Genomic DNA, 57251 nt, shown 5'->3' on the forward strand with positions numbered 1-57251 from the left:
CTGGACAACAGTTCGCTGGGCATGGTGCGGCAGTGGCAGGAACTGTTCTTCGCCGAGCGCTACAGCGAGATCGACCTGTCCGACAACCCGGATTTCGCCGCGCTGGCGCAGGTGTTCGGCATCCCGGCCAAGCGCATCACCGCGCGCGGCCAGGTCGACGACGCGCTGGCCGAGCTGCTGGCGCAGCCGGGCCCGGCGCTGCTGCACGTGGCCATCGACGCACGCGCCAACGTGTGGCCGCTGGTGCCGCCGAACACCGCCAACAGCACCATGCTGGAAAGCAATCCCGCGACCCAGCGCCAGGAGACGACACATGCGTTACCAGCTTGACCTGGTGCTGAAACCGATCGACGGCGCCCTGCTGCGCGCGATCGGCATGGCCGAACGCCGCGGCTTCGCGCCGATCTCGATCAGCGGCGCGCCGGTGGCCGAGGACGCCGGCCGCTGGCACCTGCAACTGGTGGTGGACGGCAACCGTCCCGGCGAGACCTTGCGCCTGCAGATGGAGAAGGTCTACGACTGCGAATCGGTGCGCGTGACCGCGCTGGACGGCGTAGCGTGATGGCGCCGGGATTCGGGAGTGGGGAGTCGGGATTGGGCGCGCATCCCAAGGTCCCGGCGTGCATGGCGGTCCTGCCGCGCCAGCGCCGTGCTGCCATGCGGAGGCATCTTCTTCAACGGAGGTCGCTTCTTCGCGCTCGCGCCCAGGATTCCCGCTGCGAATCCCCACTCCCCACTCCCCGCTCCCGGCCCCACCATGTCTGACGCCGGTCGCCCTGCGCAGGAGCCGGATGTAGGCCACGTCGCCGTCAGCGTGGCCGACGTGCTGGCCGCGCAGGCGCGGCTGCGCCGCTACCTGTCGCCGACGCCGGTGCATTACGCCGAACGCTTCGGCGTGTGGCTGAAACTGGAGAACCTGCAGCGCACCGGCTCCTACAAGGTGCGCGGCGCGCTCAACGCGCTGCTGGCCGGGCTGGAACGCGGCGACGAGCGCGCGGTGATCTGCGCCTCCGCCGGCAACCACGCGCAGGGCGTGGCCTGGGCCGCGCACCGGCTGGGCGTGCAGGCGATCACGGTGATGCCGCACGGCGCACCGCAGACCAAGATCGCCGGCGTCGCGCACTGGGGCGCCACCGTGCGACAGCACGGCAACAGCTACGACGAGGCCTTCGCCTTCGCCCGCGAGCTGGCCGAGCAGAACGGCTACCGCTTCCTGTCCGCCTTCGACGACCCGGACGTGATCGCCGGCCAGGGCACCGTCGGCATCGAACTGGCCGCGCACGCCCCGGACGTGGTGATCGTGCCGATCGGCGGCGGCGGCCTGGCCTCCGGCGTGGCCCTGGCGCTGCGCTCGCAGGGCGTGCGCGTGGTCGGCGCCCAGGTCGAAGGCGTGGACTCGATGGCGCGGGCGATCCGCGGCGACATCCGCGCCGTGGATCCGGTGCCCACCCTGGCCGACGGCGTCAAGGTTAAAATCCCCGGGTTCATCACCCGCCGGCTGTGCGCCAGCCTGCTCGACGATGTGGTGATCGTGCGCGAGGCGGAACTGCGTGAAACGCTGGTCCGCCTGGCGCTGGAGGAGCACGTCATCGCCGAGGGCGCCGGCGCGCTGGCCCTGGCGGCCGGGCGCCGCGTCGCCGGCAAGCGCAAGTGCGCGGTGGTGTCCGGTGGCAACATCGACGCCGGCGTGCTGGCGACGCTGCTGTCGGAGGTGCGCCCGCGCCCGCCGCGCAAGCCGCGCCGCCGCAGCGCCGAGCGACTTCGCAGCCAACGTCCCGCCCCGCCCGCTCCTGCCCGCATCGCTCCGTCCCCGCCTCCCCATCCGCAAGCCACCGCCGCCGTAGAGGAACCCATCTGGTGAACACTTCCGTTTCTTCCCAGACCCCCCGCATCCGCATTTTCGACACCACCCTGCGCGACGGCGAGCAATCCCCCGGCTGCAGCATGACCCCGCCGCAGAAGCTGGTGATGGCGCGCGCCCTGGCCGAGCTGGGCGTGGACATCATCGAGACCGGCTTCCCGGCCAGCTCGCAGTCCGATCGCGAGGCGATGGCGCTGATCGGCCGCGAGCTGCGCACGCCGACCCTGGCGGTGCTGTCGCGCTGCCTGGCCGCCGACATCGAGACCTCGGCACGGGCGCTGGAAGCGGCGGCCAATCCGCGCCTGCACGTGTTCCTGTCGACCAGCCCGCTGCACCGCGAGCACAAGCTGCGCATGACCCGCGAGCAGGTCCTGGAGTCGGTGCGCAAGCACGTATCGCTGGCGCGCCAGTACGTGGACGACGTGGAGTTCTCGGCCGAGGACGCCACCCGCACCGAGGAGGATTTCCTGGCCGAGGTCGCCAGCGTGGCGATCGCCGCCGGCGCCACCACCATCAACCTGCCCGATACCGTCGGCTTCACCACCCCGGAAGAGATCCGCGGCATGTTCGCGCGGATCATTGCCAACGTGCCCGGCGCCGACCGGGTGGTGTTCAGCACCCACTGCCACAACGACCTGGGCCTGGCCGTGGCCAACTCGCTGGCCGCGGTGGAAGGCGGCGCGCGGCAGGTGGAATGCACCATCAACGGCATCGGCGAGCGCGCCGGCAACTGCGCGCTGGAAGAGATCGCGATGGCGCTGAAGGTGCGCAACGCGTTCTACGAGTTGGATACCACGATCAATACGCCGCGCATCGTCGCCACCTCGCAGTTGCTGCAGCGCCTGGTCGGCATGCCCGTCCAGCGCAACAAGGCGATCGTCGGCGGCAACGCCTTCGCCCACGAGTCGGGCATCCACCAGCACGGCATGCTGCGCCACCGCGGCACCTACGAGATCATGCGCCCGGAAGACGTGGGCTGGGAATCCTCGCAGATGGTGCTGGGCCGCCACAGCGGCCGCGCGGCGGTCGAGCAGCGCCTGCGTGCGCTGGGCTACGTGCTGGACGAGGCCGAACTGAACATCGCCTTCGATGCGTTCAAGGCGCTGTGCGAACAGCAGCGCGTGGTCAACGACGCCGACCTGCAGGCGATGATGCAGGACGCGCCGGAGAGCCAGGGCTACCGGCTGTCGTCGATGACCGTCAGCGACCGCGGCCAGCGCGCCAGCGCGCAGGTCGAGCTGTCCGATCCGGACGGCCAGCGGGTCAGCGAGCGCGCCGAGGGCGACGGCCCGGTGGACGCGCTGTTCGCCGCGCTGTCGGCCGCCACCGGCGTGCAGCTGGTGCTGGACAGCTACCAGGTGCACAGCGTCGGCATCGGCGCCGACGCGCGCGGCGAGGCCAACCTCAGCGTGCGCCACGGCGAGGTCGAGTACGACGGCACCGGCACCAGCCGCGACATCATCGAGGCCAGCGCGCTGGCCTGGCTGGACGTGGCCAACCGCGTGCTGCGCCAGCGCCAGGCGGCGCCGGCCGCCGCCGACGCGATGGCGTGAGCGGCCACGCCGCGGTCATCGTCCTCGTGCACGCTCGCCTTCGCTTGCCCTCCCCGCCCAGCTTTCCTGCCAGGTAGTTCCGCAATGTCCGCCACTCCCCGCACCCTGTACGACAAGCTGTGGGACGCGCACGTCGTCGTCCCCGAAAGCGCCGCCGCCCCGGCGGTGCTGTACATCGATCTGCACCTGATCCACGAGGTGACCTCGCCGCAGGCGTTCACCGAGCTCAAGACGCGCGGCCTGCGGCCGCGCCGGCCCGACCGCACCAAGGCGACGATGGACCATTCCACGCCGACCCTGCCGCGCGGCGCCGACGGCAAGCTGCCGTACTACACCCCGGCCTCCGAGGCGCAGGTGGACATGCTCGCGCGCAACTGCGCCGACTACGGCATCGAACTGTTCGACATGGGCTCGGACAACCGCGGCATCGTCCACGTGATCGCGCCGGAGCAGGGCTTCACCCAGCCCGGCATGACCATCGTCTGCGGCGACAGCCACACCTCCACGCATGGCGCGTTCGGCGCGCTGGCGTTCGGCATCGGCACCAGCGAGGTCGGCCACGTGCTGGCCACGCAGTGCCTGCTGCAGCGCAAGGCCAGGACCATGGCGATCACCGTCGACGGGCCGCTGGCGCCGGGCGTCGGCGCCAAGGACGTGATCCTGCACATCATCGGCGTGATCGGAGTCAACGGCGGCACCGGCCACGTGCTGGAATACCGCGGCTCCACCATCGAAGCGATGGACATGGAACAGCGCATGACCCTGTGCAACATGTCGATCGAGGCCGGCGCGCGTGCGGGCATGGTCGCGCCGGATCAGGTCACCTTCGACTGGGTCGCCAACACCCCGCGCGGCCCCAAGGGCGCCGACTTCGACGCCGCCGTGCAGCGCTGGTCGCAGTTGCGCAGCGATCCCGGCGCGCGCTTCGACGCCGAGGTGCACATCGATGCGCGCGAGATCCGCCCGACCCTGACCTGGGGCACCCACCCCGGCACCGCGATCGCGGTGGACGTGCCGATCCCGGCCGCACAGGATCCGGCGGCGCAGAAGGGCCTGCACTACATGCACCTGGAAGCCGGGCACGCGCTGATCGGCACGCCGGTGGACGTGGTGTTCGTCGGTTCCTGCACCAACGGCCGGCTCAGCGACATGCGCGCCGTGGCGCAGGTGCTGCGCGGGCGCAAGGTGGCGCCGCACGTGCGCATGCTGGTGGTGCCGGGTTCGGAGATCGTCAAGCGCCAGGCCGAGGCCGAGGGCATCCACGAGGTGGTGCGCGCGGCCGGCGCGGAATGGCGCGAGTCCGGCTGCTCGATGTGCATCGCCATGAACGGCGACCTGGTGGCGCCGGGACAGCTGGCGGTGAGCACCAGCAACCGCAATTTCGAGGGCCGTCAGGGCCCGGGCTCGCGCACCCTGCTGGCCTCGCCGCTGACCGCGGCCTGGGCGGCGGTGAACGGCAAGGTCAGCGATCCGCGCGCGCTGTTCGCGGAGGTCGCGTGATGGCGTCGCACATCGCCGCGTTCGCGGCCACGCTGACCTTCGTCGCCACCACCACCCGCGCCTTCGCGCACCGCCACCAGCCGCTGCTGCCGCCGCACGTGCCGCCCGCGGCGCTGCCGCCGCCCGTGGCCGACGCAGCGCCCGCCCCCGACTCCGTCGCTTCCCAGGAGACCCCGTGATGGCCGGCTTCGCCACCCTCACCTCGTGCAGCGTGGTGCTGCGCCAGACCAACATCGACACCGACCAGATCATCCCGGCGCGGTTCCTGTCCACCACCGAACGCGCCGGCCTCGGCCGCCACGCCTTCAACGACTGGCGCTGGCAGGCCGACGGCACGCCGAACCCGGAGTTCGCCTTCAACCAGGCGCACAACGCCGGCCGCCAGATCCTGCTGGCCGGGCGCAACTTCGGCTGCGGCTCCTCGCGCGAGCATGCGCCGTGGGCGCTGACCGACCTGGGCCTGCGCGCCATCGTCAGCAGCGAGATCGCCGACATCTTCCGCAACAACAGCCTCAAGAACGGCCTGCTGCCGATCGTGCTGGCCGAGGACGAGGTGCAGACGCTGATGCAGCGCCCGGACGACGAACTGACCGTGGACGTGGCCGCGCGCGAACTGCGCACGCCCGACGGCCGCGTCTACGCCTTCCCGCTCGACGCGTTCTCGCAGACCTGCCTGCTCGAAGGCGTGGACGAGATGGGCTACCTGCTGCTGCGCCAACCCGACATCGAACGCTACGAGGCCACCCATGCACGCTGACATCGTCGTCCTGCCCGGCGACGGCATCGGTCCGGAAGTCGCCGCCGCCGCGGTCGCGGTGCTGCGCGCCGTCGCCGCGCGCCACGGCCATGACTTCCAGTTCCACGAACACGACATCGGCGGCATCGCCATCGACCGTCACGGCGAGCCGCTGCCGGCGGCCACGCTGACCGCCTGCCAGGGCGCCGACGCGGTGCTGCTGGGCGCGGTCGGCGGACCGAAGTGGTCCGACCCCAACGCCAAGGTGCGCCCGGAGCAGGGCCTGCTGGCGATCCGCCGCGGCCTGGGCCTGTTCGCCAACCTGCGCCCGGTCAAGCCGCACAAGGCGGCGCTGGACGCCTCGCCGATCAAGCCGCACCTGTTGCAGGGCGTGGACATCGTGGTGGTGCGCGAACTGACCGGCGGCATCTACTTCGGCGACAAGACCCGCAGCGCCAGCGACGCCAGCGACCTGTGCCGCTACACCGTCGCGGAGATCGAACGGGTGCTGCGCAGCGCGTTCCGCCTGGCCAGGCAGCGCCGCAACCACGTGGTCTCGGTGGACAAGGCCAACGTGCTGGAAACCTCGCGGCTGTGGCGCGACGTCGCCGCGCGGATCGGCCGCGAGGAGTTCCCGGACGTGCGCCTGGAACACCAACTGGTCGATTCGATGGCCATGCACCTGCTGGCCAAGCCGCGCGAATACGACGTGATCGTCACCGAGAACATGTTCGGCGACATCCTCACCGACGAAGCCTCGATGCTGGCCGGCTCGCTGGGGCTGCTGCCCTCGGCCTCGCTGGGCGACGGCCGCATCGGCCTGTACGAGCCGATCCACGGCTCGGCGCCGGACATCGCCGGCAAGGGCATCGCCAATCCCTACGCGACCATCCTCAGTGCGGCGCTGCTGCTGCGCCATTCGCTGGGCCTGGACGCCGAGGCGGTGGCGATCGAGCAGGCGGTGGATGCCGCGCTCGAGGCGCAGGCGTTCACCGCCGATCTCGCCGCGCCCGGCCAAGGCATCTCCACCGAGGCGGCCACGCAGGCGGTGTTGCAGCGCCTGCAGGGCTGATCCGCGCCGGCGCACTGGCGCCGGCCGCCTCCCGCCCGCCGCGACGATGCGGCGGGTGCAGAACACCCCACTGCAATACCCCACGCGCTTCGCGGCGCCTGCCTGGCGCCTGCGCGCGCTGCCCACGCAACCTGCGTCGCCGCGCAACCGACGCGCGGCGTCCGTGTGACGACAGCGCCCTAGCCGACCACCCGATCGCGGCCTTCGCGCTTGGCCTGGTACAGGAGCTTGTCGGCCTTCACCAGCAGGTCGCGGCGCGTGCGCAGGGTCGGCGACACGCAGGCGAAGCCGATGCTGGCGGTGAAGCGCACCGCGCGCCCGTCGTCGTCGTACAGCACCAGGTCGGCGATGCGCACGCGCAACGCATCCAGGCGCGCACGCGCCGGTTCCTGGTCCAGGCCGGGCAGCACCAGCAGGAATTCCTCGCCGCCGTGGCGCGCAGCGAACGCCTGCTCGCCGAGACTGGCGCGCAGCGCCTCGCCGACCCGGCGCAGCACCTCGTCGCCGATCTCGTGGCCGTGCGCGTCGTTGATCTTCTTGAAATGGTCGATGTCCAGCAGCGCCACGCACAAGGGCGTGCGCGTGCTCAGCGCCCGCTCCAGTGCCGTGTTGAGGTAGGGGTCGCCGGTGCGCCGATTGGGCAGGCCGGTCAGGGCATCGTGGCCGGCCTGGTAGGCGAGCTTGCGCACCAGATCCTCGCGTTCGAGGTTGGCCAGCTTCAAGGCCAGGTTCTTGGCCTTCAGCTCGTGGGTGCGCTCGGCGATGATGGTGTTGAGGCGACGCTGGCGGCGCCGGTAGCGATGGCTGCGACCGCGGTACCACCACAGGATCAGGCCGGTCGCGCACAGCGCCACCAGCACCACGAACGGCCAGCGCTCCCAGAACGGCGGCACCAACTGCAACTGCAGCGAAGCGCTGCCGATGCGGTCGCTGCGCGACCAGTCCAGCGGGCTGGTCATCGCCTGCACGTCCAGGCGATAGCTGCCCGACGGCAGGTTGGTGTAGACGGCCTCCTCGCTGCTGCCGGCATCGACCCACTGGCGGTCGAACCCCTGCAGGCGATAGCGGTAGCGCACCTTGTCCGGCGAGCGGAAGCTGAGCCCGGCATAGCCGACCGCGAGCCGGGCGACGCCGCCGTGCAGGCGGTACTCGCCCCGCAGCGGCTGCGCCACGCCATCCACCTGCACGTGCGAGATCACCAGCGGCGGCGCGCGCACGTCGCGCCGGCTCGGCAGCGCCGGATCGATCAGCGCCAGGCCGGCCGAGGTCGGGATCAGCAACACCCCGTCGCGGCTGCGCCAACCGGCCGGCGCGGTGCTGCCGTTGCCCTGCACGCTGGGCATGCCGTCGCTGCGATCGACCACGTCCACCGCCAGGGTGCTGCGCTGGCCGGCGTCCAGTTCCGCCAGACGCGCACGCGCGATGCGCAGCACGCCGCGATTGCTGTTGGCCCACAGGTTGCCGTTGCCGTCGTCGAGCAACCGGAACAGCTTGTCGCGCGGCAGACCGACGCTGTGGTCGTAGATGCGCCACTGCCCGCCGCGTAGCCGCAGCAGCCCGCGGTCGCTGGCGACCCACATCGTGCCGTCGGCATCTTCGAGGAAGTCGAAGGCGTTCTGCGCCGGGAAGCCGTGGCCGCTCGGCCGCGCCCGCAGCGTGCCGTCCGCGGCGAGCGTGGCGATGCCCTGGCTGGTGCCGATCCACAACACGCCGGCGCGGTCGCGGTACAGCGCCTGCACCTGCCGCCCCGGCAAGCCGTCGGCGCTGCCGTAGGCCCGCGTGCGATCGCCCTTGCGGTACAGCAGCCCCTCGTTGCCGCCGATCCACAGGCCGCCGTCGGCGTCGGCCAGCAGCGCCCGCACCATGCTCCGCGGCACGCCCGCGGCCATGCCCAGGCGCTGCCGGATGCTGCCGTCGGCCGACAGCAGCAGCACGCCCTGGTCGTAGGTGCCGACCCACATGCCGCCATCGCGCGCGGCGGCCAGCGCCAGCACCGACGGATCGCGGCCCGCGCGCTCGCTCAATCGCACCCCACGGATGCGGCCGCCCTGCCAGCGGTCGAGGCCGGCGGCATGGCCGATCCAGATCGCGCCATCGGCGTTCTGCTGGACCACACGCACGTAGTCGCTGCCCAGCCCGTCCTGGCGGGTCAGACCGCCGGCGTCGCCCTTGGCGACGCGAAACAGCCCGTCGGTACTGCCGGCCCAGATCAGGCCTTCGTGATCCTCGATCAGCGCCGGGCTGACCACGCCGGAAATCGACAGCACTTCGTCGCTGGCGCCGTTGCCGGCGCGCCGCAGCAGTTGTCCGCTGGACAGGCTCATCCACAGGTGCCCATCGCGGTCCTGCAGCGCGGCATCGACGCGCTGGCCGCGCCGCAGCCATTGCAGGCTGTCATCGGCGCCGAGCCAGAACACGCCCTCGTCGCTGGCCGCCAGCAGGCCGCCGTGGCGGTCGGGGGCCAGGCGCCGGATCGACGCCGTGCGCATCGCCGCCGCCCCCCAGCGCTGCGCGCGCGTGCCATGCGCGGTCAGCCGGAACAGCCCTTGCGGCGTGCCCACCAGCACCGCATCGCGGTAGCGCAGCAGCGCGGCGATGCGGGTCCTGCCCAACCCCGCAGCGGCGCCGGCATCGACCAGGCGGCCGTCGGCCTCGATCCGGAACAGGCCGTCCTCGCTGCCCACCCACAGCCCGCCATCGGCATCGCGCAGCATGGCGGTGACCCGCAGCCGTTGCGCGCGCGCATCGCCCAGATGCTCCCAGCGCCCGGCGGCATAGCGGAACACGCCGTCGTAGGCGGTGCCGACCAGCATGCCGCCGTCGGCGTCGGCGAGCAGCGCGAACACCCCCGACAGTTCCATGCCCGGGGTGTTCTGCCGATCGAAGACGGTGAAGGCGCGGCCGTCGAAACGCGCCACGCCCTCCCAGGTGCCGACCCAGATCATGCCGTCGCGGTCCTGCGCCAGCGCGTGCACCAGGTTGTGCGGCAACCCCTCCTGCATGGTCCAGCGCGCGATCACCGGGCGCTCGAGCACCGCGCGTTCGGTCAGCGCCGCGGCCGGTTCGGCGCGCGCGACGACACTGGCGCAGCACAACGCCAGCAACAGGCACAGACCCACGCCCAGGCGGCGACACAGCGCGTGCGCGCCGTCGCGAATATCGTGACGCCGATCCCCCTGTTCCATCCTTTCCGAATCACACCGGTAACGGCGCGCGGGTACCCCCCTGTGGGCAGATGGCTAATCTATCACCGCCTGTTCGGCGCCGATGTCAGGGTGTTCCTGACGCCCAGGCTGCATTCACGGCGGCAGCGGCAGGGTCACGCAAACGCGCAGGCCGCCCAGGGTCGGCGAGGTGTCCAGGGTCACCTCGCCGCCGTGCGCGCTCACCACCTCGCGCACGATCGCCAGGCCCAGGCCGCTGCCCTCCACGCCGCTGCCCAGTTCGCGGTGGAAGCGCGCGAACACCCGCTCGCGCGCCTCGGCCGGGATGCCGGGGCCGGAATCCTCGACGCTGAAGCAGACCCCGTCGCGCCCGGCGCACAGGGCCACCTCGACCTGGCCCTGCGGCGGTGCGTAGCGCAACGCGTTGTCGATCAGGTTGCGCACCAGCGCCGACAGCGCCGCCTCGTTGGCCGGCAGCCGCGCCGGGTCGTTGCGGCGCAGGTGCAGGTGCTGGCCGCGGCGCGCGGCCAGGTCGTGCGCTTCCTCCACCTGCAGCGCCACCAGCGCATCCAGCGCCAGCGGCGACAGCGTCGCGGCGGCAGCCCCCGGCTCGACCCGGCTCAGGGTCAGCAACTGCGCGACCAGCCGCTCGACCCGGCGCACGCTGGCGTCCAGGTGCCGCTGCGAGTCGGCGCGCTCGTCGGCATCGCGGGCCTGCCGCAGGTTGTCGGCGTGCACCTTCAGCGCGGCGATCGGGGTGCGCAGCTCGTGCGCGGCGTCGGCGATGAAGCGGCGTTCGCGCTCCAGCGCGGTCTGCAGGCGCCGCATCAGCCCGTTGACCGCGGCGACCAGGCCGAGGATCTCGCGCGGCACGCCCTGCAGCGGCAGCGGCTCCAGCCGCTGCGGGTCGCGCTCGCCGATCGCCTGCGACACTCGGCTCAACGCGCCGCTGGCCCAGTTCACCAGCAGCCACACCAGCACCACCAGCACCGGCAGCGCCAGCAGCAGCGGCAAGGCCGTGCCCAGCGCGATGTCCTCGGCCAGTTCCTCGCGGATATCGGCCTGTTCGCCGGTCTGGAACCAGCGCCCGCCCGGCGAGCGCAGGCTGAAGGTGCGCCAGCGGTCGCCATCCAGGGTCACGTCGGCGAAGCCGGCGCGCAGCGGCGCCAGTTGCCGGGTCGGCCCGCTGTCCGAGCGCAGCAGCAGATGGCCGTTGCCGTCGCGTACCTGGAACGCCAGCTTGCTTTCGTAGGCGTGCCCGGTGCGGAACGCCAGCGCCTCGCCCACGCCCTGCGCCTGGCCATGCCAGCCGTGGATCACGATGGCATCGCCGGCCGGCCCCAGCCGCGACAGATCGTCCAGCGGCTCGTCGACCAGGCTCAGCAGTACACGCGAGGACTGCACCAGCTTGGCGTCGAACATCTCGCCGGCCTCCTGCAGGCCGGCGCGGTAGCTCAGCAGCGCGGTCAGCGCGAACACCGGCACCACCACGCCGAGCAGGCCGCCCAGCAAGCGTCGCCGCATCGAACTCATGGCGCCGCCGTCGCGGCCTGGGTGTCGAGCGCGTAGCCGACCCCGCGCACGGTGCGGATCAGCGCCGGATCGAGCTTGCGCCGCAACTGGTGCACGTGCACGTCCACCGCGTTGCTGGCCACGTCCTCGTCCCAGCCGTACAGCCGCTGCTGGATCGAATCGCGGGCGATGGCGCGGCCATGGCGCTCGGCCAACAGCCACAGCAGGGCGAACTCGCGTCGGGTCAGGTCCAGCGCACGGCCGCGCCAGCGCACCGCCAGGCGCTCCGGGTCCAGGTGCAGCGCACCGATCTCCAGCTGCGGCGTGGCGCGGCCGGCGCTGCGCCGCAGCAGCGCACGCGTGCGCGCCAGCAGTTCGGTGGTGTCGAAGGGCTTGCCCAGGTAATCGTCGGCGCCCACGTCCAGGCCCAGCGCGCGATCGGCCGGCCGTTCGCGCGCGCTGAGCACCAGGATCGGCACGTCGGCGCCGAGCTGGCGGGTGCGCCGGATCACCTCCAGCCCATCCATGCGCGGCAGCCCCAGGTCCAGCAGCACCAGGTCGATCTCGCCATCGCCGATCGCCGCCAGCGCAGCGGCACCGTCCTGCACCCAGTCCACCGAATAGGCGGCGCGGCGCAACGCGGTGCGGATGCCTTCTCCCAGCGACAGATCGTCTTCCACCAGCAGGATGCGCATGGCCGCAGTGTGGGTGGCCGCTCAGCGGCTGGCAAGATGCGGCTCGACCTCGCGCAACGCCGCCTGGATCTGCTGGCGGCGGCCGTGGTCGGCCACCTCGCGCCCGGGCCGCGGCGGTGCCGCCAGGGCCTTGCGCAAGGCCGCGGCAGCGCCGCTCCAGTCCTTCTGCGCGCGCAGGAAATCGCCGTAGAAGTAGTTGGCGTCGATGCCGTCCGGATCGTACTGCAGGCCCCGCTGCAACAGGGACCGCGCCTTGGCGTCGTCGCCGAAGCCGACCGGCCAGCCGGGCACCTGGTAGTACAGCGCGCCCAGGCTGGTGCAGCCGGCGCCGTTCAAGGCGGCCGGGTCCAGCGCCAGCGCCTGCTCGAAATCGCTGCGGGCGCGCTTGACCAGGCCCAGCGCACCGAGGCCGCCGCGCTCGCCGGCTTCGCTGGACAGCACGATGCCCTCCCAGATCAGCGCGGCCGGATCGCGCGGCGCCGCCTGGCGGGCGGCGGCCGCCTGCGCGGCCAGGTTGGCATAGGCCTGCAGGCGCTGCGGCTTCGGCGTCTGGTAGGCGACCTGCGCCCACTGGTCGCGCACCGCGGCCACCGCCGGGGTCAGCGGCGCGGCAGCGGCCGCCCCCAGCGGCAACAGCGCAAGCAACAGCGACAGCGCACGCAGACGGACGTTCATCGGGCATCTCCAAATCGGGAAGGAGCGCGCGCGGCATGCCGGCGCACCACGGGCAGCTGCGCTTTCAAACTGCGGTCCACCAGTCCCGGCAAGGCGCCGTTGAGGCGGGCGAAGAGCTTTTCCGGCCAGCCGATCTGCAGGCGCCGATCGCCGCGTTCGATCGCCTGGCGCAGCGCGCGCGCCACCCGCTCCGGCGTATCCGCACCGACCTTCAGTTCCTGGTTCATCGCATCCACCTGCGCGGTGTTGAACGCGGTGCGGGTGGCGCGCGGCGCCAGGTACTGGAAACGCACATGGCTGTCGGCGTACTCGCGCGCCAGCGCCTCGAACAGGCCGCGCAGGCCGAACTTGCTGGCGCTGTAGCCGGCGAAACCGGGGAACCCCAGGCTGCCGAAGGTCGAGCCGACCGCCACCACCGTGGCCTGCGGCTGCGCCTGCAACAACGGCAGCAGCGCGCGCACGAGCAACATCGGCGCCATCAGGTTGGTGTCCAGCAGTTGCCGCAGATCCTGCTCGGACTGCTCGGCGAACAGGCCGAAACCGCTCTGCGCATGCGCGATCAGCAGCAGCGACGGACGGATCGGCAAGGCCCCGGCGGCGCCGAGCAACTGCGCGCGCCCGGCCGGCGTGGACAGGTCCAGCGGCAGCGGCAGCACCCGCCCCTGCGGATGCCGGCCGGCGACCTGCGCCAGCCGCACCGGGTCGCGGCCGACCGCCAGCACGCAGGCGCCGGCGGCCACCAGTTCGTCGCACAGGGCGGCGCCGATGCCGCCGCTGGCGCCGGTGAGAATCACGCTGCGTCCGTTGAGATCCATCATGCGGCCTCCGCCATGGGCAGCGCCGGCTGTACGCGCAGGCTGCGGAAGATGTCGCAGTACAGGCCGTAGAAGCGCTTGGCCGCGTGCACCACGGCGCGCTGGTCGTCGGCGTCGTCGAGGCGGTCCATCAGGCCTTCGAAGAAGCCGGCATGCCCGATGTCCAGGTCGCCGTGCGAGCGCAGGTAGCTGAAGGCGTTGCGCGGCAGGCCCAGCGAGGTCTCGATGCTGTCGGCCGCACGCGTGGCCAGCGCCACGCTGGTGCCTTCCAGCACCAGCACCATGCCGAAGAAGCCCACCGGATTGCCGCGGGCGATGGTGTCGTAGGCGTAGGCCACCATCAGTTCGGTCGCCGCCGAGGGCATCGACACCGCGGCCGCGGCACGGTCGGCACCGCAGGCGGCCAGGTCGTCGAGGATCCACTCCTGGTGGCCCAGTTCTTCCTCGATGTACTCGGCCACCGCGCTGCGCAGCCACTCCAGCCGCGCCGGCAGGCGCGCGCCGCAGGCCATCAGCAACGGCACGGTGTGGCGCACGTGGTGATAGGCCTGACCGAGGAAGGCGACGTAGTCGGCGCGGGCGATCTGCCCGGCCAGGGCGGTCTGGATGATCGGAATGGCGATCAGGTCGGCGCGTTCGGCCTGGGTCTCGGCGAGCAGTCGGGCGTGGAAACTCATTGGAAGGCTCCTGGGGCGGGATCGGGTTCGAGTTCGGCGTAGCGCTGCGCCACGGCATCGGCGTAGCGCTGCAGGATGGCGTCGCGGCGCGGGCGGCCGTTGCCGGTGAGCAGGCCGTCGGCAGCGCTGAACGGCGCGGCGGCGCGCACGAAGCCGGCGACGCGGGCGTAATCGGGCAGGCCGGCGTTGACCTCGGCCAGCGCCCCTTGCAGCGCAGCGTCGTCTTCGCCGGGGCGGCGCGGCCACAGCACCGCCAGGTTGTGCGCACGCGCCTCGCCGCATACCACCGCCTGCGCGATCAGCGGATGCTGCAGCAACTCGCTTTCCACCCACTCCGGCGAGACGTTGCGGCCGAACGCGGTGATGAACACATGCTTGCGGCGGCCGGTGATGTGCACGAAGCCATCGGCGTCGACATGGCCCAGGTCGCCGGTGGCGATCGGCCCCGGCACCGGGCCGGGGGCGCCCAGGTAGCCCAGGCAACGCACGCCGTCGACCTGCAGCTCGCCATCGACCACCTGCACCCGCGCATGCGGCAGCGGTCGCCCGACGCTGCCCAGGCGCTGCGCCTCGGGCCGGTTCAAGGCCACCACCGAGGCGCATTCGGTCAGGCCGTAGCCTTCGAACACCGGCAACTGCAGCGCCGCCGCGCGGCGCAGCAGGCCCGGGCCGACGCGGCCACCGCCGACCGCCAGGTAGCGCAACGAGGCGGGCAGCGGCACGCCGCGCTCGGCGGCCATGACCAGCCCCAGCAGCAACTGCGGCACCAGGATCACGCTATGCGGCTGGTAGCGGTGCAGGCAGGCGATCAGGGTCGGGATGTCCAGGCCGGCAGCGCCGCTGTAGCCGATCTCGGCCAGCGACGGCAGCGCGATCTGCGCGCCCGACAGCAGCGGCGCGTAGAGGCCGCCGACGTTTTCCAGCAGCGTCGACAGCGGCATCAGGCACAGGTGCCGGCGCGGCGCCAGCGCCGAGGCCGCGTCGGCCAGCGAGCCGGCCACCTGCAGCAGCGCCTCGGCACCCAGGCACACGCCCTTGGGCTGGCCAGTGGTGCCGGAGGTGTAGGTGATGCAGCCGGTGCCTGCGGGCAGGGCCACCGGCATCTGCGCCAAGCGCCGGCCCGCCAGGCCCGGCTCCGGCAGACGCAGCGCCTCGCCGTCGAGACCGGCCAGCGCCGGACCCGGCGCCGCGATCAGCCCCTGCGCACCGCTGCTGGCCAGGGCGTACTGCACCTGCGCCGGACTGAAGAAGGTCGGCAGCGGCACGTGCACGCCGCCACCCAGGCGGATCGCCAGGTCCAGCAGCAGCCACTCGGGGCCGTTGTCCAGGCGGCTGGCCACGCAGTGCAACCCATGCCGTTGCAGCGCATCGGCCAGGCGCTGCGCGCGCTCGAGCAGATCGCGCTCGGGCAGCGCCCCATCGGCGTAAAGCACGCGCGCGTCGCCGCCGCGCAAGCCGGCCAGCAGGTCGGCGACGCTCGGCGCGCTCACGGCGCCCCCGCCAGGCAGGCGCGGAACGTGGGCAGCGCGCCGTAGCGTGGTTCCGCCTCGCGCTGCAGGAAGGCGTGCCCGGCGGCGATGTCGCCGAACATCAGCCGCGGCTGCGCCGCGTAGTAGTCGCCCCAGTCGCTGGGATCGTCGCGCAGGTCCTGGCCGCGCGCCTCGCCCAGTTCCACAGTCGCCAGGTGCAGGCGGTCGAAGGCGTTGCGCAGTTGCCGGGTCGCCACGAACAGCACCCAGCGCAGGCCGGCGCCATGCAGGGTGCAGGTCAATGCGCGGATCATCGCCCGCGCATCGCCGGCGTGCTCGGCGGCGAAATTGCCCACCTCCACCAGTTCGCTGCGCACCACCCGCCGCGGCATCCGCTCGGCGATCGCCAGTTCGGCCGGCTGCGCCAGGTACTGCTCGACGAACAGCGGGCCCTCGCTGGCGCAGCGCAGGCCCAGCGCGGCCTGCAGGCGACCGTCGGCGTCGTGGTAGGCGAGCAGGTGCGGAAGGAAACCGCGCAGGACCGCGCCGTAGCGCTCGCGGTAGACCCGGGCGATGAAGGCTTCGACCTGCGCGCGGTCGGGATGCAGGGCATCCACCAGCACGGGGTCGGCGAAGCGGAAACCGGAAGCGGCAGAGAGCGGGACGATGGCCATGGCGGCATCGTCGGGGCCGCCGATTAGGCGACCATGAGCCCGATGTTAGGCAAATGTAAGCCGCGCATAAGCAAAGCATTGGACGCCGATGTCGCCGTCCCCCGGACAGACCGTTGGCCGCCTGCCCCACCCGGTCGGCGACGCCGGCCGAACGCAGCGTCACAATAATGAACCAGCGGGTCTAGTATAAATATCGAACCGACTGGTCTAGTATTGCCGCCATGGTCAGCAAATCGCCCGCCGCCGCCAAACCCTCCCCCCGCCCAGCCGGACCCGGCCGCCCCAAGGACATGGGCAAACGCGCCGCGATCCTGGAAGCGGCGCGGGAGATGTTCACCGAACTGGGATTCGGCGGGGTCAGCATGGACGGCATCGCCGCCCGCGCCGGCGTCTCCAAGCTCACCGTCTACAGCCACTACGGCGACAAGGAGACCCTGTTCGCCGAGGCGGTGCGCGCGCAATGCCAGGCGCTGCTGCCGGACGACCTGTTCGGGCACGCGCTCAAGGGCCCCCTGCGCACCCAGTTGCTGGACATCGGCCAGGCCTTCTTCGCCATGATCAGCAGCGAGGCGGCGATGGCCACCCACCGCATGATGCTGACCCCCGGCACCGGCGACGACCACGTCCGCGAGATGTTCTGGAATGCCGGCCCCAAGCGCACCCAGCAGGACCTGGCGCGGTTGCTGCAGGCCCACGTCGCCGCCGGCGAACTGGACATCGCCGACCTGGACCTGGCCGCCTCGCAGTTCTTCTGCCTGGTCAAGGGCGAGCTGCACTCGCTGATGATGTGCGGCCTGTGCCGCGACGCCAGCCAGGAGCAGGTCCGCGCCCATGTCGAGGCCAGCATCGACTTCTTCCTGCGTGCCTATGCGGTGCGCTAGCCCGGCCGCCCGGCCGTTCCCCGGCGCCGATGACTTCCGGCACTGCGCGCCGGGCCGTCCGGCGGCGATGCTGCGGCATACGCCCGGCCTCCGTGCCGGCTAAAATGCCCGGCCCTCCGCGTTGGATGCCCGAAATGACGATCGACTACTCCCAAGCCCGCGAAAAGATGGTGGAACAGCAGGTCCGTCCCTGGGACGTGCTGGACCTGCGCGTGCTCGACGTGCTGTCGCGGCTGCCGCGCGAGACCTTCGTGCCGCCGGCCCACCGCGCCGTGGCCTACGCCGACCTGGAGATTCCACTGGGCCACGGCCAGTTCATGATGAAGCCGGTCATCGAAGGCCGCATGCTGCAGGCCCTGGACCTGCAGCCGGGCGAGGACGTGCTCGAGATCGGCACCGGCAGCGGCTTCGTCAGCGCCTGCCTGGGCGAACTCGGCCGCGAAGTGGTCAGCCTGGAAATCGAGCCGGCCCTGGCCGCCACCGCGCGCGCCAACCTGGACGCCGCCGACCTGGGCAGCAACGTCCGCATCGAGACCGCCGACGCCTTCGCCTGGAACAGCGAGCGCCGCTTCGACGTGGTCTGCGTCACCGCCGCGGTCACCGAGATCCCGGCGCAGTTCCTGGCCTGGCTGCGTCCCGGCGGGCGCCTATTCGCGATCCGCGGCCGCGCGCCGGTCATGGAAGCGGTGCTGGTGCATGCCGAGGCCGGCGCGCCGCGCACGGAATCGCTGTTCGAAACCGACCTGGCGTACTACCTGCGAGGCGCAGCGCCAGTCCCCCAGTTCACATTCTGATCCATCAAGGAAGCCGCAATGATCCGCCGATCCCTCGTCCTGGCGCTGGCCGCCGCGCTGTTTCCGCTGGCCGCCAACGCCACGGACCTGCTGCAAGTCTACGAAATGGCCCGCAACAGCGACCCGCAGTTGGCCTCCGCGGAATCGACCCGGCTGTACGACAAGGAGGGCGAGGTGCAGGCGCGCGCCGCGCTGCTGCCGCAGATCAACGGCAGCGCATCGCTGCAGCGCAGCCATAGCGAGATCGAGCGCGGCACCGGCGAGCTGTCCGGCACCAGCAAGAGCCGCAGCTACGCCGTGCAGGGCCAGCAGACCCTGGTCAACTTCGCGCAGTTCTCCAACCTGCGCGCGCAGAAGGCGCGCAGCCTGGCTGCCGACTACACCCTGGATTCGGCCAACGACGACCTGATCGTGCGCACCTCGGCGGCCTACTTCAACGTGCTGGTGGCGATCGAGTCGCTGGTCGCCGCCGAGACCAACGAAGCTGCCGCCAAGAAGCAGTTCGACTACGCCGACAAGCGCCTGGAAGTGGGCCTGGCACCGATCACCGACGTGCACGAAGCCCGCGCCGAGTACGACCAGGCCCGCGCCGACACGATCACCGCGCGCAACTCGCTGCAGGACCTGTACCAGGCGCTGACCGAGATCACCGGCCAGCCGGTGCGCGACCTGCGCGGCCTGCCGGAGGATTTCCGTCCGCAGCTGCCGGCCACCGGCGGCGACATCGACAGCCTGATCGCCTCGGCGCTGGACAAGAATCCGTCGCTGCGTTCCTACCAGTACCAGGTGCAGGCCGCCGAGGCCAGCGTCTCGGCCGCGCGTGCCGGACACTTGCCGACGCTGAACCTGTCGGCCAGCGCCGGCCGCGATGCGACCTGGGGCGACGGCGTCTCCGGCAGCAATTCGCCGCGCGCCGACAGCAACACCATCGGCGTCACCCTGAGCATCCCGATCTTCGCCGGCGGCGCCACCCAGTCGGCGGTGCGCCAGGCGCTGGCGCAGCGCGACATCGCCCAGGACACCTACGAACTGCAGAAGCGTGCGCTCGACCGCAACACCCGCAACGCCTACCAGACGGTGGTGGCCGGGATCAGCGAGATCGAGGCGCGGCGCCTGGCGGTGGTCTCGGCGCAGGCCGCGTTCGACGCCTCGCAGGTCGGCCTGGAAGTCGGTACCCGCACCGTGCTGGACGTGGTGCAGAACCAGCGCACCCTTTACCAGGCGCAGCTGGCCTACGCGCAGGCGCGCTACAACTTCCTGCAGAACCGCCTGCTGCTGAGCCAGGCGCTCGGCTCGCTGGACGTGGCCGAGGTGCAGTCGATCAACGCGCTGCTGACCCAGAGCGCCGAATCCAAGCTCAACTCCACCAGCACGCAGTAAGCGCGTTCGCGCGTGCACCCATCGAAACGGCGGGCCTTCGGGTCCGTCGTTTTGTTTTGGGGAGCCGCAGGCTGAGCCATGTCAGCGCCCCGGTCGCGGCTGCCGGTCGCGGCTGAATCCGCTCCTACGAGTACGCACTCGCCATGCGACACGCGCCGTGCAGCGTCGCCCGCCATCTGCCAAAGCGAACGCCGTTCTGACCGTGACACGACAGTCCGCCAGCCGCACTGTGGGAGGGACTTCAGTCCCGACGCGCTGCGCGATGGAAGGGGCGGAATAGGCGAACGGAGCGTGTCATGCGTCGCGACTGAAGTCGCTCCCACAACCAGTTGTCTGGAGCCCGGAAAAAGGATGCCGTCGCAGCAACCGTAGGAGCGGCTTCAGCCGCGACACGCTTTACCGGGAATGCCCGTCGCGGCTAAAGCCGCTCCTACAGACGCGCGGATCCCGCTGGCGAAGCACGTCAGTCCTCCGCACTCGCCTCGCCGGCCAACGGCGGCAGATGCGGCGCGATCAGTTGCAGGGTCCGTTGCAGCGCGCCGCGGCCGTTGGCGACCAGCGCGCAGCCCGCCTCGGCCATCTGCTTGCGCGACTCGGCGTCGCCCAGCAGGGACTGCAGCGCCGCGCACACGGCGCCGGCATCCTCGCAGATGGCCACCGCACCGGCCTCGCGCATGCGCCGCGAGATTTCGGAGAAGTTGTGCAGGTGCGGGCCGGTGACCGACGGCGTGCCGACCGCTGCCGGCTCCAGCAGGTTGTGGCCGCCGATCGGCTGCAGGCTGCCGCCGACGAAGGCGACCTGCGCGCAGGCGTAGAAGCCCATCAACTCGCCCAGCGTGTCGATCACGAACACCGCATCGTCGGCACCCGGCCACTGCTGCTGGCGGCGCGTGGCCACGCGCCAGCCCTGGTCGCGCGCCAGCGCCTCGACCTTGGCGAAGCGTTCCGGATGCCGCGGCGCCCACAGCAGCAGCAGGTCCGGCCACTGCCGGCGCAGTTGCCGGTGCATCTCGATCACCGCCGCTTCCTCGCCATCGTGGGTGCTGGCAGCGATCCACACTGGACGCGCCGCCGGCACGCGCTCGCGGAACGCGGCGACGACCTCCGGCAGGTGCGCGGGCGCGGCGATGTCGAACTTCAGGTTGCCCAGCGCACGCACCTGCTCGGCGCGCGCGCCCAGCGCGACGAAGCGCTCGGCGTCCTCCTGCGACTGCGCCGCCACGCAGGTGACGGTGCGCAGCGCGCGCCCGATCAACGGCCGCAGCACCCGGTAGCCGCGCAGCGAACGCGCCGACAGCCGCGCGTTGAGCACGTACACCGGAATGCCGCGGTCGCGGCAGCCGAACAGCATGTTCGGCCACAGCTCGGTCTCCAGGATCAGCGCCAGGCTCGGGCGGAAATGCTGCAGGAAGCGGCCGACGCTGCCGGGCACGTCGTAGGGCAGATACACATGATCCAGGGCGTCGCCCCACAGCGCGCGCACCCGCTCCGAGCCGGTCGGGGTGATGGTGGTGATCACCCAGCGGATGTCCGGGCGCTGCGCGCGCAGCGCATTGACCACCGGCGCGGCGACGTTGACCTCGCCCACCGAGACCGCGTGCAGCCACACCCGCGGGCGTCCGCGCGCCTGCGAGTACGAGGCGTAACGCTCGTCCCAGCGCTGGAAGTACTGGCGCACGCGGAAGCCGCGCCAGACCAGGTGATAGACGGTGACCGGCAGCAGCAGATAGAGCACGGCCGAGTACAGGCCGCGCAGCAGCCGCTCGATGAAATCGTTGCGCATCCGGACAGCATAGCCGGTTGCGCGCGGACGGCGGCAGACGATCGCCATGCCCCCAGCAGTGCGCGCCGACGCGGCCGTGCGCGTGCCCGGCTAAACTTGGCGCATGTCTGCCGCCCCCACTCCGCCCGCCTCCGCGACCCAGGCCGCACCGCCGCCACGCTCGCCCCGCCACTGGCCCACCTGGCTGCTGCTCGGCCTGGCGGTGATCGCCGCACGCCTGCCGTGGCTGTTGCAGCGCGCACTGGGCCGCGGCATCGGCTGGCTGGCGCTGCGCCTGGCCGGCACCCGCCGCCATGCCGCCGAGGTGAACCTGGCACTGTGCTTCCCGGAGCACAGCGAGACCTGGCGCGCGCGCCTGCTGCGCGACAGCTTCGACGCGCTGGGCGTGGGCGTGTTCGAATTCGCCCGCGCCTGGTGGGGCGGCATCGGCGCGATTCGCCGGCGCACCCGCATCGAGGGCCTGGAACACCTGCAGGCGCTGCAGGCGCAAGGCCGTGGCGTGCTGCTGGTGTCGGGCCACTTCATGACCCTGGAGATCTGCGGCCGCCTGCTGTGCGATCACGTGCCGCTGGCCGGCATGTACCGGCGCCACCGCAATCCGGTGTTCGAATGGGCGGTCAAGCGCGGCCGCCTGCGCTACGCCACCGCCATGTTCGCCAATGAGGACCTGCGCGGCAGCGTGCGCCACCTCAAGCGAGGCGGTTTCCTGTGGTACGCGCCGGACCAGGACATGCGCGGCAAGGACACGGTGTTCGTGCCGTTCTTCGGCATGCCCGCGGCCACCATCACCGCGACCCACCAGCTGGCGCGACTGACCGGTTGCGCGGTGGTGCCGTACTTCCACCGCCGCGAAGGCGCCGACTACATCCTGCGCATCGCGCCGCCGCTGGAAGACTTTCCGTCGGAAGACATGGTCGCCGACACCGCGCGGGTCAACGCCGCCATCGAGGCGATGGTGCGCGAGGCGCCGGCGCAGTATCTGTGGATCCACCGCCGCTTCAAGCGCCAGCCCGGCGGCCGCAGCGACTTCTACGAGCGCCAGCGCGGCTGAGCGCTCACCCCGGCGTCGCGGCGTCGGTGCGTTCGCCCGGTTCGGGGTCGTTGGCGAGCAGAGCGCCGGCGTACAGGCCGATCAGCAGCATGGTCAGCGCGCCCCAGAACGACGAGTAGAAGGCCAGGTGGGTGTTGAACGGGAACACCGTGATCAGCAGCGCCTGCATGGCCGGCCGCGCGCGTTCGCGCGCCTGCGCCGACGCGTAGCGCCACGCGCGCCACGCCTGCGCGGCACCGGCCAGCCACAGCAGCAGGCCGATCACACCGGTCTCGGCGAGCACCTCGAGCACGATCTGGTGGGCATGGAAGGCTGGTTCGCGTCCCCATTCCCCGGCATGGCTCGGGTCTGGATCGCAACCGACGTAGGCCTCGCGGAAGCCGCGCACGCCGACGCCGTTGATCGGGTGCTGGCGGATCATGCACCAGGCCGCGGTCCAGATCTGCGCGCGCCCGGTCAGGGCGGCGTTGAGGTCGGCCGGATGCCCGCTGAGCGCGCGCGCGGTGCGCTCGAAGCGGTCGTGCACCTGCGGCGACACCACGCCCAGCACCCCGGCGCCCAGCAGCGCGGCCACGCCCAGCGCCAGCAGCTTGCGCGCGCCGAGCAGGCGCCAGCCCGACAGCACCAGCAGTACCGCGTAGGTGATCCAAGAAGCGCGCGACCCGGCCAGCACCAGCACCACGCCCACCGCGCCCGCCGCAAGCAGCCAGCCCCAGGCGCCGCCGCGGCGCGCGGCCACCCACAGCAGGAACGGCGAGACGCTGGCCAGCACCTGGCCGAACTTCAGATTGCACGGGCCGAACACGCCGCTGAGGCGATCGGCCAGGGCGATCTCCTGCGGCGTGCACAGGCCGTGGTGGCTGATCGCCCACTTCAGTTGGTCCATCGACCAGAACAGCGGGCTGGTGCCGCACAGTGCCTGCGCCAGCGCGTCCACGGTCCAGATCGCCGCGATCACCGCCAGGCCGTTGAAGGTGATGCGGCGCCCGCGCGGCGTCGCCACCGCCATCGCCACCAGCCACAGGAACGGCAGGAAACGCAGGTCCACCGCCGATTCGCGCAGGGCCAGCGCCACGTCCACCGCGCCGAACGCAGACAGCGGCTGCGGCAGCCAGTAGGTGAGGAACAGCAGCGTGGTCAGCGCCCAGGCCGGACCGCTGAGCAGGCGCGCGCCGCCGCGGAAGCGGCTGTGCAGCAGCCGCGCCAGGGTGACCAGGGCGCCCAGCGCCAGCACGCCGGCGGCCAGGCCGGGCGCCGGCCACAGCGCGACGAACACCAGCACCCACACCGGTGCCCAGCGTTCGCGGACCTCGGGCAGGGCAGAAGCAGACAGGGAACCGTCAGGGCCGGAGTTCGTCATAGATCGCCAGGGTGCTGCGCTGCATCGCCTGCAGCGTATAGGGAAGCGTGGCCGGCGGCGCCGGTGGCTGCGCCAGCAGCGCGCGTGCGGCGGCCTGCAGGGCCGTGGCGTCGAACGTCGCCACGGCGCCGGCGGGCTGCAGTTGCGCCAGCAGTTCGCCGACCCCGCCATGCGCCCAGCCAAGGACCGGCCGCCCGACCGCCAGCGCCTCGACCACGGTGCGGCCGAACGCCTCGGGCTTGCGCGAGAGTTGCAGCACCAGGTCGCTGGCGGCATAGGCCTCGGCGATGCGGGCGGTCGGCGGCGTGAACGCCACCGCGTCGGCCACGCCGAGCGATGCCGCCTCGGCCTCCAGCTCGCGCACATACGCGTCGCGCCCGGGCTCGCGCGCGCCGGGCAGCCACAGCCGCGCATCCGCGGCCGCGCCGCCCTCGCCGCGCAGCGCAGCCAGCAGGCGCAGGGCGTCGGCGTGCCCCTTCAGGCGGGTGCCGCGCCCCGGCAACAGCAGCAGCGGCCCGTTGCCGGCCAGCGCCGGCGCCTGGCCAGCGGCCCAGGCCCGCGCCTGCGCGTCGGGCCAGGCACGGCGCGGGAACTGCGCCGGATCGATGCCGCGCGGCACCACCCGCAGGCGCACCGGATCGGTCTGCGGATAGTGCTGCAGCACATAGGCGCGCACCGTCTCGGACACGCAGATGACCCGCTCGCCGCGGGTCATCACCGCGCTGTAGCGGCTAGGCGAGTTGAGCCCATGCACGGTGGTGACCAGGCGCGGGCGCTGCGCCACCGGCATGCCCTGCAGCGCGCGCCAGCCCAGCCAGGCCGGCAGTCGCGAGCGCGCGTGCACGATGTCCGCGCGCTCGCGCGCGAACAGGCGCCGCAGCGCCGGCACATGGCGCAGGGTCATCAAGGACTTGCGGCCGATGTCCAGGGCGATGTGCTCGGCGCCGGTGGCGGCCAGCGCCGGGAGCAGGCGGCCGCCGGCCGACACGACCACGGCGCGATGCCCGGCGTCGACCAAGGCCTGGGCGATTTCCAGCGTGGACCGCTCGACGCCGCCGGACTCCAGCGCCGGCAGCAGCTGCACCACGGTCAGGCGGTGCATCGAATCCGGGTCAGTCGACCAGCACGAAGACCGCGCCGCAGTACGGGCACTTGGCTTCCAGGCCCGGCTCGTCCTCGATCGGCAGGTAGACCCGCGGATGCGAGTTCCACAGCGCCATCTCCGGCGTCGGGCAGCTCAGCGGCAGGTCGGCGCGGCGCACCTCGTAGCGCGTCTGGGCATTGGCGGGCGCGGTGGCGGTATGGCTCATGGCGGTGGGGACACGGCGTAAAGGGACAGGCGATTCTAGCAGCCCATCCCGCCACGGGCGCGGCGCGCGGCGGCGGCTGGAAGCGGTCCTTTCACGCGCCTTTCCGCTTCGCTTGATACGGAACCGACGCACCACTATGCTGGCATCACGCGGCGCCGACATGCCGCTTTGAGGTGTCTCGTGGATATAGGTGTGCGTTTGATGCAGGCGCGGCGAAATGCCGGTTTCACACTGCGCGAGCTTGCCGCCTTGTTGGGCGTGGCGCATAGCACGCTGGGTCATTGGGAGAACAACCGTTCGGTCCCCAATGCCCGCCATTTGCTGAAGATCGCCGAACTTACCGGCGTCGACGCATACGTGCTGCTGACCGGCAAGCCTTCCAAGCTGAACCAGACCGACGGCGACAGCCTGCCGCTGCCGGTGGGCAAGCGCATGGCCTGAACGGGGCGCGGCGCCGCAGGCGCCGCCTTCGTGCCTGGCCTTCCCTCGCGCGGCCTTCGTGCCGGCCGCGCGCGCAGCGATGCGAATGGCACTGCGGCACTTCGTGTCGCCCACGAATGAAAGCGTTTTCAGTCTCGACCTTTCGGTCCCTCCCCTAGCGTCTCCCTCGCCCGCACGGCCCCGCAACCGCGGCCATCGCGGCGCCGCTGCTGTTCTTCCGCTCGTCCCATACCATTGCGCGCAACCAGCGCAGGCGGCTGCGTGCGCGGAACACCCGCGCGGCAGGTGCGATCGCCTGCAATGCGGAATGCGCACGCCAATGCGCCGCCGCGTCGGCGGCAGCGCATCGGCACAGCGAAACCGGCGAACGCACGGCACGCGACGCGTGCCGGCGCCGCCGTATGCGGCGCCGGCGCGGCGCTTATTTCTCCGCGTCGCGTTGCTTGCGGATCTGCGCATCGACCGCGGCGATCGCGGTCATGTTCATCACCCGGCGCGAGGTGGCGCTGGTGGTGAGGATGTGCACCGGCTTGGAGATGCCCATCAGGATCGGGCCGATCGCCACGCCGTCGGTGAACACGCGCACCAGGTTGTAGGCGATGTTGGCCGCTTCCAGGTTCGGCAGCACGAACAGGTTGGCGCGGCCCTTCAGCGTGCTGTTGGGCATGATCTGCTTGCGCAGCGCCTCGTCCCACGCGGTATCGCCCTGCATCTCGCCGTCGATGTTGAGCTCGGGCTTGCGCTTGAGCAGCGCCTCGCGCACCTGGCGCATCTTCAGCGCGTCGCGCGAATCGTGGCTGCCGAAGTTGGAATGCGACAGCAGCGCGATGTTCGGCTCGATGCCGAACAGCTTCAGGCGATAGGCGGCCTGCAACGTGGCCTCGACGATCTGCTCCACGCTCGGGTCTTCCTGCACGTGGGTGTCGACGAAGAAGAACGCACCCTGCTGGTTGATCACGCCGGTCATCGCCGAGGTCGAACTGACCCGCGGCTCCAGCGGAATCACGCTGCGCGCGTAGCCGAGCTTCTTGTGGAAACGGCCGACCACGCCGGTGAGCAGCGCATCGGCTTCGCCGCGCGCAACCATCACTGCGGCGATCAGCGTCGGCCGCGAGCGCATCAGTTCCTTGGCCGCGGTGACGGTGACGCCGCGACGCTCGGTGAGCGCGTGGTAGTACTGCCAGTAGTCGTTGAAGCGCGGATCGTCGTGGATGTTGGTGATCTCGAAATCCACGCCGGCGGTGATGCGCAGGCCCAGGCGCTGGATGCGTGCCTCGATCACGTCCGGGCGGCCGATCAGGATCGGGAACGCCAGGCCTTCGTCGATCACGCTCTGCACCGCGCGCAGCACCACTTCCTCTTCGCCCTCGGCGTACACCACGCGCTGCTTGTCGGCGCGGGCGCGGTCGTACACCGGCTTCATCATCAGGCTGGTGCGGTAGACGAACTGGCTGAGCTTGTCGCGGTAGGCGTCCATGTCGGCGATCGGCCGCGTGGCCACGCCCGAATCCATCGCCGCCTGCGCCACCGCCGAGGACAGTTCGACCAGCAGGCGCGGGTCCAGCGGCCGCGGAATCAGGTAGTCGGGGCCGAAGCTCGGCGTCTCGCCGCCGTAGGCCGCGCCCAGGTCCGAGGCCTCGCGCCGCGCCATCGCCGCGATCGCCTTGACGCAGGCGACCTTCATCTCCTCGTTGATGCCGGTGGCGCCGACATCGATGGCGCCGCGGAACAGGTAGGGGAAGCACAGCACGTTGTTGATCTGGTTCGGGTAGTCCGAACGGCCGGTGCCGATGATCGCGTCCGGGCGCACTGCCTTGGCCGCTTCCGGGGTGATCTCAGGATTGGGATTGGCCAGGGCGAAGATCACCGGCTGCGGCGCCATGGTCGCCACCATCTCCGGCTTGAGGATGCCCGCGGCCGACAGGCCGAGGAAGATGTCCGCGCCCTCGACGATCTCGGCCAGCGTGCGCTTGTCGGTGTCGCGCGCGTAGCGCGCCTTGTCCGGGTCCAGGTCGGTGCGGCCGGTGTGGATCACCCCGTCGCGGTCCAGGGCCAGGATGTTCTCCGGCTTCAGGCCCAGCGAGACCAGCATGTTGACGCAGGAGATGCCGGCCGCGCCCATGCCGGTGGTGGCCAGCTTGACCTCTTCGATCTTCTTGCCGGTGACCACCAGCGCGTTGAGCACGGCCGCGCCGACGATGATCGCGGTGCCGTGCTGGTCGTCGTGGAACACCGGGATGTTCATGCGCTCGCGCAGCTTGCGCTCGACGATGAAGCACTCCGGCGCCTTGATGTCTTCCAGGTTGATGCCACCGAAGGTCGGCTCGAGGCTGGCGATGATGTCGACCAGCTTGTCCGGATCGTTCTCGTTGATCTCGATGTCAAACACGTCGATGCCGGCGAACTTCTGGAACAGCACGCCCTTGCCTTCCATCACCGGCTTGGACGCCAGCGGGCCGATGTTGCCCAGGCCCAGCACCGCGGTGCCGTTGCTGATCACCGCCACCAGGTTGCCGCGCGCGGTCAGTTCGCTGGCCTGCTGCGGATCGGCGACGATGGCCTCGCAGGCGAAGGCCACGCCCGGCGAATAGGCCAGGGACAGGTCGCGCTGGGTCAGCATGGGCTTGGTCGCGGAGACCTTGATCTTGCCCGCCGGCTGTTGGCGGTGATAGTCGAGGGCGGCCTGTTTGAAATCGTCGTTTGACATCGAGGGCTTCTTTTGTCGAAAGGCGCGGAGGCCCGGAATTCTACCCCCAGCAGCAGGAGTGGTCCTGTCTGGCGGCTGTCGCCAGGGCCTTGAGTGCCGGGAAAAACGCAACGCGCCGGCAATGCCGGCGCGTCGTGCGGTGCAGCGGATCAGCGCGTGGCGAGCGGTTCGACCGCCACCGCGGGCAGCGGCACGGCCTCGCCGTCCAGCGCCAGGCGCAGGCGATCGCGATCCAGTGCGTTCTCCCAGCGCGAGACCACCACGGTGGCCACCGCATTGCCCATGAAGTTGGTCAGCGAGCGGCACTCGCTCATGAAACGGTCCACGCCCAGGATCAGCGCCATGCCGGCCACCGGCACTTCCGGCACCACCGCCAGCGTCGCCGCCAGGGTGATGAAGCCGGCACCGGTCACGCCGGCCGCGCCCTTGGAGCTGAGCATCGCCACCAGCAGCAGCGTGATCTGATGGCCGAGGGTGAGTTCGGTATTGGTGGCCTGGGCGATGAACAGCGCCGCCAGGGTCATGTAGATGTTGGTGCCGTCGAGATTGAAGGAATAGCCGGTAGGCACGACCAGGCCGACCACCGACTTCTCGCAGCCGGCGCGTTCCATCTTCTCCATCAGCGACGGCAGCGCCGATTCGGACGAGGACGTGCCCAGCACCAGCAACAATTCGGCCTTCAGGTAGCGGATCAGCTTGAAGATCGAGAACCCGCACAGATAGGCCACGGCGCCGAGGATCACCACCACGAACAGCAAGGAGGTGACGTAGAACGAACCGACCAGCCAGGCCAGCTGCACCAGCGAGTGCAGGCCGTGTTCGCCGATGGTGTAGGCGATCGCACCCAGCGCGCCGATCGGCGCGGTCTTCATCAGGATGTGCACCAGCTTGAACACCGGCGCGATCAGCGCCTCCAGCAGGTTGACCACCGGCTTGCCGCGCTCGCCGATCAGCGCCAGCGACACGCCGAACAGCACGGCGACGAACAGCACCTGCAGGACATTGGGACCGACCAGCTTGCCATTGACCACCTGGTCGCCGGTGAACGCGCCGATCAGCGACGTGGGGATGATGTCCATCAGGAAGCCGACCAGGGTCAGGTCGTGCGACTTCTGTACGTAGCTGGCGACCTTGCTCTGGTCCAGCGTGGCCAGATTCACGTTCATGCCCGCGCCGGGCTGCACCACGTGCGCGACGATCATGCCCACCACCAGCGCGAGGGTGGAGAAGAACAGGAAGTACACCATCGCCTTGCCGAACACCCGGCCGACCGTCTTCAGGTGGGTCATGCCGGCGATGCCGGTGACGATGGTCAGGAAGATCACCGGCGCGATGATCATCTTCACCAGCTTGATGAAGGCATCGGCCAGCGGCTTGAGCTGGGTGGCGAACTGCGGTTCCAGATGGCCGAGGACGGCACCGATGACGATGGCCGCCAGCACCTGGACATAGGTGTGCCGGTAGAACGGCACAGGCCGCGGCGCAGGCATGGCCGGGGAAGTTGAGATGTGCATCGAAAGCGCTCCGGGACGGTCCGCCCACCCGACGCGGGTCGCGGAATGCTGCCTTTGTACGCGTCGCCAGCGTCTAAGCAGATAACCTATTGGTACTAGGCCCGGCGCCGCGCCGTGTCGACGCGGTTACAGTGGCGCGGTAGGCTCACGGAAGGGCCAACGCAACGCCGCACGCAGACGCCGCCTCGCGCGGCCGATGGCGGCGCCGTCGCCATCGCAGCGCGCGTCTTCAGGGGTAGACGCCGCCGCAGGACTGCAACATCGCCGTAAAGATCGACCGGGCGCGTCCGCTATTGCATGCAGGGGGCATCACGTCCGGCACCGTGTCCGCATCGCGGCGGCGTCGCCGTTCGCGTGCGGCCCACCGCCGCACTGCCCGCGTCATCGTGCCACCTGCCCGGCCGGGGACTGCCGTGCCTTCATTCCTTACCGAGACGACTCCATCATGCGCCACACTCTTCTCTTCGCCGCGCTGGGCCTGACCGCCGCCGCTCCCGCCTTCGCTGCCAACGGCTTCGACGACTGGCCGACCAAGGTCGCCTTCAACGACGGCACCGAACTGGCCGTGACCGGCAACTACGCCTACGACTGGAACAACTTCTCCAACGACGACGGCCGCCTGGAGGACGACAATACGTTCCGGCGCAAGGAATTTGGCGCCACGCTGAAGAAGAAGGGCGTGTACGACGCGATGGTGTACTTCGACTTCCAGTCCAAGCTGTGGCTGGACGTGTTCTTCCGCTTCGAGACCAAGGCGCTGTTCGGCGCCGACTACGGCAAGGTGCGCCTGGGCTACATCAAGGTACCGGTGGGCCTGGAAGGCGTGACCAGCTCGCGTGCGGACAGCTTCATGGAAGTGGCGCTGCCGGTGCAGGCGATCTACCAGGGCCGCCGGACCGGCGTGGAGTGGACCTTCGAGCGTCCGCAATACCTCCTGCAGGCCGGCGCCTACGGCGGCAAGGATCTGCAGGGCGACAATCCCGGCACCACCCAGGCGGTGCGCGGCGTGTGGACCCCGTTCAAGGCCGACGGCGACGTGCTGCACCTGGGCCTGGCGTATTCGCAGGAGAATCCGCGCGGCTACCACAACGGCCTGGACGTGAGCTTCAGCCCGCGCGCGCGCTTCCGTGCGCGTCCGGAAGCCGGCCTGACCGACGTGCGCCTGATCGATTCGGGCACGCTGGTCGACGTCGACCAGGTGCGCCGCACCGGCCTGGAGGCGATCTGGATCAAGGGTCCGTTCTCGATGCAGGGCGAGGCGCTGCGCGCCGACGTGACCCGCGACAACGGCCGCCCCGACTACACCGCCGACGGCCAGTACGTGTTCGCCAGCTACGTGCTGACCGGCGAATCGCGGCCCTACAGCGCCGGCAACGTCGGCAACATCAAGCCGGCCAACGCCTACGGCGCGGTCGAACTGCTGGCGCGCTACAGCCGCCTGGACCTGGACGACGGCACGGTGCTCGGCGGCCGCCAGCACGACTGGACCCTGGGCGCCAACTGGTACCTGACCAGCCACTTCAAGTTCCAGGTGAACTACGTGCGTGCCGATGCCGAGCGCGCCGGCGTGCGCGTCAAGCCGAACTCGCTGGACCTGCGCGCCCAGGTCCAGTTCTGAGCGGACGCAGTCCGGCCGATCCGACGCGATCGGCCGGGCTGCTGCCCACTGCGCCGCGCGAAGGCGCTGCGCAGCGAACTGCAGCATGGCGCTCAACGATGCCGACGACGCTTGGGTGATGTGCCCTGCCCACCCACGGCGTGCCCGTTGCAGATCCGCCAGACGGCATCGACGGCGTCCACCGACACGATCGGCGGCCAATCTGCCTGGCCCTTCGCTTTGGCTTGGCGGTCCACGGCGCCAGCCATCGCCACCGCGCACCGCAAACGCCAGCGCACCCTCTAAGCTGATGCGGTCCCGGCCGTCGCGTTCTTCCGCATGCCTTCGCTCCTGCGCCATCGTCGCCTGATCCTGCTGCTGGTCGTCATCGTCGGCGGCATGGTGCTGGCGATGCTGTCGGCGCAACACGTCGCCGAACAGCGCGCGCTGCGCGCCGAGAGCGTGCAGTTGCGCCAGCAGCTGGAGCTGTATGCGCAGACCCTGCAGCAGCGCATCGACCGCTACCGCACGCTGCCGCAGGTGCTGGCGCTGGACCCGGAACTGCGCGATGCCCTCACCCATCCGCTGGACGCGGCCACGCAACAGCAGTTGAACCTGAAGCTGGAACGCGCCAACGACGTCACCCGCTCCTCGACCCTGACCCTGATCGATGCCAACGGCGTGGCCCTGGCCGCCAGCAACTGGCGCCTGGCCAGCAGCAACGTCGGCGCCGACTACAGCTTCCGCCCCTACGTGAAGCAGGCCCTGGCGCAGGGCAAGGGCCGTTTCTACGGGATCGGCATGACCACCGGCGTGCCCGGCTACTTCCTCTCGCAGGCGATCCTCGACGCGCAAGGACGCCCGCTCGGAGTGATCGTGATCAAGATCGAACTGGCCGCGCTGGAGCACGAATGGCTGCGCGTGCCCGACGTGGTGCTGGTCAGCGACGGCCATGGCGTGGTGTTCCTGTCCAGCCGCGACGTGTGGCGCTACCGCCAGTTGCAGCCGCTCAGCGCGCGCGAGCGCGACGAACTGCTGGCGACCCGCCAGTACGCCCAGCAGACCCTGCTGCCGGCGAAGCGGCGGGTGCTGGAGACGCTGGACGACGGCGGCCAGGTGATGCGCATCGACATGCCGGCGCAGCCGGCGCCGCTGCTGTGGCAGAGCATGGCGCTGCCGGAGAGTGGCTGGCGCCTGCACTTGCTGCACGACGTCGGCAGCAGCCGCGCCGCCGGCCGTGCCGCCGCGCTGGCCGCGGCCGGCATCTGGCTGGCGCTGTCGTTCCTGGGCCTGCTGTTCCAGCAGCGCCAGCGCCTGGCGCGGCTGCGCCAGCGCAGCCGGCGCGAACTGGAAGCGCTGTTGCAGCAGCACGCGCAGGAACTGCGCACCGCCCAGGACGGCATCGTGCAGGCCGCGCAACAGGCCGACACCGGCCTCAGCCGCAGCCTGGAGCACCTGCCGCAAGGCGTGGTGATCATCGACGCGCAACTGCGCCTGGTGGCGTGGAATTCGCGCTATCTGGAGATCTTCCGCTTTCCCCCGGAGCTGATCCGGGTCGGCCGCCCGATCGAGGACGTGTTCCGCTACAACGCGCGCCGCGGCCTGCTCGGCCCCGGCCCGGTGGAAGCGGCGATCCAGCGCCGCCTGGACCACCTGCGCAGCGGCCGCCCGCACATGCGCGAGAGCGAGAAGGACGACGGCACGGTGCTGGAGATCCGCGGCAATCCGCTGCCCGACGGCGGCTTCGTCACCAGCTACGCCGACATCACCAGCTACAAGAACGCCGCACGCGAACTGCGCTCGCTGGCCGACGCGCTGGAGCACCGCGTCGCCGAACGCACCCACGACCTGGCCGAGGCCAAGCGCGAGGCCGAGAACGCCAACCGCTACAAGACCCGCTTCGTGGCCTCGGCGGTGCACGACCTGCTGCAGCCGCTCAATGCCGCGCGCATGTTCGTCTCGGCACTGCGCGGCAAGCTGCACGACGCCGATGCACGGCAGATCGCCGACCATGTCGACAACGCGCTGGCGGCGCAGGATGCGATCCTCAACAGCCTGCTGGACATCTCGCGGCTGGAAGCGGGCACGCTGAAGACGCAGGTGCAGGACCTGGCGCTGGATCCGCTGCTGCAGACCCTGGCGCGCGAGTTCGGCATCGTCGCCGAAGGCCGCGGCCTGCGCCTGGACTACGTGCCGACCCGCGCCACCGTGCGCAGCGATGCGACCCTGCTGCGGCGCATCCTGCAGAACTTCCTGTCCAACGCGGTGCGCTACACCCCGCGCGGGCGCGTGCTGCTGGGCTGCCGGCGCGACGGCGCGCAGTTGCGCATCGAGGTCCACGATCAAGGGCCGGGCATTCCCGACGCGCTGCAACAGGAGATCTTCGAGGAGTTCCGCCGGCTCGGCGACGGCGTCGCCAACGACCGCGGCGCCGGCCTCGGCCTGGCGATCGTGGAACGCATCGGCCGCCTGCTCGGCCATCGCATCGGCCTGCGCTCGCAGTTGGGCCGCGGCAGCGTGTTCTCGGTGACCGTGCCGCTGGGCGATGCCGCGGCCGCACAAAGGCAGGCGCCGGCGGCGATGGCCAGCGACAACGGCGACGATCCGATCCTGCACGGCTGCCGGGTCTGGTGCATCGACGACGACCCGCGGGTCTGCGAGGCCAGCCGCACCCTGCTGACGCGCTGGGCCTGTCAGGTGGAACTGGCCGCCGGCCCGGACCAGGCGCTGGCCGCGGCGCAGCCGGCGCAGGCGCCGGAACTGGTGCTGCTGGACGTGCGCATGGGCGAGTGCGACGGCCCGACCCTGTTCGCGCAGTTGTGCACGCGCTGGCAGGCCGAGCCACGCGCGATCCTGATCACCGCCGAGGCCGACCCGACGCTGCGCATCCTGGCGCAGGAGCGCGGCTGGGGCTTCCTGGCCAAACCGGTCCGCGCGCCAGCCCTGCGCGCGCTGATGACGCAGATGCTGCTGCGGCGTGGGTGAGGCGTGTGAGCGGGTTTATCAGGTTTGGGGGATGTGGATCTTTGGCTGCCGTACCCTCATCCGCCCCTGCGGGGCACCTTCTCCCGGAGGGAGAAGGAAAAAGCCGGCGGCGCCGCGCTTTAGCCCCTCTCCCCCCGGGAGAGGGGTTGGGGTGAGGGTCCGGGGCGCGCAGCGCCACCCAAGATCTCATGCGCCGTTAGCGAACGGCCCTCACCGCTGCCTGGTGACGGAGAAAACTCCAGCCGCCGCACCCTCATCCGCCCCTGCGGGGCACCTTCTCCCAGCGGGAGAAGGGAGGTGCTAGCCCCTCTCCCCCCGGGAGAGGGGTTGGGGTGAGGGTACGGGGCGGCGCGCGATGTCTACCACTCGCGCGGCGCGATCAATTCCTCGACGTCGGCGTCTTCGAAACCGTAGGCCTTGGCGATGTGCAGGAAATCCACGCCGATGTTCTCGCTTGCGGCGGTCTCGATCTCGCTGTCGTGGGCCTCGAATTCCAGCGCGAGCTTGTTGAATTCCTCGGTGGCGGCATGGGTCAGCCGGTACAGCGCCGGCAGGTCCGCCGGTGCCTGCGCCTCGATCGCCTCGCACAACCGCAGCAGGATCTTCTGCCCCTTGCCGACCAGCGACGGGGGGAAGTAGTCGTCGTCCAGCATCTCCTGCAGGAACGGATAGTGGGCGGTCTGCTCGTTGCGGAGGGTCGTGGTGGGCATGGTCCGGTGGTCTCCGCCCGCGGGGGGCGCGGGCATCGGCGCATAGCATCGCGTATCCGGGCGCCGCGGAAAACGCCCCCCGCCGCGATTCGGTTCAGGCCTCGCCTTCCGGCTCCAGCGCCTTCACCAGCACCGCGGCCTGGGTGCGGCTGTGGCACTCGAGCTTCTTCAAGATCGCGGTCACGTGGACCTTGACGGTGTTCTCGGCCAGGCCCAGCTCATAGGCGATCTGCTTGTTGAGCAGGCCGTCGGCCAGGCACAGCAGCACCCGGAATTGCTGCGGGGTCAGTTGCGCCAGGCGCGCGGCCAGCTGCGCGTCTGCCTCCGACCGTGCCGCGGTCAGCGGCGGGAACCAGGTGCCGCCGTCGAGCACCGCCGCCACCGCGATGCCGATGGTCTCGGCCGGCGAGGACTTGGGGATGAAGCCGGCCGCGCCGAACTGCTGCGCACGACGGATGACCCGCGGGTGATCGTTGGAGGAGATCACCACCACCGGCACGTCCGGGCGCTCGCCGCGCACGTGCAGCAGAGCCGAGAAGCCGCGCGCGCCGGGCATGGCCAGGTCCAGCAGGATCAGGTCGGCATCGGCCTGCGCGGCCAGCGCAGCGTCCAGGGTGGCGGCGCTGGCCGCTTCCACCACCAGGGCGCGCGGCAAGGCCTGGCGCAGCGCGTGCAGCACGGCGGCGCGGAACAGCGGGTGGTCGTCGGCGACCAGGATCGTCGGGGCATCCATGGGCGTGAGGCGGCTGGCATGACGCCGCGAGGCGTCGGGTGGGCGCGGACGGCGCGCAGGACATGCAGTGTACGTGTGGCGCGGAGGGATGCCGAGCGTGCGTCCGCGCCACCGGAGAGTTGCGCGCCATGACCGGCCTGCCGGATCTTGTCGGCAGCGCGCACCACGCGGCACCGCCCCGCACGCGCCGCGCCGGACAATCGCCCGGCATGCTGATCGCCAGTGGCAGCGGCAGGCCCGACTGCCGCACATTCAAGACCGACACCACATTGGCCGATAACACGGCGTGATCGCCTCCCTCTCCAACCTGCTGGGCCGCCTGCCGCTGGCCGCGTCCTGCCTCACCCTGTGCCTGGCGCTCGCGCCGGCTGCCTCCGCGGCCGTGGCGGCCGACGACGACGCCCTGCCCAGCAGCCTGGAGCACTTCGGCCTGGACGAGGGCCTGTCGCAACTGTCGATCAACGCCTTGCAGAGCGACGACCAGGGCTTCCTGTGGGTCGGCACGCAGGAAGGCCTGAACCGCTTCGACGGGCATCTGTTCCGCGCCTACCGGCGCGAACTGGGCAGCGACAGCCGGCAGAGCCTGCTCAGCAGCAGCATCGACAGCATCGGCTTCGAGCCGCGCGGCACCCGCCTGTGGCTGGGCACCAACGACGCCGGCCTGGAAGTGATCGAACTGGCGACCTGGCAGCACCACCGTCTCGACACGAAGCAGGGCCTGTCGCACAACCGCATCACCCAGATCCTGATCGATCCGCAGGGCGGCGCGTGGCTGGGCACCGAACGCGGCCTGGACCGGGTCGAGGCCGACCTGCAGCGGGCGCGGCCGCTGGGCGGCGATGCACCAGTGGTGGGACTGACCTGGATGCCGGACGGCACGCAGCCGGTGGCGCTGGACCGGCAATGCCGGCTGTGGCGGCTGAGCCGCGACGCACGCGAGGAGCTGCCGGCGCCGCGCGGGATCGACGAATGCGTGGGACTGCAGTCCGGGCCGGAAGGCCTGTGGCTGGCCTCGGCGCGCGGCGGGCTGTTCCAGCTCGATCCGCGCGGCGAGGTGCTGGCGCACTGGACACCGGCGCAGTTGTTCACCCGCGGCAGCGACCTCAGCGCGCTGATCCGGCTGCACGACGGCCGGGTGCTGGTCGGCACCACCAACGCCACGGTGACGCAACTGGACAGCGTGCGCCATGTACCGCAGCGGCTCAGCTTCGACCTGCCGCCGAACAGCGCCATCATCCGCTTCTACCAGGCCCCCGACGGCACCTGGTGGATCGGCACCTACACCGCCGGGCTGTACCGGGTGCGGCCGTTGTCGGCGGTGATCCGCAACGACGAGGAGCGCGTCAGCGACACCCACGACTGGTCCAGCAGCAGCGTACGCAGCATCTGGCGCGACGGCGAGCGCATGCTGATCGGCACCGACCAGGGCCTGCTGACCCGCGACAACAGCCACGCCGCCTGGCAGCTGGTGCCGGGGCTGGCCAGCCAGGCGATCCGCAGCATCGCCGCCGATCGCGACGGCTGGTGGCTGGGCACGCGCCAGGGCCTGTGGCGCCTGGACCGCAGCGGCGCGCTGCGACGCCTGGGCGGCCTGGCCGACGAGCACATCAACGATCTGCTGCTGGAAGGCGACACGCTGTGGGTGGCCACCCGCCGCGGCCTGAGCCGCGTGGTCGGCGGCCAGGTGCGCAACGATCCGCGCTGGGCGCCGCTGAACGGGCACACCCTGACCCGGGTCTACCGCGACAGCGAGGACACGCTGTGGATCGGCTGCAACGACTGCGGCGTGTGGCGCATGCGCAGCGGCCGTCCCGCCGAACCCTACCGCCCGCGCGGAAGCACCCTGTACCCCTCGGTGTGGTCGCTGTACGAACACGACGGCGTGCTGTGGGTGGGCACCTTCTCCGGCGGGCTGTACCGCATCGACCTCAAGCGCGACGTGGCGCTGCGCTACAGCGACCGCGAGGGGCTCAGCAGCAACGTCATCTACACCATCCTGCCGGATCCGCAGGGGCGGCTGTGGCTGAGCACCAACAACGGCCTGAGCGTGCTCGACCCGCGCACCCGCATCGTGCAGAGTCTCGGCCGCCGCGACGGCCTGCAGAACCAGGAGTACAACAGCGGCCGCGGCTACCGCGACGCGCACGGCCTGCTGTACTTCGGCGGCACCCAGGGCGTGGACGTGGTCGATCCCACGCGCCTGCCGCTGCGCAGCCCGCAGGCGCGCGCAGTGCTCACCGACCTGCGCATCCTCAATGCCGGCGAGGACCGCGACGGCGGCGAGAACCAGACCGAGAGCGACGTGGTCTACGCGCAGCGCATCGCTCTGGACCACCGCGACAACGTGTTCACCGTCGGCATGACCGCGATCGACTTCGCCGCGCCCGGCACCGCGCGCCTGCGCTACCGCGTCGACGGCCTGCAGAAGGGCTGGGTGTATCCGCAGACCGCGCACAGCGATTTCTCGGTCAGCCATCTGCCGCCGGACCGCTACACGCTGGTGGTGGAAGCGGCCGGGCGCGACGGCCAGTTCGGCGCCGCTCGGCGACTGCAGATCGAGGTACTGCCGCCGCCGTGGCGGCATCCGCTGGCCTACGCCAGCTACGTGCTGCTGGGGCTGGCGCTGCTCGGGCTGGTCTTGCATCGCGTGCGACGCACGGTCAACCGCGAGCGCGACATGGTGGAACTGTTGAACCTCACCGTGGCCGAGCGCACCCGCCAGCTCGAACGCGCCAACCAGCAACTGCTGCAGAGCAACGCGCGCCTGCAGGCGGCCACGCGCCTGGATCCGCTGACCCAGGTCGCCAACCGCCGCGAGCTGCAGGATTGGCTGGCGCGCGAATGCCCGGTCCTGCTGGCGGCGCTGGACGACGGCAGCAGCGCCGATGCGCTGTATTTCTTCATGATCGACGTGGACAACTTCAAGCGCATCAACGACGACTACGGCCACCAGGCCGGCGACGCGGCGCTGGTGCACTGCGCCGACCGCCTGCGCGGGCTGTGCGGCGAGCGCGATCTGCTGGTGCGCTGGGGCGGCGAGGAGTTCCTGCTGGTCACGCGCCTGCGGCGCGAGGACGCCGCCAGCGCCCTGGCCGAACGCCTGCGCGCGGCGGTGGCGACGCAGGGCTTCGCCCTGGCCGAGCGCGAACTGACCCTGACCTGTTCGATCGGTTTCGCACCGTGGCCGTTCGTCGCGGCGTGGCCGGCGCTGGGCGACTGGGAACAGAGCGTGGGCCTGGCCGACCGCTGCCTCTACGCCGCCAAGGGCGCCGGCAAGGATGCCTGGGTGGGACTGGCGCCGGGCGCGGCCCCGGACCGGCCGCGCCTGCACGCGCTGCTGGCCGGCGGCGCGCCGGAAGAACTTGGCGACAGCGTGCGCGTGCTGTGCTCGCCCGGGCGCCAGCCGGGCTTCGCGCGCTGAGCGCCGCCGCCGCGGCTCAGCGCGGCGGCGCCTGCTGCATGCTGCTGCGCCAGGCGTCCAGGAACTGCCGGCGCTTCAGCGCATCCAGGTACACCAGCAGGCCCGGGCCCAGCGCGATCGGGCGGAACGCCGCGGCCGCGGCCGGCCCACCCTGCGCGACCCCGCCCGGCTGCGGCAGGATCGGCTGCAGCCGCGCCTCGCGCGACAGCACCTGCTGTCCGCGCGGCGACAGCAGGTAATCCAGGAAACGGCGCGCTTCGGCCGCGTGCGGACTGTCGCGCGGGATCACCGCGGTGCGCAGCGCGACCAGGGTGTAGTCCTCCGGCTGCACGATCGCCAGCGGCGCGCCGGCGTCGATGCGCGCCTGCGCATACGAACCCAGCACGTTGTAGGCCAGCAGCAGCTCGCCGCGCGCGACCTTGTCCAGCAGCACGCCGGTGCGCTCTTCCAGCACCACGTGGTTGTCGCCCATCGCCGCCAGCAGCGCCCCGGCCATGCTGCCGAGCTGGCTGTCCTGGGTCGCGAACAGATAGCCCACACCGCTGCGTTCGACGTCGTAGGTGCCGATGCGCCCGCGCAGCGGCGATGCGGGCGCGCGCAGCAGTTCCAGCAGCCGGCGGCGGGTCCGCGGCACCTGCGCGGCCGGCAGCCGCGCGGTGTTGTAGACGATCGCCACCGGCTCGTAGCTGATGCCGAACACTTCGTGCCGCCATTGCGCCCAGGCCGGCAGCGCCTCGGTCTGCGGCGAGCGGTGCGCCAGTGCGTGGCCGTCGTTCACCAGCTTGGTCTGCAGGTCCATGCTGGCGCTGATCAGCAGATCGGCGCAGCGCGGGCCGGGGCCGGGATGCAGATAGCGCTGGTAGATGTCCCAGGCGATGGCGTCCTGATAGACCACCTCGGTGTGCGGATGCAGGCGCTGGTAATCGCCGATCACCGCGGCGAACACCTCGATGTCGGTCGAGCCCTGGATGCACAGTTGCGCGGTGGCCGCGCCCTGCGCCGGGAAGCGGCGCACGTCGCCGGGCGCGGCCAGTGCGCTGCCGGCGAGCAGAACGATCAGCAGCAGCGGCAGGCGGCGCAGCAGCAGCAGGGACAGGCTCATGGATGCAACCTCGGCAGATGCAGGCTGGCGATCAGGCCACCGCCCACGCGGTTGGACAGGTCGATGCGCCCGCCATGCGCTTCGACCACGCGCTTGACGATCGCCAGGCCAAGCCCGGCGCCGCCGGCGGCCGCGCCCTCGCCGCGCACGAAGCGCTCGAACACGCGCTCGGCCTCGGCCGCCGCGATACCCCGGCCGTGATCGGCCACGGTCACCACGCAGTCGCGCGCGCTGCAGGTCAGCGCCACCTGCAACGGGCCGTCGCCGCCGTACTTGCAGGCGTTGTCGATCAGGTTCTTGATCGCCTCGCGCAACAGCAGCGCATCGCCGCGCACCAGCGCCGGCTCGCTGGCCACGGCCAGTTGCACGCGCGGCCGCGGTGCGGCCTGCGGCACGGCCTCGTGCAGCGCCTGGTGCAGCACCTCGGCCAGGTCCACGCTGGCGTAGCGCTGCAGGTTGGAGCGGTGGATCACGCTGGCGTCGCTGAGCAACTGGTTGAGCAGGCGGCTCATGTGCGTGGCGTTGCGCTCGATCGCCTCCAGGCTGCGTCGCATCTCCTGCGGGTCGTCCTCGTCCAGCGCCAGTTGCGCCTGCGCGCGCAGCGCCGCCAGCGGCGTGCGCATCTGGTGCGCGGCCTCGGCCATGAACGCACGCAGGGTCTCGTTGCTCCCGGCCAGGCGCGCCATGAAGCGGTTCAACGCCGCCACCATCTGCTGCATCTCCTGCGGCGCAGTCGCGGCCACCGGCTTGAGTTCGGACGGTTCGCGCCGCGACAGCTCGCGTTCGAGCGTGCGCAACGGCCGCAAGGCGCGCGACACGCCCAGCCACACCAGCGCCAAGGCCAGCAGCGACAGCAGCGCGATCGCCACCAGCGCATGCAGCACCACATCCTGCGCCAGCGCCTCGCGCGCGCGCCGGGTCTGCCCCACCTGCACCCACACCTGGTCCTGCGCCGCCGCCGAGGACACCCGCCGCGACACCACCGCAAAGCGCACCGGCTCGCCGCTGTAGACCGCGTCGAACAAGCGCGGCGGCGCGCTGGCGCGCGGCAGCGACGGCGCCGCCGGCAGGTCGTCGTAGCCGGTGATGGTGCGCCCGCGCGCATCGAACACGCGGTAGAACACCCGGTCCTCCGGCGCCATCGCCAGCAGGTCCAGCGCCGCGTACGGCAGGTCCACCTGCCACTGGCCGCCGGCCAGCGCCACCGAATCGACGATGGACAGCGCCGAGGACACCAGCAGGTGGTCGTAGGAACGGTTGGCGGCGCGCTGGCCGTAGTCGCGCGCGACGAAGAACAGCGCCACCGCGCCGAGCAGCGATAGCGCGCCCAGGTAGCGCAGCAGCGTGCGCCGGATCGACGGCGCCGGCAGCGCGGCCTCAGCCATCGGCGTCCGCTGCCGCCGGATCCGATGGCGTCGCCGCCGCCTCCAGCTTGTAGCCGACGCCGCGCACGGTGACGATGCGCAACGGCGCGGCGGCCAGCTTCTTGCGCAGGCGCCCGACGTACAGCTCGATCGCGTTCGGCCCGGCCTCGTCGTCGAAGCCGAACAGCCCGTTGCCGATCTCGTCCTTGCCGACGACCTGGCCGAGCCGACCGATCAGGATCTCCAGCAGGCGGTACTCGCGGTTGGGCAACTCGATCGGCGTGCCGTCCAGGCTGACGCTGTGCGCGGCGTTGTCGAAGGCGAAGCCGCCGAGCTGCACCACCTCGCTGGCCTGGCCGCGGTTGCGCCGCAGCAGCACCCGGCAGCGCGCCTCGAACTCGCGGAAATCGAACGGCTTGCCGAGGTAATCGTCGGCGCCCACGTCCAGCGCCTGTACCCGGTCCTCGATGCCGTCGCGCGCGGTCAGCATCAGCACCGGCGTGGTATCGCCACGCTCGCGCAACCCGGCCAGCACGCGCAGCCCGTCCAGCCCCGGCAGGCCGATATCCAGCACCACCAGATCGAAACGCTGGTAGCGCAGCACCCCGGCCGCACTCAAGCCATCGCGCTGCCAGTCCACCGCATGCCCGCTGCGGCGCATGCGCCGCACGATCGCATCGGCGAGATCGGCGTTGTCTTCTACCAGGAGCAGGCGCATTGGAGGCCGGGAATAAGGAATCGGGAATCGGGAATGGAAACAGCAACGGCAGAAGCCTAGCGCATCCGGGAACGTGCTTTTTCGATTCCCCATTCTCGATTCCCGATTCCCCACCGCCGACAGGTCGTTGACAGCTACGCCCGACTAGGCTGCGTCCATGCCGGTCCGCGGCCGTTGTTGCCGGGCCGATCCAATCGCTGCGACACGCACCTGGGAGGGGACGTGGAACTGAAGACTCTGACATTGGGCAGCGCCTGCGCGTTGCTGTGCCTGGCCGGCTCGGCGCGCGCCGCCAGCGACGACGACGGCCCGGTGACCGCCGAGCTCGGTGGGCGCCTGCACTGGGATTTCGCCCACTTCGACAACGACAACCGCGGCACGCCCAATCCCGACGACACCGAGATCCGCCGACTGTGGCTGGACGTGTCCGGCAAGTTCTTCGGGTTCGGCTACAAGGTCGAAGGCGATTTCGCCGGGCTGCAGGACGACTTCAACGGCAAGGGCATCGAGGCCAAGGACGTCTACATCACCCGCAAATTCGGCGCCGGCACGCTCACCGTGGGCCAGTTCAAACAGTACTTCACCCTCGACGACCGCACCGGCTCCAACTTCGGCCAGTTCCTGGAGCGCAGCGGCGCGGCCAGCACGCTGGCGCCGCTGTACCGCAAGGCGGTGTCGTGGCAGGCCGCGGGCACCGACTACACCTGGGCCGCCAGCGTCTACAGCCTGCAGAGCATCGACGTCTCCAACACCCGCGGCCACGCGTTCGGCGGCCGCGGCACGTGGGCGCCAGGCGCGCGCGACGGCGCCGTGCTGCACCTGGGACTGTCGCTGGCGCACGAGCACTACGACCATCCCGGCGCCGGCGGCGCGCCGGCGCTGAGCATCCGCCCGCGCCCGGCCGGGCATCTGTCCGACGACAGCCGCGTCACCCTGGCGCGCTTCGCCGACGGCCGCGATACCGACGTGGACAAGTGGTCGCTGGAATACGCGCAGGTGCGCGGGCCGTTGTCGTGGCAGGGCGAGTTCAGCGGCGGATTGTTCGACGACGGCGCGCAGCGTGCCGACGTGATGGCGGCCTATGGCTTCGTCAGCTGGTTCGCCACCGGCGAATCGCGCCGCTACGACAGCAAGACCGGCCGCTTCACCCGCATCAAGCAGGTCAACCACAAATATGGCGCCTTCGAACTGGCATTGCGCTACGACCGCATGTGGGGCGAGCAGCACCGCGACGGGCAAGCCGACCTGCTCGACGCGTCCACCGCGTCGTGGACGCTGGCCGGCAACTGGTACATCAAGCCGAACCTGCGGCTGATGCTCGACCTGATCGACAGCCGCAACCGCGATCACCTGGCCGGGACCACGCTCGACCATACCCGCGCGATTACCGGTCGTTTCCAGTACGACTTCTGAGTCCTCCGCTCCTCTGCAGGAGCGGCTTCAGCGGCGACAGATCCTTCCGATGCCGGCCTGTCGCGGCTGAAGCCGCTCTTACAAACACCGCGACGCCTCTTCCCCCCGCACCACCAAGGAACTTCCATGCTGACCGCGCTCGGTTTCGGAATGGTCATTACCTTCATGTACCTGATCATGAGCAAGCGGCTGTCGCCGCTGGTCGCGTTGATCATCGTCCCGATCGCGTTCGCGCTGGCCGGCGGCTTCGGCACCGGCATCAACGAGATGATGCTGGAGGGGATCAAGAAGATCGCGCCCACCGGCGTCATGCTGATGTTCGCGATCCTGTACTTCGGCGTGATGATCGACGCCGGCCTGTTCGATCCGCTGGTGCGGCGCATCCTGCGCCTGGTCAAGGGCGACCCGATGAAGATCGTGGTCGGCACCGCGGTGCTGGCGCTGCTGATCTCGCTCGACGGCGACGGCTCCACCACCTACATGATCACCGTCTCGGCGATGCTGCCGCTGTACCGGCGGCTGGGCATGAACGCATTGAACATGACCTGCGTGACCATCCTCGCCGGCGGGGTGATGAACCTGACGCCGTGGGGCGGCCCGACCGCGCGCGCCGCCACCGCCCTGCACGTGGACCCGGCCGACGTGTTCGTGCCGCTGGTGCCGGCGATGGCGCTGGCGATCGCCGGCATCCTGGTGCTGGCCTGGTACCTGGGCATGAAGGAGCGGCGCCGCCTCGGCGTGGTGACGCTGCCCGGCGACGCCTGGATGGACGGCAGCGTGGCCGACGACGGCGAGGCGCTGCCCACCGTGGAAGACGCCGAGGACATCAAGCGGCCGCGGCTGCTGTGGGTGAACCTGGTGCTGACCCTGGCGCTGATGGCCGCGCTGGTGATCGGCGTGCTGCCGATGCCGGTGCTGTTCATGATCGGCTTCGCGCTGGCGCTGCTGATCAACTACCCGAACCTGGCCGAGCAGCGCCGCCGCCTGGTCAACCATGCCGGCAACGTGCTGTCGGTGGTGTCGCTGATCTTCGCCGCCGGCGTGTTCACCGGCATCCTCTCCAACACCGGCATGGTCGAGGCGATGTCGCGCAGCTTCCTGGCGGTGATCCCCGACGCCTGGGGCCCGTACCTGGCGGTGATCACCGCACTGGCGAGCATGCCCTTCACCTTCTTCATGTCCAACGACGCCTTCTACTTCGGCGTGCTGCCGATCCTGTCCGACGCCGCCAGCCACTACGGCATCACCCCGGTGGAGATGGCCCGCGCCTCGCTGGCCGGACAACCGGTGCACCTGCTCAGCCCGCTGGTGCCGTCCACCTACCTGCTGGTCGGCCTGGCCAAGGTCGACTTCGCCGACCACCAGCGCTTCACCCTGAAATGGGCGGTGCTGGTGTCGTTGGTGTTGATGGGTGGCAGCTTGTTATTCGCACTGTATCCGTTGGCCGCTTGAGCGCTGCCGGGAATGGGGAATCGAGAATCGGGAATCGCAACAGCGCCCCGCTTCTCACCATTCCCGATTCCCCATTCTCGATTCCCAACTCCGAAGGAGTTCAACGTGACCCTCAGAATCGCCTACGTCACCAGCGGCATGGGCAGCATCGGTACCGCGATCTGCCAGAAGCTGGCGCGCAACGGCCATACCGTGGTCGCCGGCTGCGGGCCGGACTCGCCGCGCAAGTCGGCGTGGCTGCGCGAGCAGCGCGAGCTCGGCTTCGATTTCATCGCCTCCGAGGGCAACGCCACCGACTGGGATTCGACGGTGGCCGCGTTCGCCAAGGTCAAGGCCGAGGTCGGCGAGATCGACGTGCTGGTCAACAACGCCGGCGGCAGCCGCGACATGCTGTTCCGGCAGATGGGCCGCGAGGACTGGCAGGCGGTGATCGCCAGCAACCTGCATGCGCTGTTCAACATCACCAAGCAGGTGGTGGATGGCATGACCGCGCGCGGCTGGGGCCGCATCGTCAACATCGGTGCGGTCAGCGCGCAGAAGGGCCAGATCGGGCAGATCAACTACGCCACCGCCAAGGCGGCGATGCAGGGCTTCAGCCGCGCGTTGGCGCAGGAAGTGGCCTCGCGCGGGGTCACCGTCAATACCGTCTCGCCCGGCTACATCGCCAGCGCGGCGATCAGCGGCTTCCCGCCGGACGTGCTCGACCGCCTGGCCAGTTCGGTGCCGCTGCGCCGGCTCGGCAAGCCGGAGGAAGTGGCCGCGCTGTGCGCCTGGCTGGCCTCGGACGAGGCCGCCTACGTCACCGGCGCCGACTACGCGGTCAACGGCGGCCTGCACATGGCCTAGGGCGCCGCGACGCGCGCCTGGCATACACTGCCGGTTCCGCTTCGTCCGTCGCGCCCGCTCCGCATGTCCGACAAACCCGAATCCGGCGCGCCCGCCGCGCGCCTGCAGATGGCCGACATCGCGCGCATGGCCGGCGTCTCCGAATCCACGGTCTCGCGCGCGCTGGCCGACAATCCGGTGGTCGCCGAACGCACCCGCGCCTACATCAAGCAGCTCGCCCGCGACGCCGGCTACCGGGTCGATCCGGTGGCGCGCAGCCTGCGCTCGCGCCGCTCCAACATCGTCTGCGTGGCGGTGCCGCTGATGCACGCGCACGAACAGCCGCTGTCGGACCCGTTCATGATGACCATGCTGGCGCTGCTGGCCGACGCGCTGACCGCGCGCGGCTACAGCATGCTGCTGTCCAAGCTGGACCAGCACCAGGACCACTGGGTCGAGGACCTTGCGCACAACAGCCGCGCCGACGGCGTCATCATGCTCGGCCAGAGCCACGAGCACGCCTCGCTCGACGCCGCCGCGCGCGGCGGCCTGCCGATGCTGGTGTGGGGCAGCCGCATCGACGGCCAGGCCTATGCCAGCGTGGGCAGCGACAACCTGCGCGGCGGCGAACTGGCCACCGCGCACCTGATCGAGCATGGCCGCCGGCGCATCGCCTTCCTCGGCGACGAGCAGTTGCCGGAAGTGGCGCCGCGCTTCGCCGGCTACCGGCGCATGCTCGACGCGCACGGCCTGGCGTTCGACCCGCGGCTGCACGCGCGCAGCCACTTCCTCAGCGAGGACGCCTACCGCCTGACCCGCGCGATGCTGAAGAAGACCGACCCGCCGGATGCGGTGTTCGCCGCCTCCGACGTGATCGCCCTGGGCGCGATCCGCGCTCTCATCGAAGCCGGCCACCGCGTGCCGCAGGACATCGCCCTGGTCGGCTTCGACGACATCCCCCTGGCCGCCTACAGCCAGCCGCCCTTGACCACCGTGCGCCAGGACCTGGCCCAGGCCGCCACCCTGCTGGTGGACGGCGTGCTGAACCTGATCGCCGGCACGCCGGTGGACTCGGTGGAGATGCCGGTGAGTCTGGTGGTGCGGGAGTCGGCTTGAGGGCTGGGAATGGGGAGTCGGGAATAGGGAATCGGAAAAGCGTTGGTCGCGCGCTGACGCTGAGTCAGCTGGCCTAGGGTTCTACATTCGAATTAGGGAGTTGGGAGATCGGTCAGCACGCAGAGTCTCAGCGCACGACGCCGCGCTTTTCCGATTCCCCATTCCCGGTTCCCCATTCCCGACGCTTCACCAACACCATCGCCACCGCCGCCGCCAGCATCAGCGCGCCGGCCAGGCGGATCACGTTGCGCGGGTCGCCCTGCAGCAGGCTGTCGTAGTACAGCGGCAGGGTCACGATCTGGATCAGCATCGGCAGCACGATGAACAGGTTGAACAGGCCCATGTACACGCCGGTGCGTTCGGGCGGGATGCTGTTGGCCAGCATCAGGTAGGGATTGCCCATCATGCTGGCCCAGGCCAGGCCGATGCCGATCATCGGCAGCAGCAACAGCCAGCGGTCGTGGATCGACGGCAGCACGCACATGCCGAGGCCGGCGGCGACCAGGCAGGCGGCGTGGGTGGCCTTGGGGCCGAACCGCCGCGCCACCGGCACCATCGCGAACGCGGCCAGGAACGCGACGAAGTTGTAGAAGCCGCCGATCTGCCCGTTGACCAGGCCGGCCTCGCGGAAGCCATGCGAATCGGCCGCGGTGGTGCCGAACAGGGTGGTCGACAGCGACAGCACGATGTACTGCCAGTAGCAGAACATCGCATACCACTGGAACAGCATCACCGGTGCCATCTGCCGCATCGTCGGCGGCATCTGCCTCACCGCGTCGACGATCTCGCGCAGCGTCGCCAGCGGCCCGACCGCGGCGCTGCGCAGGCGCTGCAATTCCGCCGCCGGCAGCACCGGCTCGCGCACGCTGCGCGCGGTGAGCAGGATCGAGGCGGCGGAGAACCCCGCACCGATCGCGAACGCGGCAATGGTGACGTAGGGAATGTGGTGGGCGTTGGCCGCGTCCTGGTTCATGCCCAGCCATACCAGCAACGGCGGGGTGACGTAGGCCAGGGTCTGGCCGAGGCCGGTGAACGCGCTCTGGGTCAGGTAGCCCAGCGGCCGCTGCGGCGGCGCCAGTACGTCGCTGACCAGCGCGCGGTACGGCTCCATCGCCACGTTGTTGGCCGCATCCAGCATCCACAGCAGCGCCACCGCCATCCACAGCGCCACGCTGAAGGGCATGGTCAGCAGGCACAGGCTGCACACCAGCGCGCCCACCACCATGTACGGCATGCGCCGGCCCCAGCGGGTCACGGTACGGTCGCTGAGCACGCCGACCACCGGTTGCAGCACCAGCCCGGTGATCGGGCCGGCCAGCCACAGATACGGCAGGTTGGCGTGGTCGGCGCCCAGGTAGTTGTAGATCGGGCTCATGTTGCTCTGCTGCAGCCCGAAGCTGTACTGCACGCCGAAGAAACCGGCGTTGAGCGCCAGCACGCGCGAGAGCGGAAGCAGGGGACGATCGGAACGCATGAGCATCGGCATCGGCCTGGACGGGTCGGGCACGCGGGAGGCGTGCCGCAGCGGCGGAGCGGAGTGTCGCCGCGCCTGCAATCGTTTGTAACGCTGCGCTGCACCATGCAGAATGCCTCGGTCTCTCAGAGATAAGGTTGGCGTAAGCGCCACTGGTGGATTTGCTGCACTGCAAATTGCAATCGATTGCGGACAGCCGTATCTGTACGCCGCCGCACCCACCGACCGCGCCGCGCCCTGCCCATTCCGGCAGCGGCGCGCCGCCACCCACTGCACCACTCGCTTCGGGAGAGACAGCGATGCATCACCCTTCGATCCGCCTGCAGACCCTGGCCCTGGCCGTCGCCGCGGCGCTGTCCGCACCGGCTGCGCTCGCGCAACAGGCCACACCCGCCGCTGCCGACGCCCCGGCGGCGCAGGGCGACGTGGTCAGCCTGGACTCGGTCTTCGTCACTGGCACCGCCACGCCCAAGAGCAAGCTCAAGTCCAGCGTCTCGGTCAGCACCGTCGGCGCCGAGGCGATCGAACAGTCGGCGCCGCGCAGCACCGCCGAGATCTTCCGCAACATCCCCGGCATCCGCTCCGAATCCAGCGGCGGCGAAGGCAATGCCAACATCGCCGTGCGCGGCCTGCCGGTCGCCTCCGGCGGCGCCAAGTTCCTGCAGTTGCAGGAAGACGGCCTGCCGGTGCTGGAATTCGGCGACATCGCCTTCGGCAATGCCGACATCTTCCTGCGCGCCGACTACAGCCTGGAGCGCATCGAGGCGATCCGCGGCGGCTCGGCGTCCACCTTCGCCAGCAACTCGCCCGGCGGCATCATCAACTTCATCAGCAAGACCGGCGATACCGCCGGCGGCAGCGTCGGCCTCACCCGCGGCCTGGGCGGCTACGACAACACCCGCCTGGACTTCGACTACGGCGCACCGTTCGCCGAGCACTGGCAGTTCAACGTCGGCGGTTTCTACCGGCGCGGCGACGGCGTGCGCGACGCCGGCTACACCACCGACAAGGGCGGCCAGCTCAAGGCCAACCTGACCCGGCTGTTCGACAACGGCTACGTGCGCGTCTACGCCAAGTACCTCAACGACCGCGCCGCCGGCTATCTGCCGGTGCCCACGCGGGTCAGCGGCAGCGACGGGTCGCCGCACTTCGGCAACATCGACGGTTTCGATCCCGGCACCGACACGCTGTACAGCCCGTACTTCCGCAGCAGCGCCACCCTCGATGGCGGCAACAAACCCTCGCGGGTGGAACTGAGCGACGGCATGCACCCGCTGTCGCGCGCGTTCGGCGCCGAGGCGCAGTTCGACATCGGTGGCGGCTGGACGCTGACCGACAAGTTGCGCATCGCCGATACCTCCGGCCGCTTCGTCGCGCCGTTCCCAGCGCAGGTCGCCGATGCCGGCGCGCTGGCGGCGAGCATCGGCGGCGCCGGTGCCGGCCTGCGCTACGTCGACGGCCCGAACGCCGGCCAGGCCTACACCGGGCTGGCGCTGCGCACGCATCTGTTCAACGTGCATCTCAACGACCTGGGCAACGCAGTCAACGACGTCAGCCTGGCGCGCGACTTCGGCAGCGGCGACGGCGGCAATCTCAACCTCAAGGCCGGCTGGTATACCTCGCGGCAGACCATCGACGTGGACTGGACCTGGAACTCCTACGTGCAGTCGCTGGGGCACCGTGCGCGGCTGCTGGACGTGGTCGCCGCCGACGGCAGCCTGCGCTCGCAGGACGGCCTGTACGCCTACGGCGTGCCGTACTGGGGGCTGGACAATACCCGCCACTATGACGTGCGCTACGACATCAACGCGCCGTACCTGGCGCTGAGCTGGGACCAGGGCCCGCTGAGCGTGGACGGCAGCCTGCGCTACGACATGGGCCGCGCGCGCGGCAGCACCGCCGGCGGCGTGCTGGCCAGCAATGTCGACGTGAACGGCGACGGCGTGATCGAGGCGCCGGAGCAACGTGTGGCGACCATCGACTACGCCAACCCCAAGCCGGTGCGCTACGACTGGAACTACCTGTCGTATTCGTTCGGCGGCAACTACATGCTCAACGACGACCTGGCCGCGTTCGCGCGCTACAGCCGCGGCGCCCGCGCCAACGCCGACCGCCTGCTGTTCGGCGTGGTCCGCGACGACGGCTCGGTCTCATCCAACGAAGCGGTGAACGTGGTCAAGCAACTGGAAGGCGGCCTGAAGTGGCGCAGCGGCGGCCTGAGCCTGTTCGCCACCGCCTTCGCCGCGCGCACCCAGGAGCAGAACTACGAAGCCACCACCCAGCGCTTCTTCGACCGCACCTACAAGGCGCACGGCCTGGAACTGGAAGCCGCGTACCGCACCGGCGGCTTCACCCTCAACGGCGGCCTGACCTGGACCGACGCCACCATCGACAAGGACCAGATCACCCCGGCCAATGCCGGCAACACGCCGCGTCGGCAGGCGCGCTTCGTCTGGCAGCTGACGCCGAGCTACCGCGGCGAGCGCTACCAGGTCGGGGTCAATGCGATCGGCACCACGTCGGCCTACACCCAGGACAGCAACCAGCTGAAGATGCCTGGCTACACCCAGGTCAACCTGTTCGGCGACTACCGCATCACCGATGCGCTGACCGTCTCGCTCAACGTCAACAACCTGTTCAACACCTTCGGCCTGACCGAAGCGGAGGAAGCGTCGATCGCCGACGCGGCTTCCGGCGTGATCCGCGCGCGCTCGATCCCGGGCCGCACTTCCAGCATCAGCCTGCGCTACGACTTCTGACGAGGACCGCACATCCGCGCCCCGCCCGGGGCGCGGCCAAGCCCCCCATGACCGCACCCGCTCCTTCCGCACTGTCCGCGCTCGCCCACACCCTGTGGCAGGCGCATCTGCAACCGGACGCCGCCGACGCAGTGCTGCCACGCCTGCAGCGCCACGGCGAACGCCTGCTCGCCCCCTTGCATGCGCTGTACGGCGCGCATCCGGCGTTCGCGCAATGGTTGCCGCAGTGGCTGACGCAACTGGCGGCCACCGCCAATGCGCGGCCGGCGGCGCTGCGCCAGCTCGATGCCGAGCGCGCCCCTGACTGGTTCGCCACCCCGGCGATGCTCGGCTACAGCGCCTATGTCGACCGCTTCGCCGGCACCTTGCATGGCGTCGGCGAACGCGTGCCCTACCTGCAGGAACTGGGCGTGCGCTACCTGCACCTGCTGCCGTTCCTGCGCGCGCGCGAGGGCGACAACGACGGCGGCTTCGCGGTCAGCGACTATGGCCAGATCGAGCCGCGGCTGGGCGACACCGCCGACCTGGCGGCACTGACCGCACGCCTGCGCGCGGCCGGCATCAGCCTGTGCGCCGACTTCGTGCTCAACCACACCGCCGACGACCACCCATGGGCGCTGGCGGCCAAGCGCGGCGATGCGCAGTATCTGGACTACTACCACCACTTCTCCGACCGCAGCGCGCCGGACGCCTACGAGCGCACCCTGGGCCAAGTGTTCCCGCACACCGCTCCGGGCAACTTCACCTGGGTGGAAGGAGCCGATGCCTGGCTGTGGACCACGTTCTACCCCTACCAATGGGATCTGGACTGGAGCAACCCCGCAGTGTTCGGCGAAATGGCGCTGGCGCTGCTGCACCTGGCCAACCTGGGCGTGGAGGTGTTCCGCCTGGATTCCACCGCCTACCTGTGGAAGCGCCCGGGCACCGACTGCATGAACCAGCCGGAGGCGCACACCATCCTGCAGGCGCTGCGCGCACTCACCGACATCCTGGCCCCGGCGGTGCTGCTGAAGGCCGAGGCGATCGTGCCGATGGCGCAGTTGCCGCCGTATTTCGGCGAAGGCGCCGCGCGCGGCCACGAATGCCACCTGGCCTACCACAGCACGCTGATGGCAGCCGGCTGGGTGGCGCTGGCCGAGCAGCGCGGCGACATCGTGCAAGCCGCGATCGCACACACGCCGGCGCTGCCGACAGCCTGTGGCTGGCTCAGCTACGTGCGCTGCCACGACGACATCGGCTGGAACGTGCTGCAGCGCGAAGCCGCCGGTGGCGATGGCGTGGCGCCGTTCGCGCTGGCGCGCATCGCCCAGTTCTACGCCGGCCGCACCGCCGACAGCTACGCGCGCGGCGAAGCGTTCCAGAGCAGCGGCGATGGCGTGCACGGCAGCAACGGCATGAGCGCGGCGCTGGTCGGCATCGCCGCGGCGCTGGCCGCCGACGACAGCGACGCACTGGAACTGGGCGTACGCCGCCTGCTGCTGCTGTACGCCGTGGCGCTGGCGATGCCGGGCATCCCGCTGCTGTACATGGGCGACGAACTGGCGCTGGGCAACGACGAGGACTATCGCCACGACCCGCTACGCCAGCACGAAGGCCGCTGGCTGCACCGCCCGGTCATGGACTGGGCACGCGCGGCGCAACGCCACGACACCGACAGCCTGCCCGGCCAGGTCTACACCCGCCTGCGCGGGTTGATCGCCGCGCGTACCGAAACCGTTGCACTGACCGCCGACCAGCCGCTGCGCGCGGTGCCACTGGGTAATCCCGCCCTGCTCGGCCTGGCGCGCGGCGAAGCGTTCGTGGCGATGTACAACTTCAGTGCGGAGCCGATTGCGGTGGAGGTCGCCGATGCGCTTGGAACAGGCGACTGGCACGCCATTGCCGATGGCGGCAGCGATCCGGCAACGCTGGTGCACTGGGATGGCATCCTGCCGGCGTACGGCCTGCGCTGGTGGCGGCGCGGCTGAGCCGAAAGCAGCAGCGGCGCCGATCAGCGCCGCTGCGTTGCATCTGCGCTTGCGAGTGCGTGCAGTCGGGACTGAAGTCCCTCCCACAGGCGCGCACCTGGCTGGCCCGCAGCGGCACATCTAGGCCTTGTAGGAGCGGCTTCAGCCGCGACCGGCATCAGTGGGAACGCCCGTCGCGGCTGAAGCCGCTCCTACGGATGACGGAGCAAGGATACGTTTAGTGGAGCGCTACAACGTCGGCTGTCAAAGCGACCTTCAAGCGCTGCGCCATCACCAGGAACCAAAGCGCGCCCGATACCGTGATGGCAAGTCGCCTTGCCATCATCGCGCTCGGTGAGCGCTCACTTCCCGCGCAGCATTCCCAGCAACGCCTCGGCCGCCGCCTCGGACGAAGCCGGGTTCTGCCCGGTGACCAAACGCCCGTCCTCGACCACATGCACGCCCCAATCGGCGACCTTGCTGTACTGGCCGCCCAGTCGCTGCAGTTCGTCCTCGACCAGGAACGGCACCACGTCGGTCAGGCCCACCGCAGCCTCTTCGCCGTTGGTGAAACCGGTGACGCGGCGGCCTTTCACCAACGGCGCGCCATCGGCCCCGGTCACCCGGCGCAGCACGCCCGGTGCATGGCAGACGAAGCCGATCGGCTTGCCGGCGCGCGCGAACGCTTCGATCAGCGCGATGGAGTCGCGGTCTTCGGCCAGATCCCACAGCGGGCCGTGGCCGCCCGGGTAGAACAGCGCGTCGTAGTCGTCCATGCGCACCGATGCCAAGATCTGCGTGCTCGCCAGTTGCTGCTGCGCCGCCGGGTCGTCCTTGAAACGCCGGGTGGCCTCGGTCTGCGCGTCCGGCGCATCGCTCTTCGGGTCCAGCGGCGGTTGCCCACCCTTGGGCGACGCAAGGGTCAGTTCGGCACCGGCGTCCTTGAACGTGTAATACGGCGCGGCGAACTCTTCCAGCCAGAAGCCGGTCTTGTGGCCGGTGTCGCCGAGGCGGTCGTGCGACGTCAGCACCATCAGGATCTTCATGCGGGTCTCCTCGTGAGGGGAAAGCGGCCATGCGGGGGCAGGCCGGGCGCCGCAGTATCGGCAGCCGCACATTCGCGGCGGGTGAGCGCGACGTGGCGCCGTTCAGTCCACCTGATCCATGCGAATCCGGTTGGCGAACAGCGAGAACGCCAGCATCCCGGCCAGGCCGCTGGCGCGCGCCACCCAGGTCGGCAACCAGCGCGGCGGCGCCAGTACGCCGGACTCGAACAGCGGCGCGAACGCGGCCACGTCCTCCAGCGCCATCTTGCCGGCGAACAGCCAGCGGCACAGCGGCAGCCGGTCGCGCTGCAGCGCCTGGCGGAAGAACGTGTGCACCGACACCAGGCCGCGCAGGTACACGGTGTCCTTGGTGAACGCGGCGCCGCCGGTGGTCGGCACGCCGCGGAACACGCGCTGCGCCGAGGAAAAGCTTTCCGCCGGCGATTGCCCGGCCGCATCGAAGTAGCGGAACACCTCGATGAAGTCGGCGCCGTCGCGGGCCAGCGCGATCGCCTCGATGCGCAGGCTGATCCGCTTCATCCGCTCGATGTCGATGCTGCCAGTGATCTGCTCGGCGAAGGTCGCCAGGCCTTCCTGGGTGGCGGTGGTGCGCGGCGAGGACAGCGCCAGGCTCGGCAACTGCGCCTGTTGCCGGCCGTTGAGCGCGGTCAGCGAATGCACCAGCGCCTCGTGGTGGAACAGTTGCGCGCGGTCGTAGTCGCTGAAGTGCGCGCCGGAGCGCAGGCGGATGCGCTGCGCGCCGGCGGCGGCCTTGGCCAGCAGGTCCGGATCCAGTTCCACCGTGATCACCCGCGCGCCGAAGAATTCGTCCAGATCGCGCTGCAACAGCAGGCGCAAGGCGGTGGCCGACACCGGCACCTGCTCCTCGGCCGAAAACAGCTCGCGGTCCAGCTCCTGGGCGATGCGGATGAAATGGCCGGCGGCCTCGCGGGTGGTGGGACCGTGGCCGGGCATCGGGTCGTCCGGCACGCCGAACAACTGCGCCGAGTACGTGCCCACCGCCGGCGTGCCGAGCGCTTCCAGCAGGGCCGCGGCCAGATCCCAGCTATGCACCGAGGCCTGCAGGTAGGCGCCGAGCGGATGTGCCGGATCGGCGGCCTCGGCGATCGCCGCCAGCTCGCGACGGGTGTCGGCGAAATCCAGCCTGGGGTAGTCCACCTGCGGCAGCTGCGGCTGCCCGCGCGCCACGCTCTCCAGGAACGGCGTCTGCAGCGCCACCGGCCAACTCGCCAGCGCCAACAGGCGGATGCCGCGCACCGCCTTGACCAGCCGCGCATCGAGCGCGGCGTGGTGGCGGATCTCGGCCGGCAGCGCGCGCTTGGCCACGGCCGGCGTCAGCGGCGCAGGTTGCGCGGCGGCGGGCGCTTGCCTCCCGGCTTGCCGCCGCCGGGCTTGCCGCTGCGGCCGGCGGCCGCGTTCTGCGCCTGGCGCTGCGCCAGCTTGCCGGCGGCGCCGGCCACTTCCTCGCGCAGCTTCAGGTAGTTGGCCAGACGCGCGGCATCGATCTCGCCGCGCTCGATCGCCGCCTGCACCGCGCAGCCCGGCTCGGCCAGGTGCGCGCAATCGTTGAAGCGGCACTGCGTGGCCAGCGCCTCGATGTCGGCGAAGGCGCCCTCGGCCAGGTCTTCCTCGCCGGTGGGCTTGAGTTCGCGCATGCCCGGGGTGTCGATCAGGCAGGCGCCGGACGGCAGCGGCAGCAGCGCGCGATGCGTGGTGGTGTGGCGGCCGCGCGAGTCGGTGGCGCGTACCGCCGCGGTGCGCATCTTCTGCACGCCGAGCAAGGTGTTGGTGAGGGTAGACTTGCCGGCACCGGACGAGCCGACCAGCACCGCGGTCTGCCCCGGCCCCAGCCACGGCCGCAGCGCGGCGACGCTGTCGGCCTCGCGCGCGTTCACCGTCAACAGCGGGATCGACTGCGCCGCCAATTCCTCCAGCACCGCCAGCGCGTCGTCGGCGTACTCGGTGAGGTCGGCCTTGGTCAGCACCACCACCGGTGCCGCACCGCCGCCGCCCACCAGCAGCAGATAGCGCTCGATCCGCCGCGGATTGAAGTCCGCGTCCAGGCCGCAGACGATGAACACCGTGTCGATGTTGGCCGCGATCACCTGCTGGTGGTAGTGCTCGCCGGCGGCGCCGCGCTTGATCGCGGTGCGCCGCGGCAGCAGCGCGACGATGCGCGTGTCCTCCAGCAACACCCAGTCGCCGACCGCGGCGCGCTCGTGGCTGGGAAAGCGCGGCCGCTGCCAGTCCGGCAGCGACTCGACCTTGAATCCGGTGTCCACCGCGTCGGCGACCACGTAGCCGGTGCGGTGCTGCTCCACCACCCGCGCCGGCCGCGCCTGCGGATGCGTCTCGAACAGCGCGCGCCAGGCCGGCTCCTCGGGCAATCCGGGCCAGGGCCAGCCGATGGGGCGCAACGCGTCGAAGTCGATCGGGGAGGAAGTCATGCGCGGATTCTAGAGGGTGTGCCGCGCCCGGAGGTGAGCGCAGTCCGGCCGTGGGGGCGACGTGCGCGGGCCTGCCCGGCGCCGCCGCCTCGCCCATCGCAGCGCCGAGCGCGGAGGCCAACCGCCGTAGACGGCCCGCCACCACGCAGCCCCCCGCCCCGCCGCGGTGTCACATTTCCGCTACCATGCAGGTCCCACGCCCCACCGGCCAATGCGATGCCCACCCTGCCGATCAAGCCGCTCGCGATCCGCGAACGCCTGTCCGAAGTCCGCTACGAGATCCGCGGCGAACTGGCACGGCGAGCCCGCGAGCTGGAGGCCCAGGGGCGCAAGCTGATCAAGCTCAACATCGGCAATCCCGGCGCGTTCGGCTTCCGTGCGCCCGAGCACCTGCAGCGCGCGATCGCCGACGACATGGGCCGCACCGACCCCTACACCCACCAGCAGGGCCTGCCGGAGGCGCGCGAGGCGATCGCCGCGGCCTACGCCCGGCGCCAG

The 57251-nt window shown here is 70.9% G+C and carries 47 protein-coding genes (2 of these 47 running past the window's edge); 24 read left to right on the plus strand and 23 right to left on the minus strand.

Annotation, left to right across the window (positions count from 1 at the left end; translation table 11 throughout):
* The 8 genes from ilvG to leuB all read left to right on the plus strand — a co-directional run.
* Positions 1 to 330, plus strand: the 3' portion of a protein-coding gene (gene ilvG, locus J7357_RS09935; RefSeq protein ID WP_209246074.1) for an acetolactate synthase 2 catalytic subunit. It extends 1392 nt beyond the left edge of the window; the window shows 330 of its 1722 coding nt (coding positions 1393–1722); its start codon lies off the left edge, out of view; its stop codon occupies positions 328 to 330.
* Positions 314 to 562: an ACT domain-containing protein gene (locus J7357_RS09940; protein ID WP_010343388.1), complete on the plus strand. Its 249-nt coding sequence runs from the start codon at positions 314 to 316 to the stop codon at positions 560 to 562. Before ilvG ends, J7357_RS09940 begins: the two co-directional genes overlap by 17 nt.
* Positions 563 to 757: 195 nt before the next feature.
* Positions 758 to 1861, plus strand: coding sequence for a threonine dehydratase (locus J7357_RS09945; protein WP_209246076.1), 1104 nt, complete (start codon positions 758 to 760; stop codon positions 1859 to 1861).
* Positions 1858 to 3414: a 2-isopropylmalate synthase gene (locus J7357_RS09950; RefSeq protein ID WP_209246078.1), complete on the plus strand. Its 1557-nt coding sequence runs from the start codon at positions 1858 to 1860 to the stop codon at positions 3412 to 3414. Before J7357_RS09945 ends, J7357_RS09950 begins: the two co-directional genes overlap by 4 nt.
* Positions 3415 to 3498: 84 nt before the next feature.
* Positions 3499 to 4914 carry a 3-isopropylmalate dehydratase large subunit gene (leuC, locus tag J7357_RS09955; protein ID WP_209246080.1) on the plus strand — a complete coding sequence of 472 codons (1416 nt, stop codon included), beginning with the start codon at positions 3499 to 3501 and terminating at the stop codon, positions 4912 to 4914.
* Positions 4914 to 5093 carry a hypothetical protein gene (locus tag J7357_RS09960; RefSeq protein ID WP_209246082.1) on the plus strand — a complete coding sequence of 60 codons (180 nt, stop codon included), beginning with the start codon at positions 4914 to 4916 and terminating at the stop codon, positions 5091 to 5093. The genes leuC and J7357_RS09960 overlap by 1 nt, the downstream gene beginning before the upstream one ends.
* Positions 5093 to 5671: a 3-isopropylmalate dehydratase small subunit gene (leuD, locus tag J7357_RS09965; RefSeq protein ID WP_209246084.1), complete on the plus strand. Its 579-nt coding sequence runs from the start codon at positions 5093 to 5095 to the stop codon at positions 5669 to 5671. Before J7357_RS09960 ends, leuD begins: the two co-directional genes overlap by 1 nt.
* Positions 5661 to 6722, plus strand: a complete 1062-nt coding sequence (gene leuB / locus J7357_RS09970) for a 3-isopropylmalate dehydrogenase (protein ID WP_209246087.1) — start codon at positions 5661 to 5663, stop codon at positions 6720 to 6722. Before leuD ends, leuB begins: the two co-directional genes overlap by 11 nt.
* Positions 6723 to 6901: 179 nt before the next feature.
* Here the strand turns inward: leuB and J7357_RS09975 are convergent, their stop codons facing one another.
* The 8 genes from J7357_RS09975 to J7357_RS10010 form a co-directional block, all read right to left on the minus strand.
* The gene (locus J7357_RS09975) at positions 6902 to 9907 is read right to left on the minus strand and encodes a ligand-binding sensor domain-containing diguanylate cyclase (protein WP_209246089.1); all 3006 of its coding nucleotides are present in this window, start codon (positions 9905 to 9907) and stop codon (positions 6902 to 6904) included.
* A gap of 114 nt (positions 9908 to 10021) precedes the next feature.
* A complete protein-coding gene (locus tag J7357_RS09980; RefSeq protein ID WP_244667417.1) occupies positions 10022 to 11419 on the minus strand; it encodes an ATP-binding protein in 1398 nt (465 codons plus the stop codon).
* Positions 11416 to 12093 (minus strand): response regulator transcription factor, encoded by a 678-nt coding sequence (locus J7357_RS09985; RefSeq protein ID WP_010344484.1) that lies wholly within the window; start codon positions 12091 to 12093, stop codon positions 11416 to 11418. The genes J7357_RS09980 and J7357_RS09985 overlap by 4 nt, the downstream gene beginning before the upstream one ends.
* Before the next feature lie 21 nt (positions 12094 to 12114).
* Complete coding sequence (locus J7357_RS09990) at positions 12115 to 12768, minus strand: tetratricopeptide repeat protein (protein WP_209246091.1); 654 nt, start codon at positions 12766 to 12768, stop codon at positions 12115 to 12117.
* The gene (locus J7357_RS09995; protein WP_152239343.1) at positions 12765 to 13583 is read right to left on the minus strand and encodes an SDR family oxidoreductase; all 819 of its coding nucleotides are present in this window, start codon (positions 13581 to 13583) and stop codon (positions 12765 to 12767) included. Before J7357_RS09995 ends, J7357_RS09990 begins: the two co-directional genes overlap by 4 nt.
* Positions 13583 to 14260 (minus strand): iron-containing redox enzyme family protein, encoded by a 678-nt coding sequence (locus J7357_RS10000; RefSeq protein ID WP_209246093.1) that lies wholly within the window; start codon positions 14258 to 14260, stop codon positions 13583 to 13585. Before J7357_RS10000 ends, J7357_RS09995 begins: the two co-directional genes overlap by 1 nt.
* Positions 14257 to 15750 carry an AMP-binding protein gene (locus J7357_RS10005; protein ID WP_209246095.1) on the minus strand — a complete coding sequence of 498 codons (1494 nt, stop codon included), beginning with the start codon at positions 15748 to 15750 and terminating at the stop codon, positions 14257 to 14259. Before J7357_RS10005 ends, J7357_RS10000 begins: the two co-directional genes overlap by 4 nt.
* Positions 15747 to 16403 (minus strand): thermostable hemolysin, encoded by a 657-nt coding sequence (locus J7357_RS10010; protein WP_209246097.1) that lies wholly within the window; start codon positions 16401 to 16403, stop codon positions 15747 to 15749. Before J7357_RS10010 ends, J7357_RS10005 begins: the two co-directional genes overlap by 4 nt.
* 221 nt (positions 16404 to 16624) lie before the next feature.
* On the opposite strand from J7357_RS10010, the gene J7357_RS10015 reads away from it, so the two are divergent.
* From J7357_RS10015 to J7357_RS10025, 3 genes are all read left to right on the plus strand, one after another.
* Positions 16625 to 17284 carry a TetR/AcrR family transcriptional regulator gene (locus J7357_RS10015; protein WP_209246098.1) on the plus strand — a complete coding sequence of 220 codons (660 nt, stop codon included), beginning with the start codon at positions 16625 to 16627 and terminating at the stop codon, positions 17282 to 17284.
* 134 nt (positions 17285 to 17418) lie between these two features.
* Positions 17419 to 18078, plus strand: a complete 660-nt coding sequence (locus J7357_RS10020; protein WP_209246100.1) for a protein-L-isoaspartate O-methyltransferase — start codon at positions 17419 to 17421, stop codon at positions 18076 to 18078.
* An 18-nt stretch (positions 18079 to 18096) separates the two neighbouring features.
* Positions 18097 to 19458: a TolC family outer membrane protein gene (locus tag J7357_RS10025; RefSeq protein WP_209246102.1), complete on the plus strand. Its 1362-nt coding sequence runs from the start codon at positions 18097 to 18099 to the stop codon at positions 19456 to 19458.
* 463 nt (positions 19459 to 19921) lie between these two features.
* On the opposite strand, the gene waaA is transcribed toward J7357_RS10025, so the two are convergent.
* Positions 19922 to 21241, minus strand: a complete 1320-nt coding sequence (gene waaA / locus J7357_RS10030) for a lipid IV(A) 3-deoxy-D-manno-octulosonic acid transferase (protein ID WP_209246105.1) — start codon at positions 21239 to 21241, stop codon at positions 19922 to 19924.
* Positions 21242 to 21344: 103 nt separating this feature from the next.
* On the opposite strand from waaA, the gene J7357_RS10035 reads away from it, so the two are divergent.
* The gene (locus tag J7357_RS10035) at positions 21345 to 22292 is read left to right on the plus strand and encodes an LpxL/LpxP family Kdo(2)-lipid IV(A) lauroyl/palmitoleoyl acyltransferase (RefSeq protein ID WP_209246107.1); all 948 of its coding nucleotides are present in this window, start codon (positions 21345 to 21347) and stop codon (positions 22290 to 22292) included.
* Positions 22293 to 22296: 4 nt separating this feature from the next.
* On the opposite strand, the gene J7357_RS10040 is transcribed toward J7357_RS10035, so the two are convergent.
* Genes J7357_RS10040 through J7357_RS10050 form a run of 3 tightly spaced genes read right to left on the minus strand, consistent with a single transcriptional unit; the run spans position 22297 to position 24962 of the window.
* The gene (locus J7357_RS10040) at positions 22297 to 23652 is read right to left on the minus strand and encodes an O-antigen ligase (RefSeq protein ID WP_209246110.1); all 1356 of its coding nucleotides are present in this window, start codon (positions 23650 to 23652) and stop codon (positions 22297 to 22299) included.
* Entirely contained in the window at positions 23633 to 24754 is a 1122-nt protein-coding gene (locus J7357_RS10045; protein WP_209246112.1) for a glycosyltransferase, read from the minus strand. The genes J7357_RS10040 and J7357_RS10045 overlap by 20 nt, the downstream gene beginning before the upstream one ends.
* 10 nt (positions 24755 to 24764) lie before the next feature.
* Positions 24765 to 24962 (minus strand): zinc-finger domain-containing protein, encoded by a 198-nt coding sequence (locus J7357_RS10050; protein ID WP_010344507.1) that lies wholly within the window; start codon positions 24960 to 24962, stop codon positions 24765 to 24767.
* A gap of 192 nt (positions 24963 to 25154) precedes the next feature.
* On the opposite strand from J7357_RS10050, the gene J7357_RS10055 reads away from it, so the two are divergent.
* Positions 25155 to 25403, plus strand: a complete 249-nt coding sequence (locus tag J7357_RS10055) for a helix-turn-helix transcriptional regulator (protein ID WP_311195509.1) — start codon at positions 25155 to 25157, stop codon at positions 25401 to 25403.
* Between the two features lie 421 nt (positions 25404 to 25824).
* Here the strand turns inward: J7357_RS10055 and J7357_RS10060 are convergent, their stop codons facing one another.
* Together J7357_RS10060 and J7357_RS10065 are read right to left on the minus strand one after the other, a co-directional pair.
* Entirely contained in the window at positions 25825 to 28110 is a 2286-nt protein-coding gene (locus J7357_RS10060) for an NADP-dependent malic enzyme (RefSeq protein ID WP_010344510.1), read from the minus strand.
* A gap of 149 nt (positions 28111 to 28259) precedes the next feature.
* On the minus strand, positions 28260 to 29624 hold the full coding sequence (locus tag J7357_RS10065; protein ID WP_209246114.1) for a dicarboxylate/amino acid:cation symporter: 1365 nt from the start codon (positions 29622 to 29624) through the stop codon (positions 28260 to 28262).
* 445 nt (positions 29625 to 30069) lie between these two features.
* Between J7357_RS10065 and J7357_RS10070 the strand changes: the two genes are divergently transcribed.
* Entirely contained in the window at positions 30070 to 31242 is a 1173-nt protein-coding gene (locus J7357_RS10070; protein WP_209246116.1) for a porin, read from the plus strand.
* A gap of 318 nt (positions 31243 to 31560) precedes the next feature.
* Complete coding sequence (locus J7357_RS10075; protein WP_209246118.1) at positions 31561 to 34206, plus strand: PAS-domain containing protein; 2646 nt, start codon at positions 31561 to 31563, stop codon at positions 34204 to 34206.
* Positions 34207 to 34565: 359 nt separating this feature from the next.
* Here J7357_RS10075 and J7357_RS10080 read toward each other — a convergent pair whose 3' ends face one another.
* Both J7357_RS10080 and J7357_RS10085 read right to left on the minus strand, forming a co-directional pair.
* Positions 34566 to 34916 carry a DUF5713 family protein gene (locus J7357_RS10080; RefSeq protein WP_010344517.1) on the minus strand — a complete coding sequence of 117 codons (351 nt, stop codon included), beginning with the start codon at positions 34914 to 34916 and terminating at the stop codon, positions 34566 to 34568.
* Between the two features lie 94 nt (positions 34917 to 35010).
* Positions 35011 to 35649, minus strand: a complete 639-nt coding sequence (locus tag J7357_RS10085; protein WP_048490880.1) for a response regulator transcription factor — start codon at positions 35647 to 35649, stop codon at positions 35011 to 35013.
* 128 nt (positions 35650 to 35777) lie between these two features.
* On the opposite strand from J7357_RS10085, the gene J7357_RS10090 reads away from it, so the two are divergent.
* The gene (locus J7357_RS10090) at positions 35778 to 35939 is read left to right on the plus strand and encodes a hypothetical protein (RefSeq protein WP_209246120.1); all 162 of its coding nucleotides are present in this window, start codon (positions 35778 to 35780) and stop codon (positions 35937 to 35939) included.
* The gene (locus J7357_RS10095) at positions 35936 to 39070 is read left to right on the plus strand and encodes a ligand-binding sensor domain-containing diguanylate cyclase (RefSeq protein WP_209246122.1); all 3135 of its coding nucleotides are present in this window, start codon (positions 35936 to 35938) and stop codon (positions 39068 to 39070) included. Before J7357_RS10090 ends, J7357_RS10095 begins: the two co-directional genes overlap by 4 nt.
* A gap of 16 nt (positions 39071 to 39086) precedes the next feature.
* Here the strand turns inward: J7357_RS10095 and J7357_RS10100 are convergent, their stop codons facing one another.
* The 3 genes from J7357_RS10100 to J7357_RS10110 are packed head-to-tail and all read right to left on the minus strand — an operon-like array spanning position 39087 to position 42254.
* Positions 39087 to 40172, minus strand: a complete 1086-nt coding sequence (locus J7357_RS10100; protein ID WP_209246124.1) for an ABC transporter substrate-binding protein — start codon at positions 40170 to 40172, stop codon at positions 39087 to 39089.
* A complete protein-coding gene (locus J7357_RS10105; protein WP_209246126.1) occupies positions 40169 to 41557 on the minus strand; it encodes a sensor histidine kinase in 1389 nt (462 codons plus the stop codon). The genes J7357_RS10100 and J7357_RS10105 overlap by 4 nt, the downstream gene beginning before the upstream one ends.
* The gene (locus tag J7357_RS10110; RefSeq protein ID WP_209246128.1) at positions 41550 to 42254 is read right to left on the minus strand and encodes a response regulator transcription factor; all 705 of its coding nucleotides are present in this window, start codon (positions 42252 to 42254) and stop codon (positions 41550 to 41552) included. Before J7357_RS10110 ends, J7357_RS10105 begins: the two co-directional genes overlap by 8 nt.
* 222 nt (positions 42255 to 42476) lie before the next feature.
* Between J7357_RS10110 and J7357_RS10115 the strand changes: the two genes are divergently transcribed.
* The 4 genes from J7357_RS10115 (at position 42477) to J7357_RS10130 (ending at position 47060) form a co-directional block, all read left to right on the plus strand.
* Complete coding sequence (locus J7357_RS10115) at positions 42477 to 43667, plus strand: porin (RefSeq protein WP_209246130.1); 1191 nt, start codon at positions 42477 to 42479, stop codon at positions 43665 to 43667.
* Between the two features lie 126 nt (positions 43668 to 43793).
* Positions 43794 to 45119, plus strand: coding sequence for a CitMHS family transporter (locus J7357_RS10120; RefSeq protein WP_209246132.1), 1326 nt, complete (start codon positions 43794 to 43796; stop codon positions 45117 to 45119).
* 105 nt (positions 45120 to 45224) lie between these two features.
* A complete protein-coding gene (gene phbB / locus J7357_RS10125; protein ID WP_010344527.1) occupies positions 45225 to 45965 on the plus strand; it encodes an acetoacetyl-CoA reductase in 741 nt (246 codons plus the stop codon).
* Positions 45966 to 46028: 63 nt separating this feature from the next.
* Positions 46029 to 47060 (plus strand): LacI family DNA-binding transcriptional regulator, encoded by a 1032-nt coding sequence (locus J7357_RS10130; RefSeq protein WP_209246134.1) that lies wholly within the window; start codon positions 46029 to 46031, stop codon positions 47058 to 47060.
* A 127-nt stretch (positions 47061 to 47187) separates the two neighbouring features.
* On the opposite strand, the gene J7357_RS10135 is transcribed toward J7357_RS10130, so the two are convergent.
* Positions 47188 to 48534 (minus strand): MFS transporter, encoded by a 1347-nt coding sequence (locus tag J7357_RS10135; protein ID WP_209246136.1) that lies wholly within the window; start codon positions 48532 to 48534, stop codon positions 47188 to 47190.
* 299 nt (positions 48535 to 48833) lie between these two features.
* On the opposite strand from J7357_RS10135, the gene J7357_RS10140 reads away from it, so the two are divergent.
* A complete protein-coding gene (locus J7357_RS10140) occupies positions 48834 to 51293 on the plus strand; it encodes a TonB-dependent receptor (protein ID WP_209246138.1) in 2460 nt (819 codons plus the stop codon).
* 47 nt (positions 51294 to 51340) lie between these two features.
* Positions 51341 to 53260, plus strand: a complete 1920-nt coding sequence (locus J7357_RS10145; RefSeq protein ID WP_209246140.1) for an alpha-amylase family glycosyl hydrolase — start codon at positions 51341 to 51343, stop codon at positions 53258 to 53260.
* A gap of 341 nt (positions 53261 to 53601) precedes the next feature.
* Here J7357_RS10145 and J7357_RS10150 read toward each other — a convergent pair whose 3' ends face one another.
* From J7357_RS10150 to rsgA, 3 genes are all read right to left on the minus strand, one after another.
* Positions 53602 to 54285, minus strand: a complete 684-nt coding sequence (locus J7357_RS10150) for a type 1 glutamine amidotransferase domain-containing protein (protein WP_209246142.1) — start codon at positions 54283 to 54285, stop codon at positions 53602 to 53604.
* Between the two features lie 102 nt (positions 54286 to 54387).
* Positions 54388 to 55632 carry a flavohemoglobin expression-modulating QEGLA motif protein gene (locus J7357_RS10155; protein WP_209246144.1) on the minus strand — a complete coding sequence of 415 codons (1245 nt, stop codon included), beginning with the start codon at positions 55630 to 55632 and terminating at the stop codon, positions 54388 to 54390.
* A gap of 8 nt (positions 55633 to 55640) precedes the next feature.
* Positions 55641 to 56753, minus strand: coding sequence for a ribosome small subunit-dependent GTPase A (gene rsgA, locus J7357_RS10160; protein ID WP_209246146.1), 1113 nt, complete (start codon positions 56751 to 56753; stop codon positions 55641 to 55643).
* A gap of 216 nt (positions 56754 to 56969) precedes the next feature.
* Here rsgA and J7357_RS10165 point away from each other — a divergent pair, with 216 nt between their 5' ends.
* On the plus strand, positions 56970 to 57251 hold the 5' end (the start) of the coding sequence (locus tag J7357_RS10165) for a pyridoxal phosphate-dependent aminotransferase (RefSeq protein WP_209246148.1). The gene runs 996 nt beyond the window's last position; only the first 282 of its 1278 coding nucleotides appear in the window; its start codon is at positions 56970 to 56972; the stop codon falls past the right edge of the window.

This window comes from Xanthomonas sp. D-109 (assembly GCF_017746095.1).
Lineage (GTDB): Bacteria > Pseudomonadota > Gammaproteobacteria > Xanthomonadales > Xanthomonadaceae > Xanthomonas_A > Xanthomonas_A sacchari.

What these genes read in the sequence shown, in the direction of transcription:
- J7357_RS10085 (WP_048490880.1), bottom strand. Translation starts at nt 35,649, where the DNA reads ATGGATGCCCCGACGATCCTGGTCGCCGACGACCACCCGCTGTTCCGC.
- waaA (WP_209246105.1), bottom strand. Translation starts at nt 21,241, where the DNA reads ATGCGCAACGATTTCATCGAGCGGCTGCTGCGCGGCCTGTACTCGGCC.
- J7357_RS10075 (WP_209246118.1), top strand. Translation starts at nt 31,561, where the DNA reads ATGCCTTCGCTCCTGCGCCATCGTCGCCTGATCCTGCTGCTGGTCGTC.
- J7357_RS10140 (WP_209246138.1), top strand. Translation starts at nt 48,834, where the DNA reads ATGCATCACCCTTCGATCCGCCTGCAGACCCTGGCCCTGGCCGTCGCC.
- J7357_RS10100 (WP_209246124.1), bottom strand. Translation starts at nt 40,172, where the DNA reads ATGAGCCTGTCCCTGCTGCTGCTGCGCCGCCTGCCGCTGCTGCTGATC.
- J7357_RS10065 (WP_209246114.1), bottom strand. Translation starts at nt 29,624, where the DNA reads ATGCACATCTCAACTTCCCCGGCCATGCCTGCGCCGCGGCCTGTGCCG.
- J7357_RS09995 (WP_152239343.1), bottom strand. Translation starts at nt 13,583, where the DNA reads ATGGATCTCAACGGACGCAGCGTGATTCTCACCGGCGCCAGCGGCGGC.
- rsgA (WP_209246146.1), bottom strand. Translation starts at nt 56,753, where the DNA reads ATGACTTCCTCCCCGATCGACTTCGACGCGTTGCGCCCCATCGGCTGG.
- J7357_RS10105 (WP_209246126.1), bottom strand. Translation starts at nt 41,557, where the DNA reads ATGGCTGAGGCCGCGCTGCCGGCGCCGTCGATCCGGCGCACGCTGCTG.
- J7357_RS10090 (WP_209246120.1), top strand. Translation starts at nt 35,778, where the DNA reads ATGACCGGCCTGCCGGATCTTGTCGGCAGCGCGCACCACGCGGCACCG.
- J7357_RS10135 (WP_209246136.1), bottom strand. Translation starts at nt 48,534, where the DNA reads ATGCGTTCCGATCGTCCCCTGCTTCCGCTCTCGCGCGTGCTGGCGCTC.
- J7357_RS09940 (WP_010343388.1), top strand. Translation starts at nt 314, where the DNA reads ATGCGTTACCAGCTTGACCTGGTGCTGAAACCGATCGACGGCGCCCTG.
- J7357_RS10040 (WP_209246110.1), bottom strand. Translation starts at nt 23,652, where the DNA reads ATGACGAACTCCGGCCCTGACGGTTCCCTGTCTGCTTCTGCCCTGCCC.
- J7357_RS10080 (WP_010344517.1), bottom strand. Translation starts at nt 34,916, where the DNA reads ATGCCCACCACGACCCTCCGCAACGAGCAGACCGCCCACTATCCGTTC.
- leuB (WP_209246087.1), top strand. Translation starts at nt 5,661, where the DNA reads ATGCACGCTGACATCGTCGTCCTGCCCGGCGACGGCATCGGTCCGGAA.
- J7357_RS09990 (WP_209246091.1), bottom strand. Translation starts at nt 12,768, where the DNA reads ATGAACGTCCGTCTGCGTGCGCTGTCGCTGTTGCTTGCGCTGTTGCCG.
- J7357_RS10035 (WP_209246107.1), top strand. Translation starts at nt 21,345, where the DNA reads ATGTCTGCCGCCCCCACTCCGCCCGCCTCCGCGACCCAGGCCGCACCG.
- J7357_RS10000 (WP_209246093.1), bottom strand. Translation starts at nt 14,260, where the DNA reads ATGAGTTTCCACGCCCGACTGCTCGCCGAGACCCAGGCCGAACGCGCC.
- J7357_RS10015 (WP_209246098.1), top strand. Translation starts at nt 16,625, where the DNA reads ATGGTCAGCAAATCGCCCGCCGCCGCCAAACCCTCCCCCCGCCCAGCC.
- J7357_RS10145 (WP_209246140.1), top strand. Translation starts at nt 51,341, where the DNA reads ATGACCGCACCCGCTCCTTCCGCACTGTCCGCGCTCGCCCACACCCTG.
- J7357_RS09980 (WP_244667417.1), bottom strand. Translation starts at nt 11,419, where the DNA reads ATGAGTTCGATGCGGCGACGCTTGCTGGGCGGCCTGCTCGGCGTGGTG.
- J7357_RS10110 (WP_209246128.1), bottom strand. Translation starts at nt 42,254, where the DNA reads ATGCGCCTGCTCCTGGTAGAAGACAACGCCGATCTCGCCGATGCGATC.
- J7357_RS09960 (WP_209246082.1), top strand. Translation starts at nt 4,914, where the DNA reads ATGGCGTCGCACATCGCCGCGTTCGCGGCCACGCTGACCTTCGTCGCC.
- J7357_RS09945 (WP_209246076.1), top strand. Translation starts at nt 758, where the DNA reads ATGTCTGACGCCGGTCGCCCTGCGCAGGAGCCGGATGTAGGCCACGTC.
- J7357_RS09985 (WP_010344484.1), bottom strand. Translation starts at nt 12,093, where the DNA reads ATGCGCATCCTGCTGGTGGAAGACGATCTGTCGCTGGGAGAAGGCATC.
- J7357_RS10050 (WP_010344507.1), bottom strand. Translation starts at nt 24,962, where the DNA reads ATGAGCCATACCGCCACCGCGCCCGCCAATGCCCAGACGCGCTACGAG.
- leuC (WP_209246080.1), top strand. Translation starts at nt 3,499, where the DNA reads ATGTCCGCCACTCCCCGCACCCTGTACGACAAGCTGTGGGACGCGCAC.
- J7357_RS10060 (WP_010344510.1), bottom strand. Translation starts at nt 28,110, where the DNA reads ATGTCAAACGACGATTTCAAACAGGCCGCCCTCGACTATCACCGCCAA.
- J7357_RS10010 (WP_209246097.1), bottom strand. Translation starts at nt 16,403, where the DNA reads ATGGCCATCGTCCCGCTCTCTGCCGCTTCCGGTTTCCGCTTCGCCGAC.
- J7357_RS10020 (WP_209246100.1), top strand. Translation starts at nt 17,419, where the DNA reads ATGACGATCGACTACTCCCAAGCCCGCGAAAAGATGGTGGAACAGCAG.
- J7357_RS10130 (WP_209246134.1), top strand. Translation starts at nt 46,029, where the DNA reads ATGTCCGACAAACCCGAATCCGGCGCGCCCGCCGCGCGCCTGCAGATG.
- J7357_RS10025 (WP_209246102.1), top strand. Translation starts at nt 18,097, where the DNA reads ATGATCCGCCGATCCCTCGTCCTGGCGCTGGCCGCCGCGCTGTTTCCG.
- J7357_RS10045 (WP_209246112.1), bottom strand. Translation starts at nt 24,754, where the DNA reads ATGCACCGCCTGACCGTGGTGCAGCTGCTGCCGGCGCTGGAGTCCGGC.
- J7357_RS10150 (WP_209246142.1), bottom strand. Translation starts at nt 54,285, where the DNA reads ATGAAGATCCTGATGGTGCTGACGTCGCACGACCGCCTCGGCGACACC.
- J7357_RS10120 (WP_209246132.1), top strand. Translation starts at nt 43,794, where the DNA reads ATGCTGACCGCGCTCGGTTTCGGAATGGTCATTACCTTCATGTACCTG.
- leuD (WP_209246084.1), top strand. Translation starts at nt 5,093, where the DNA reads ATGGCCGGCTTCGCCACCCTCACCTCGTGCAGCGTGGTGCTGCGCCAG.
- J7357_RS10070 (WP_209246116.1), top strand. Translation starts at nt 30,070, where the DNA reads ATGCGCCACACTCTTCTCTTCGCCGCGCTGGGCCTGACCGCCGCCGCT.
- J7357_RS09975 (WP_209246089.1), bottom strand. Translation starts at nt 9,907, where the DNA reads ATGGAACAGGGGGATCGGCGTCACGATATTCGCGACGGCGCGCACGCG.